The organism is Variovorax sp. 679 (genome assembly GCF_003952185.1).
In the GTDB taxonomy this organism is placed as follows: Bacteria; Pseudomonadota; Gammaproteobacteria; order Burkholderiales; family Burkholderiaceae_C; genus Variovorax.
Genome location: NZ_RXFS01000003.1, coordinates 620,040 through 675,861, shown reverse-complemented (window position 1 = coordinate 675,861; position 55,822 = coordinate 620,040). Strand labels below are relative to the sequence as shown.

50 protein-coding genes and 1 pseudogene (2 of these 51 only partly in view) are annotated in these 55,822 nt (G+C 69.0%); 25 read left to right on the top strand and 26 right to left on the bottom strand.

Annotated features, from left to right (window positions below; all coding sequences use genetic code 11):
- The 6 genes from EJO71_RS10495 to EJO71_RS10470 all read left to right on the top strand — a co-directional run.
- On the top strand, nt 1-1,022 hold the 3' portion of the coding sequence (locus EJO71_RS10495; RefSeq protein WP_125948069.1) for a tryptophan 7-halogenase. Its footprint begins 523 nt before the window's first position; the window shows 1,022 of its 1,545 coding nt (coding positions 524-1,545); the start codon falls outside the window, past its left edge; the stop codon is at nt 1,020-1,022.
- Nucleotides 1,019-2,461, top strand: coding sequence for a TolC family outer membrane protein (locus EJO71_RS10490; protein WP_240651310.1), 1,443 nt, complete (start codon nt 1,019-1,021; stop codon nt 2,459-2,461). The genes EJO71_RS10495 and EJO71_RS10490 overlap by 4 nt, the downstream gene beginning before the upstream one ends.
- Nucleotides 2,458-4,575, top strand: coding sequence for a type I secretion system permease/ATPase (locus EJO71_RS10485; protein WP_125948071.1), 2,118 nt, complete (start codon nt 2,458-2,460; stop codon nt 4,573-4,575). The genes EJO71_RS10490 and EJO71_RS10485 overlap by 4 nt, the downstream gene beginning before the upstream one ends.
- Before the next feature lie 202 nt (nt 4,576-4,777).
- A complete protein-coding gene (locus tag EJO71_RS10480; protein WP_125948613.1) occupies nt 4,778-5,956 on the top strand; it encodes an HlyD family type I secretion periplasmic adaptor subunit in 1,179 nt (392 codons plus the stop codon).
- 25 nt (nt 5,957-5,981) lie between these two features.
- A complete protein-coding gene (locus tag EJO71_RS10475) occupies nt 5,982-7,235 on the top strand; it encodes a tetratricopeptide repeat protein (RefSeq protein ID WP_125948072.1) in 1,254 nt (417 codons plus the stop codon).
- A 114-nt stretch (nt 7,236-7,349) separates the two neighbouring features.
- Nucleotides 7,350-8,045, top strand: coding sequence for a TetR/AcrR family transcriptional regulator (locus tag EJO71_RS10470; RefSeq protein ID WP_125948073.1), 696 nt, complete (start codon nt 7,350-7,352; stop codon nt 8,043-8,045).
- A gap of 15 nt (nt 8,046-8,060) precedes the next feature.
- Here EJO71_RS10470 and EJO71_RS10465 read toward each other — a convergent pair whose 3' ends face one another.
- From EJO71_RS10465 to EJO71_RS10425, 9 genes are all read right to left on the bottom strand, one after another.
- The gene (locus tag EJO71_RS10465) at nt 8,061-9,461 is read right to left on the bottom strand and encodes a coniferyl aldehyde dehydrogenase (RefSeq protein ID WP_125948074.1); all 1,401 of its coding nucleotides are present in this window, start codon (nt 9,459-9,461) and stop codon (nt 8,061-8,063) included.
- A gap of 17 nt (nt 9,462-9,478) precedes the next feature.
- Entirely contained in the window at nt 9,479-10,774 is a 1,296-nt protein-coding gene (locus tag EJO71_RS10460) for a DSD1 family PLP-dependent enzyme (RefSeq protein ID WP_125948075.1), read from the bottom strand.
- Nucleotides 10,771-12,210 (bottom strand): D-arabinono-1,4-lactone oxidase, encoded by a 1,440-nt coding sequence (locus tag EJO71_RS10455; protein ID WP_240651311.1) that lies wholly within the window; start codon nt 12,208-12,210, stop codon nt 10,771-10,773. Before EJO71_RS10455 ends, EJO71_RS10460 begins: the two co-directional genes overlap by 4 nt.
- Nucleotides 12,207-12,599 (bottom strand): c-type cytochrome, encoded by a 393-nt coding sequence (locus EJO71_RS10450; protein WP_125948076.1) that lies wholly within the window; start codon nt 12,597-12,599, stop codon nt 12,207-12,209. The genes EJO71_RS10455 and EJO71_RS10450 overlap by 4 nt, the downstream gene beginning before the upstream one ends.
- Nucleotides 12,600-12,628: 29 nt before the next feature.
- Complete coding sequence (locus EJO71_RS10445; protein ID WP_125948077.1) at nt 12,629-13,810, bottom strand: porin; 1,182 nt, start codon at nt 13,808-13,810, stop codon at nt 12,629-12,631.
- 263 nt (nt 13,811-14,073) lie between these two features.
- Entirely contained in the window at nt 14,074-14,913 is an 840-nt protein-coding gene (nadE, locus tag EJO71_RS10440) for an ammonia-dependent NAD(+) synthetase (protein WP_125948078.1), read from the bottom strand.
- Nucleotides 14,914-15,037: 124 nt separating this feature from the next.
- Nucleotides 15,038-16,225, bottom strand: coding sequence for a phospholipase A (locus tag EJO71_RS10435; protein WP_171022526.1), 1,188 nt, complete (start codon nt 16,223-16,225; stop codon nt 15,038-15,040).
- On the bottom strand, nt 16,222-16,713 hold the full coding sequence (locus EJO71_RS10430) for a hypothetical protein (protein WP_240651850.1): 492 nt from the start codon (nt 16,711-16,713) through the stop codon (nt 16,222-16,224). The genes EJO71_RS10435 and EJO71_RS10430 overlap by 4 nt, the downstream gene beginning before the upstream one ends.
- A 2-nt stretch (nt 16,714-16,715) precedes the next feature.
- Complete coding sequence (locus EJO71_RS10425) at nt 16,716-18,824, bottom strand: UvrD-helicase domain-containing protein (RefSeq protein ID WP_125948079.1); 2,109 nt, start codon at nt 18,822-18,824, stop codon at nt 16,716-16,718.
- Between the two features lie 150 nt (nt 18,825-18,974).
- Here EJO71_RS10425 and EJO71_RS10420 point away from each other — a divergent pair, with 150 nt between their 5' ends.
- Nucleotides 18,975-20,000 carry an AEC family transporter gene (locus EJO71_RS10420; RefSeq protein WP_125948080.1) on the top strand — a complete coding sequence of 342 codons (1,026 nt, stop codon included), beginning with the start codon at nt 18,975-18,977 and terminating at the stop codon, nt 19,998-20,000.
- Here the strand turns inward: EJO71_RS10420 and EJO71_RS10415 are convergent.
- Complete coding sequence (locus tag EJO71_RS10415; RefSeq protein ID WP_240651313.1) at nt 19,989-20,711, bottom strand: hypothetical protein; 723 nt, start codon at nt 20,709-20,711, stop codon at nt 19,989-19,991. The genes EJO71_RS10420 and EJO71_RS10415 overlap by 12 nt on opposite strands.
- A 185-nt stretch (nt 20,712-20,896) precedes the next feature.
- Between EJO71_RS10415 and EJO71_RS10410 the strand changes: the two genes are divergently transcribed.
- Nucleotides 20,897-21,106 carry a hypothetical protein gene (locus EJO71_RS10410; RefSeq protein ID WP_125948081.1) on the top strand — a complete coding sequence of 70 codons (210 nt, stop codon included), beginning with the start codon at nt 20,897-20,899 and terminating at the stop codon, nt 21,104-21,106.
- 28 nt (nt 21,107-21,134) lie between these two features.
- On the opposite strand, the gene priA is transcribed toward EJO71_RS10410, so the two are convergent.
- Both priA and hemE read right to left on the bottom strand, forming a co-directional pair.
- Nucleotides 21,135-23,210, bottom strand: a complete 2,076-nt coding sequence (gene priA / locus EJO71_RS10405) for a primosomal protein N' (RefSeq protein WP_125948618.1) — start codon at nt 23,208-23,210, stop codon at nt 21,135-21,137.
- A gap of 481 nt (nt 23,211-23,691) precedes the next feature.
- Nucleotides 23,692-24,801: a uroporphyrinogen decarboxylase gene (gene hemE / locus EJO71_RS10400; RefSeq protein ID WP_125948082.1), complete on the bottom strand. Its 1,110-nt coding sequence runs from the start codon at nt 24,799-24,801 to the stop codon at nt 23,692-23,694.
- A 127-nt stretch (nt 24,802-24,928) separates the two neighbouring features.
- On the opposite strand from hemE, the gene EJO71_RS10395 reads away from it, so the two are divergent.
- From EJO71_RS10395 to EJO71_RS10350, 11 genes and pseudogenes are all read left to right on the top strand, one after another.
- On the top strand, nt 24,929-26,530 hold the full coding sequence (locus EJO71_RS10395; protein ID WP_125948083.1) for a GMC family oxidoreductase N-terminal domain-containing protein: 1,602 nt from the start codon (nt 24,929-24,931) through the stop codon (nt 26,528-26,530).
- A 76-nt stretch (nt 26,531-26,606) separates the two neighbouring features.
- Nucleotides 26,607-27,416, top strand: a complete 810-nt coding sequence (locus tag EJO71_RS10390) for an SDR family oxidoreductase (protein WP_164546777.1) — start codon at nt 26,607-26,609, stop codon at nt 27,414-27,416.
- Between the two features lie 14 nt (nt 27,417-27,430).
- Complete coding sequence (locus EJO71_RS10385; protein ID WP_125948084.1) at nt 27,431-28,234, top strand: MoaF C-terminal domain-containing protein; 804 nt, start codon at nt 27,431-27,433, stop codon at nt 28,232-28,234.
- Between the two features lie 44 nt (nt 28,235-28,278).
- Nucleotides 28,279-28,668 carry a nuclear transport factor 2 family protein gene (locus EJO71_RS10380; protein ID WP_125948085.1) on the top strand — a complete coding sequence of 130 codons (390 nt, stop codon included), beginning with the start codon at nt 28,279-28,281 and terminating at the stop codon, nt 28,666-28,668.
- Between the two features lie 46 nt (nt 28,669-28,714).
- Nucleotides 28,715-30,217: an aldehyde dehydrogenase family protein gene (locus EJO71_RS10375; RefSeq protein ID WP_125948086.1), complete on the top strand. Its 1,503-nt coding sequence runs from the start codon at nt 28,715-28,717 to the stop codon at nt 30,215-30,217.
- Nucleotides 30,218-30,256: 39 nt separating this feature from the next.
- Nucleotides 30,257-31,525 (top strand): ABC transporter substrate-binding protein, encoded by a 1,269-nt coding sequence (locus EJO71_RS10370; RefSeq protein WP_125948087.1) that lies wholly within the window; start codon nt 30,257-30,259, stop codon nt 31,523-31,525.
- A gap of 12 nt (nt 31,526-31,537) precedes the next feature.
- Nucleotides 31,538-32,407 (top strand): branched-chain amino acid ABC transporter permease, encoded by an 870-nt coding sequence (locus tag EJO71_RS10365; protein ID WP_125948088.1) that lies wholly within the window; start codon nt 31,538-31,540, stop codon nt 32,405-32,407.
- Between the two features lie 29 nt (nt 32,408-32,436).
- Entirely contained in the window at nt 32,437-33,477 is a 1,041-nt protein-coding gene (locus EJO71_RS10360; protein WP_125948620.1) for a branched-chain amino acid ABC transporter permease, read from the top strand.
- Nucleotides 33,474-33,941: pseudogene (locus EJO71_RS10355) on the top strand (ATP-binding cassette domain-containing protein); the annotation flags it as partial. The gene EJO71_RS10360 and the pseudogene EJO71_RS10355, both read left to right, overlap by 4 nt.
- Before the next feature lie 77 nt (nt 33,942-34,018).
- On the top strand, nt 34,019-34,198 hold the full coding sequence (locus tag EJO71_RS35010) for a hypothetical protein (protein WP_346428056.1): 180 nt from the start codon (nt 34,019-34,021) through the stop codon (nt 34,196-34,198).
- Nucleotides 34,189-34,899 (top strand): ATP-binding cassette domain-containing protein, encoded by a 711-nt coding sequence (locus EJO71_RS10350; protein ID WP_125948090.1) that lies wholly within the window; start codon nt 34,189-34,191, stop codon nt 34,897-34,899. The genes EJO71_RS35010 and EJO71_RS10350 overlap by 10 nt, the downstream gene beginning before the upstream one ends.
- Nucleotides 34,900-34,908: 9 nt before the next feature.
- On the opposite strand, the gene EJO71_RS10345 is transcribed toward EJO71_RS10350, so the two are convergent.
- From EJO71_RS10345 to EJO71_RS10335, 3 genes are all read right to left on the bottom strand, one after another.
- Complete coding sequence (locus EJO71_RS10345) at nt 34,909-35,211, bottom strand: hypothetical protein (protein WP_125948091.1); 303 nt, start codon at nt 35,209-35,211, stop codon at nt 34,909-34,911.
- 111 nt (nt 35,212-35,322) lie between these two features.
- Nucleotides 35,323-36,606: a hypothetical protein gene (locus EJO71_RS10340; RefSeq protein ID WP_125948092.1), complete on the bottom strand. Its 1,284-nt coding sequence runs from the start codon at nt 36,604-36,606 to the stop codon at nt 35,323-35,325.
- A 7-nt stretch (nt 36,607-36,613) separates the two neighbouring features.
- The gene (locus tag EJO71_RS10335; protein ID WP_125948621.1) at nt 36,614-37,570 is read right to left on the bottom strand and encodes a tripartite tricarboxylate transporter substrate binding protein; all 957 of its coding nucleotides are present in this window, start codon (nt 37,568-37,570) and stop codon (nt 36,614-36,616) included.
- Nucleotides 37,571-37,786: 216 nt separating this feature from the next.
- Here EJO71_RS10335 and EJO71_RS10330 point away from each other — a divergent pair, with 216 nt between their 5' ends.
- Entirely contained in the window at nt 37,787-38,698 is a 912-nt protein-coding gene (locus EJO71_RS10330; RefSeq protein WP_125948093.1) for a LysR substrate-binding domain-containing protein, read from the top strand.
- Here the strand turns inward: EJO71_RS10330 and EJO71_RS10325 are convergent, their stop codons facing one another.
- The gene (locus tag EJO71_RS10325) at nt 38,699-39,682 is read right to left on the bottom strand and encodes a helix-turn-helix domain-containing protein (RefSeq protein WP_125948094.1); all 984 of its coding nucleotides are present in this window, start codon (nt 39,680-39,682) and stop codon (nt 38,699-38,701) included. It abuts the gene before it with no gap.
- A gap of 131 nt (nt 39,683-39,813) precedes the next feature.
- Nucleotides 39,814-40,749, bottom strand: a complete 936-nt coding sequence (locus tag EJO71_RS10320; RefSeq protein WP_125948095.1) for a LysR family transcriptional regulator — start codon at nt 40,747-40,749, stop codon at nt 39,814-39,816.
- Between the two features lie 73 nt (nt 40,750-40,822).
- On the opposite strand from EJO71_RS10320, the gene EJO71_RS10315 reads away from it, so the two are divergent.
- The 3 genes from EJO71_RS10315 to EJO71_RS34590 all read left to right on the top strand — a co-directional run bounded on the left by EJO71_RS10315 (nt 40,823) and on the right by EJO71_RS34590 (nt 44,292).
- Nucleotides 40,823-41,548: an SDR family oxidoreductase gene (locus tag EJO71_RS10315; RefSeq protein WP_125948096.1), complete on the top strand. Its 726-nt coding sequence runs from the start codon at nt 40,823-40,825 to the stop codon at nt 41,546-41,548.
- Nucleotides 41,549-41,708: 160 nt separating this feature from the next.
- A complete protein-coding gene (locus tag EJO71_RS10310) occupies nt 41,709-42,725 on the top strand; it encodes an alpha/beta hydrolase (protein WP_125948097.1) in 1,017 nt (338 codons plus the stop codon).
- A 34-nt stretch (nt 42,726-42,759) separates the two neighbouring features.
- Nucleotides 42,760-44,292 (top strand): TPM domain-containing protein, encoded by a 1,533-nt coding sequence (locus EJO71_RS34590; protein WP_206168999.1) that lies wholly within the window; start codon nt 42,760-42,762, stop codon nt 44,290-44,292.
- Between the two features lie 7 nt (nt 44,293-44,299).
- On the opposite strand, the gene EJO71_RS10300 is transcribed toward EJO71_RS34590, so the two are convergent.
- The 5 genes from EJO71_RS10300 to EJO71_RS10280 form a co-directional block, all read right to left on the bottom strand.
- Complete coding sequence (locus tag EJO71_RS10300) at nt 44,300-45,637, bottom strand: MFS transporter (protein WP_125948098.1); 1,338 nt, start codon at nt 45,635-45,637, stop codon at nt 44,300-44,302.
- A gap of 84 nt (nt 45,638-45,721) precedes the next feature.
- Nucleotides 45,722-46,327, bottom strand: a complete 606-nt coding sequence (locus EJO71_RS10295; protein WP_125948099.1) for a class I SAM-dependent methyltransferase — start codon at nt 46,325-46,327, stop codon at nt 45,722-45,724.
- 19 nt (nt 46,328-46,346) lie between these two features.
- Nucleotides 46,347-47,039, bottom strand: coding sequence for a redoxin domain-containing protein (locus EJO71_RS10290; RefSeq protein WP_171022527.1), 693 nt, complete (start codon nt 47,037-47,039; stop codon nt 46,347-46,349).
- Nucleotides 47,040-47,133: 94 nt separating this feature from the next.
- A complete protein-coding gene (locus EJO71_RS10285) occupies nt 47,134-49,311 on the bottom strand; it encodes a thioredoxin family protein (RefSeq protein ID WP_125948100.1) in 2,178 nt (725 codons plus the stop codon).
- Nucleotides 49,312-49,411: 100 nt separating this feature from the next.
- On the bottom strand, nt 49,412-50,185 hold the full coding sequence (locus tag EJO71_RS10280) for an alanyl-tRNA editing protein (RefSeq protein WP_125948101.1): 774 nt from the start codon (nt 50,183-50,185) through the stop codon (nt 49,412-49,414).
- A gap of 131 nt (nt 50,186-50,316) precedes the next feature.
- Between EJO71_RS10280 and EJO71_RS10275 the strand changes: the two genes are divergently transcribed.
- Entirely contained in the window at nt 50,317-51,690 is a 1,374-nt protein-coding gene (locus tag EJO71_RS10275) for a sorbosone dehydrogenase family protein (protein WP_125948102.1), read from the top strand.
- 7 nt (nt 51,691-51,697) lie between these two features.
- Here the strand turns inward: EJO71_RS10275 and EJO71_RS10270 are convergent, their stop codons facing one another.
- Together EJO71_RS10270 and EJO71_RS10265 are read right to left on the bottom strand one after the other, a co-directional pair.
- Nucleotides 51,698-52,270, bottom strand: coding sequence for a GNAT family N-acetyltransferase (locus tag EJO71_RS10270; RefSeq protein WP_125948103.1), 573 nt, complete (start codon nt 52,268-52,270; stop codon nt 51,698-51,700).
- A gap of 20 nt (nt 52,271-52,290) precedes the next feature.
- Nucleotides 52,291-53,301: a zinc-binding alcohol dehydrogenase family protein gene (locus EJO71_RS10265; protein WP_125948104.1), complete on the bottom strand. Its 1,011-nt coding sequence runs from the start codon at nt 53,299-53,301 to the stop codon at nt 52,291-52,293.
- Between the two features lie 85 nt (nt 53,302-53,386).
- Between EJO71_RS10265 and EJO71_RS10260 the strand changes: the two genes are divergently transcribed.
- The gene (locus EJO71_RS10260; RefSeq protein ID WP_125948105.1) at nt 53,387-54,295 is read left to right on the top strand and encodes a LysR family transcriptional regulator; all 909 of its coding nucleotides are present in this window, start codon (nt 53,387-53,389) and stop codon (nt 54,293-54,295) included.
- A gap of 41 nt (nt 54,296-54,336) precedes the next feature.
- Here the strand turns inward: EJO71_RS10260 and EJO71_RS10255 are convergent, their stop codons facing one another.
- Nucleotides 54,337-55,107, bottom strand: coding sequence for an SDR family oxidoreductase (locus EJO71_RS10255; RefSeq protein ID WP_125948106.1), 771 nt, complete (start codon nt 55,105-55,107; stop codon nt 54,337-54,339).
- A gap of 77 nt (nt 55,108-55,184) precedes the next feature.
- Nucleotides 55,185-55,822 carry the 3' portion of a pseudouridine synthase gene (locus EJO71_RS10250; RefSeq protein WP_125948107.1) on the bottom strand. The gene runs 283 nt beyond the window's last position, so only the last 638 of its 921 coding nucleotides appear in the window; its start codon lies off the right edge, out of view; the stop codon is at nt 55,185-55,187.

Genomic DNA, 55,822 nt, shown 5'->3' with positions numbered 1-55,822 from the left:
TGGCGGAATATCTTTGCCGCGTGGCCGTCTCGCGCGGCGTGGTGCACCAGCAGGCCCGCGTCGAGGAACTGGTGTGCGATGCGGGCGGTATGGCGTGCGCAGTGAAGCTCGAGGGCGTCGAAGAAGCGCTCGAACTCGAACTGCTGATCGACGCCTCGGGACTGGCGCGGCTGGGCATCGGCAACAAGCTCGGCGTGCGCTGGCACTCGTTCTCCGAGTACCTGCTGCCGGACCGTGCCGTGCCCTTCCACATGCCGAATCCTCAGCCCAACCCCTCGCTGGTCACGCGGGCGATCGCGATGCCGGCCGGCTGGATGTGGCAGATACCGCTGGCCGAGCGGGTCGGCGCGGGCTACGTCTTCAGCAGCGCTCATACCGACGAGACGAAGGTCATCGACGAGATCCGTTGCCGTATCGGCCCCGGCATCGAACCGATGCGCGCGCTGAAGTTCGAGTCCGGTCACTTCGCGCAGGCGTGGGTTGGCAACATCATGGCGGTCGGGCTGGCTTCGGGCTTCGTGGAGCCGCTGGAGGCCACTTCCATCGGCCAGCTGCTGGAGCAGCTGCGCAACTTCGAGCGCATCGTCACGGCCTGCGACGGCGTGGTGCCCGGCCACCTGATCGACGGCTTCAACGAGGCCAATGCGCGTTGCTGGGCGGGCATTCGCGATTTCCTGCGTATGCACTACGACTGCCCGCGGCGCGACACCGACTTCTGGCGCGACGCGGCGGGCCTGCCGCTGCCGCCAAGCTACGCAGAGCTGCGCGAGTGCTTTCAGCAGCGCACACCGCGGCTCATCGACGTGCAGAACTACGTCGCTCACGGATGGCGTGGAATCTTCCACCCCGTGAACTGGCTGTTCGTGGCTGCGCCGCTGGGCGTGGTGTCTCGAGAGGCCGCCGCCACCGAACTGGCGAGCCTGCCGGTTGCCAGCCGCAAGCGCGTGGCCGTCTATATCCACCGGATGCGCGAGCTTGGCGCGGCCGGCAACTTTTCCTGCAAGGAAGAACCATCCAGGTGAAATCGAGCACAACCCTTTGCATGGCCGCATGGCTGTCACTTGCCTGCTTGCCCACGGCTGCGCAGGTCGAGCCCATCGAACTGAAGTCCGCGCGTTCGCTTGCCCCGAGCACGCTCGCGCAGGAGCTGGGGAGTGCCGGGCCTGCCCCTGTGCTGCAGCCCCAGGCGCAGGCGGCCGCGGAAAACGCGAAGCCGCTCGAACTGGCCGATGCAGTGCGTCGGGCGGTGGGACGCCATCCCTCCATCTCCGATGCCATCGCCACGCTGGCGCAGCAATCCGACGGCGTGGAGGTGGCGCGCGCCGGCTACTACCCCCAGGTGCGCTTCGGCGCAGGCAGCGGCTTCAATGGCGGGGGCTCCGCTTCGGCCCGCAGGCGCGGCACCGGTGTGCTCGCCACGGCGTCGGTGTCGCAGATGCTCTACGACTTCGGCAAGGTTTCTGGCGCGGTGGACCAGTCGGAAGCCCAGGTGCGACGCCAGCAGGCCACCGTCCTCCGGCAGATCGACGCGGTGGCGCAGCAGACGGCGGATGCCGTCGTGAGAGCGCACCGCTACCAGTCGCTCGTCGCCATCGCGCAGGAGCAGGTCGCCGCGGTGGAGAAGGTCCTGGAGACCGCGAAGCTGCGCGCGACATCGGGCCTGAGCACGAAGGCCGATCCGATCCAGGCAGAGTCGCGCGTCGACAGCGCACGCGCCAACCTGCTGCATGTGACGTCACAGCTGGCCCAGTCGCGCGAACGCCTGGTCACGCTGCTGGGCGGGCCCGCGCCGGCGCTCATTGCACCACTGCCGCAGCGCCTGGCCAGCGAACCGCGCGTCGATCAGCTGCCGCCGGACGCCAGGCTCATGCCCGAGGTGCTGGTCGCAGAGGCCGAGCGGCGGGTCGCCGCAGCGCAGCTCGACATCGCCAAAGCCCAACGCTATCCCACCGTCAGCCTCGACGTGTCCGCCAGCAAGGCGCTGGGCGGCGTGAACCCCGCCACGCAGGAGCGCAACGGCACCAATCATGCGGTGATGATCAACCTCACCAGCGCGGTCTACCAGGGAGGCGCGCAGGATGCCCAGGTGCGCGCAGCCCTCGCCGCAGAGGAGGCTGCGCGCATGCGCATCGAGGCGGCCCGCCTGAACCTGGGCGACCAGGTGCGCAGCTTGCGTGAACAGGCCATCGGCGCGCAGGCCCGGCTGGGCGTGCTGGCCGAGCGACGTCGCAGCATCGTCGAGGCGCGCGATCTCTACCGCGAGCAGTACACGCTCGGCACGCGCTCCATCCTCGACCTGCTCAATGCGGAGCAGGAGATCCACCAGGCCGCTGCCGACCAGGAGGCCGTGCTGCACGACCTCTGGGAAAGCCGCATCGGCTACATCGGCGCCACCGGACAGGGGCGCGCCTATTACGGCCTGAACAACACCGTTGTCCAGGGAATGGAGCTGCTTCCATGAACCTCCCTGCGCAGTACACCGCGTGGCTCGATGCCATGCACTACGTCGCGCGCCACTACGGCATCGGCGTCTCGCAGGAGAGCGTGCGCGCCTCGCTGGCCTGGGAGCGAGGGGCGCCGCTGGACACATTGCTCGATCACATGGCGCGGCAGCTCGGCCTTGCGCTGCGGCTCGACGCCTTTTCCGTCGCGATGCTCGACCCCTGGCGCCTGCCGCTGGTGGTGGAGTTCGACAACGGCGAGGTCGGCGTGGTGCGCGCGGCCGACGGGCGCGGCATGCTGGGTGTGCTGCTGGGGGGCGACCAGGGGCTGGAAACCGCGGTGCCCTTCGACGAGGTGCGCCGGCGCGCGAAGCGGGTGGCGATATTGCGGCCGAACACCGCCGTGGCCGATGTCCGCGTGGACGACTACATCAAGCCCTACCGTGCCAACTGGTTCTGGACCATCGTGCTGCGCGACTGGCGCCGCTATGGCGACATCGTGCTGGCCTCCGTCTTCGCCAACATGCTGGCGCTGGCGTCGACCATCTTCTCGATGCAGATCTACGACCGCGTGGTGCCGGCGCAGTCGGAGTCCACGCTGTGGGTGCTGTTCGGCGGCGTGATGCTCGCCGTGGCCTTCGAGTTCCTGCTGCGCATGTCGCGCACGCACATCTCCGACGTGATCGGCAAGCGCGCCGACCTCAAGGTGTCGGACCTGGTCTTCGGCCATGCGCTGCGGGTTCGCTCCGACGCGCGCTCCAAGTCCACCGGCTCCTTCATCGCCCAGGTGCGCGAGGTGGAGCAGGTGCGCGAGCTGCTCACGTCCACCACCATCAGCGCGGTGGTCGACCTGCCGTTCTTCCTGCTCTTCCTGGGCGTGCTGTGGCTGGTGGCGGGCCCGCTCACGCTGGTGGCGCTGGCGGCCGTGCCGCTGCTGGTGATTCCGGGGCTTCTGATTCAGAAGCCGCTCGCGCGACTGGCCAACGAAGGCATGCGCGAATCGGCGCTGCGCAATGCGCTGCTGGTCGAGGCGGTCGAGGGCATCGAGGACATCAAGCTGATGCGCGCCGAGCCGCGCTTCCAGAACCAGTGGAACCACGCGAACGACGTCGCCGCCGGCGTCAGCATGCGCCAGCGCTTTCTCACGAGCCTGCTCATGACCTGGACGCAGGAAGTGCAGACCATCGTTTACGCAGTCGTGCTGCTCGCGGGCTGCTACCTCGTGATGAAGGGCGACATGACGACGGGCGCGCTGGTGGGCTCGTCGATCCTGGCCTCGCGCATGATCGCGCCGCTCGCGCAGCTGTCGGGCGTGTTCGCGCGCTGGCAGCAGGCCAAGGTGGCGCGCGCCGGTCTCGACCAGCTGATGCTGCGGCCGGTCGACCAGCCCGAGCGCGCGCGGCGCGTGCACGTGCCGTCCCTGCGGGGCAGCTACAACATCACGGGTGTCGAGTTCCGCTACAACAAGGACGACAGGTACCCGGCGTTTGCGGTCGCGCAGCTGCAGGTCCGTCCCGGCGAGAAGATCGCGCTGCTCGGACGCATGGGCGCGGGCAAGTCCACGCTGCTGCAGCTGATGGCGGGCCTGCAGACGCCGCAGCGCGGCCACGTGGGCATCGACTCGCTCGACATCTCGCTGGTCGATCCGGCCGACCTGCGCCGCGACCTGGGCCTGCTCACGCAGAACGCGCGGCTCTTCCACGGCTCCATCCGCGACAACGTCACCATGGGCAGGCCGCTGGCCACCGACGACGAGGTGGTGCAGGCCCTCGCCATGGCTGGTGCGCTGCCCTTCGTGCAGTCGCGCCACGAGGGGCTGGGCGAGCTGATCCACGAGGGCGGCCTCGGGCTTTCGGGCGGACAGCGGCAGGCGCTGCTGCTTGCGCGCACGCTGATCCGCCAGCCATCCGTGGTGCTGCTGGACGAGCCGACCGCGCATTTCGACGAGTTCACCGAACACCAGGTGATCGAGTCGATGGGCCCCTGGCTGGCGTCGCGCACGCTGGTGGTGGCGACGCACCGCATGCCGGTGCTGCGCTGGGTGGACCGCATCGTCGTGATCGACAGCGGCCGCATCGTGATGGACGGGTCGAAGGACCGAATTCTTGGAGAGCTTTCCCGTGGCAACGCCTGAGGTCCCGACATCCCGTGCACGAGACGCGGGCAGCATGGCCGTGGCGGCAGATGCCGCGCGGAAAAGGAGCGACGAGAAGCCGGGCGACATGCCCGGCAGTCAGAAGAGAGCCGACGTGCCGGTCACCCGGAAGGCCGCGGATGTGCCTGCCAAGTCCGGCAGGAGTGGCGAGGTCGGACCGCGCAAGCCGCCGGCCGTGCCCATGGTGCCGCCACCGGCCGCGGTGACCCATTCGCCAGCTCCGCCGCCGCTGCCGCGCTCCTCGCTGATCGTCTGGATCGTCGCGGTCCTGCTGCTCGTGCTGCTGGCCTGGGCCTGGTTCTTCCGGCTCGAGGAGGTGTCCACCGGCACCGGCAAGGTGGTGCCCTCGTCGAAGGAACAGACGGTGCAGTCGCTCGAAGGCGGCATCCTGGTGGAGCTGAAGGTGCGCGAGGGCGACATCGTCGAGGCGGGGCAGGTGCTCGCGCAGCTGGACCGGACCAAGACCGAATCGAACGTGGAGGAAAGCGCCTCCCGCCTGCGTACGGCGCTCGCCATGTCGGCGCGGCTCGCGGCCGAGGTGGGCGGCACGCCGCTGGCGTTTCCGCCCGAGGTGCAGGCCGATGCCGTCCTCGTGCGCACCGAGACCGCGCTCTATCACTCGCGCCGGGAGCAGCTCGCAAGCAGCCTCGGCGGCGTGACGCAGGCGCTGGTGCTCATGCGCCGCGAACTCGCGCTGACCGAGCCGCTGGTGTCGCGCGGCGCCGCGAGCGACGTGGAGGTGTTGCGCCTGAAGCGCCAGATCAACGAGGCCGAGACCAGGGCCGCCGACATCCGCAGCCAGTACCACGTGAAGGCGCGCGAAGACCTCGCGAAGGCGAACGCGGAGATCGAGGCGCAGCGCTCGGTGACGCGCGGCCGCTCCGACTCGCTCACGCGGCTGACCTTCGCCTCGCCGGTGCGCGGCATCGTGAAGGACATTGTGGTGACCACCGTGGGCGGCGTGCTGCCGCCGGGCGGCAGGCTCATGCAGATCGTTCCGCTGGACGAGAAGCTGCTTGTGGAGGCGCGCATCTCGCCGCGCGACGTCGCCTTCATCCACCCGGGGCAGGACGCCACGGTGAAGGTGACAGCCTACGACTACGCCATCTTCGGCGGCATGCCGGGCAAGGTGGCGACGATCTCGCCCGACACCATCCAGGACGACGTGAAGCGCGACGTGTACTACTACCGCGTCTACATCCGCACCGACGTCGACCACCTGACGAACAAGAGCGGCAAGCGCTTCCCGATCGTGCCCGGGATGATCGCCACGGTCGACATTCACACCGGCAGCAAGTCGGTGCTCGACTACCTGCTCAAGCCGTTGAACAAGGCCCGCGAAGCCTTGCGCGAGCGTTGACCGCAAGACGCATGACGCGATGAAGATGACGAAAAAGAAACCGCAGGTGTCGAACTACGTTCCCGCGATCACGCAGCAAGCCCTGAACGCGCTGGGCTCGCAATTCCGGGTCGCCTTCGCGCAAGGCGACTACGCGAAGGCGCGGAACTTCGCGATGCAGGCGTGGCAGGCCACGCACGGCCCGCAGCCGCTGGCCGATGTCGCGCTGTGCCTGCTTCGCATGGACCAGCCGCAGCAGGCCTACCACCTCTACCGGCGCCTCGTCGGCGAGCTGGATACCGCCAACACCCATGACGGCCTCGCGGAAGCGGCGGGGCAACTGGGCAAGCACGACGAGGTGCGCAAGGCCGGCTCCGCCTCGTTGCGGCTGAAGATGCAGGAGGCCGCCAGGGAGCCGGCCGCCGCCACGGTCGACCCGCCCGCGCCGCGATGCTTCGACCCGAGGAACCGCCTGCGCAACGTGATCGCCTTCAGCCTGTTCGGCGGCGATCCGCGCTATTGCGAGATGGCGGTTCTCAATGTGCGGGCCGCGCGCCAGTTCTTCCCTGAGTGGGTGTGCCGCTTCTATGTCGACGGCTCGGTTCCGGCGGCGGTGTGCGAGCGGCTGGCGCTGGAGGGCGCGTCGATCGCCGACGTGCGCTCGGTCGACGGCCACGACCTGCCTGGCACCATGTGGCGCTTCCTGGCGCTGGACGACCCCGGCATCGACCGCGTGCAGTTCCGCGATGCCGATTCGCTGCTGTCCACGCGCGACCAGGCGGCGGTGCGCGACTGGTGCGCATCGGACCGCTGGTTCCACGTCATGCGCGACTACCAAACGCACACCGAGCTGATGCTCGCCGGCATGTGGGGCGCCTGCACCGGCGTCCTGGTGGACATGGCGGGCGAGATGCGCGCATACCTCGGGAGCCGGCCGTTCTCCGCGCGCTATGCCGACCAGCACTTCTTGAGGCACCGTGTCTGGAAGGTCGCCGAGCGCAGCATGCTGACCCACGACGACTGGTTCGACCTGCCCGGCAGCCAGCCCTTTCCGTCCCATGTGCCGATGACGGTGGATGCACGCTATGCCCACGTGGGCGCCAACATCGGCGCCCCTTCGATGCAGGTGGTGCATGCCGCGCCCGACGGCACGCAGGTCCGCTGGACCCTGTACGACGCGGCGGGGCAGGCCGTCTGCAGCTACGACGCGGTTGTCGGCGACAACAGCTACGTTGCCAGCATTCCCGCGCCCTATGCCGCCGAGATCTCGGCCGGGCGCTGGAAAGTCGTGACGCGCTGAGCGCCGCGGCGGCCCTGCGCCGGCAGGGTGCAATGGGCGGGCCGCCGTCCGTCCCCGGCTAAGATTCGCCCGAAGAGACGAATCACAGACGAAAGACGCCGGACCCGAGACGCCATGGCCACAAGCAGCCTTCAGGAACGCAAGCAACGAGAGCTGGAGCAACGCCGCAAGGACATCCTGAAGGTGGTGCGCAAGATGATCGTCAAGAGCGGCGCCCGCGAGATCACCATGCGCAAGGTGGCGGAGGAGTCGGGCTTCTCCAACACCGTGGTCTACGCGCTTTTCGGCGACAAGGCCACCATGATCACCAGCGCGATCGACGACGACCTGATCCGCCTGCACAAGCTGATGCGCTCGGCGGTGGCCGACGGTGCCACGGCGCTCGAGCGCATCCGGCTGGCCTGCCATGCCTACGTCGAGAACGGCCTGAAGCACCCCGACCAGTATTTCCTGGTGTTCATGGAGCGCCGCCCGGCCGCGCCCATCGAGACCTCCACGCTGACCTTCGGCGACCCCGAGAACGACCCCTACGCCTTCGTCTGCAGCCTCGTCGCGCAGCTGGCGGACGAGGGCTACGTGGCGGCCGACGAGAAGCAGCTGGCCGTGGCCACGCAGATCATCTGGGAAGGCATGCACGGCATGACCTCGCTGCGCGTGTCCACCGGCGACGACCCGTGGATCGAGCGGCTCGACGCCGCGCCGCACCTCGACCTGCTGCTCGACATCCTGTTGCTGGGCATCGTGCAGCGCTTTCCGGGGAGCAAATCGGCGGCGGCGATCAAGCTGCTGTCGTCGTCCGGCAAGCGCTGACCTGCCGGCGCCGTTTCAGCGCACCAGCAGCTTCATCATTCGCTCGAAGGTCTTGCCGTAGGGCGGCCTGAACAGGCCCAGCCCGTTGAGCGCCGACTGCTGGAAGATCGGCTTCATCTTCGAGAAGGTACGAAAGCCGTCCTCGCCGTGGTACGAGCCCATGCCGCTCGCTCCGACGCCACCGAAGGGGAGGTCGTCCTGCGCGACGTGCAGCAGGGTTTCGTTGATGGACACGCCGCCCGTCACCGTGTTCTGCATCACCCGCTCGATGGTCGCGCGGTTCTTCTCGAACAGGTAGAGCGCGAGCGGACGCGGGCGTGCGTTGACGTACGCGATGGCCTCGCCGATGTCCCGGTAGGGCAGCACCGGCAGCAGCGGGCCGAAGATCTCCTCCTGCATCACGCGCATGCCGTCGTTCACGCCGGTCAGCAGCACGGGCGGAAAGCGGCGCGTCGCAGGGTCGGCTGGCATGTCCGACAGCGGCACGGCCACCGCACCCTGCTGCTGCGCCGATGCCGACAGCTCCTGCAGTCGTGCGAAGTGGCGCGGGCTCACGATGCTGGTGTAGTCGTTGTTGGTGGGCAGCGAGGGATACATCGCGCCGAACACGCGCCGGGCGCTCTCGGCGAAGCGCTGCTGCTGGCCTTCGGGCACCAGCACGTAGTCGGGCGCGATGCAGGTCTGGCCCGCGTTGAGCGTCTTGCCGACCAGGATGCGCTCGACCGCCTTGTCGAAGTTGGCCTCGGGCCCGACGATCGCGGGCGACTTGCCGCCCAGTTCCAGCGTCACCGGCGTGAGGTGCTCGCTCGCGGCGCGCATCACGTGGTGGCCGACTGCGGTGGAGCCGGTGAACAGAAGGTGGTCGAAGGGCAGGCTGGAGAAGGCGCGCGCGGTCTCGGCGTCGCCGTTGACGATCGCGATCTCGTCCTCGGCGAAATGCTTGCGTACCAGCGCGGCGAACAGCTCGGCGAAGCGCGGCGTGAACTCCGACTGCTTCACCATCACGCGGTTGCCCGCAGCCAGCGCCGAAGTCATCGGCCCCACCGCCAGGTACAGCGGATAGTTCCATGGCACCACGATGCCCACCACGCCCAGCGGCTGCGGCATGAGGCGTGACGACGCGGGCTTGAACCACAGCCCGGTGGAGCGGCGGCGCACGCGCATCCAGCCCTTGCCGTGCGCCAGCGCGTGCTGCAGGCCCTCGATGCTGGGGAAGACTTCGGCGAGCTCTGTCTCCTGCGTGGCCCGGTGGTGGAAATCGGCGCTGATGGCCGCGGCGATCTCACGGCGGTTGTCCTTCACCAGCGCGCGAAGGCGCTTCAGGCGGTCGGCGCGCTCGCTCCACGGCGGCGTCTGCGCGCGCAGGCTCGCGGCGCGCATGGTGTCGAAGGTCTGTCGCATCTCGTCGTGTGTCATGGTTTCCTGCATGGGCTTCAGCCCGCCTGTTGGTACACCGGCCAGTGGTCCTGCACCTTGCCGCCGCGCAGCGTGACAAGGTCGCCGAACTGCAGCAGCACACCCTCGGCGATGGCGGGCCGCAGGAACACCTGGTCGTCCACCTTCAGGCCGGTGGCCGGCGAGCCGTTCACGTTCTCCTGGTTGGCACTGTGCCCGAGGATGCCGTTGAACTGCAGCCCCTTCGGCGACTCGTATTCGGCCAGCCAGTAGCCGCCATAGATGTAGTAGGTCTGGCGCTGGTTCACGTCCCACCATGAGAACACCTTGGACTTGCCGTCGAGCGCGGGAATCTGCACCGGCCCCGTGGCCTTGATGACCGGCGTTGCGATGAAGGCGGCCGGCTCGTGCGCGGCCAGTGTCTCGATGTCGTAATGCGTGGGCTTGAGCAGTGCGGTGCCGGTGCTGACCTCGGTGCTGAGCTTCTCGGCCTCGTGCAGCTTGTAGCTCGGGCTGCCGCCGGTGTTGAGCGTGAGGCCGTCCTTCCACAACGCCGGGTACTGGCCGCGAACATGATCGACGAAGCCCTGGTAGATCGCCATGGCCTTCGCCAGCAGCTCCTGCGGTGTGCCCAGCGCTTTCGGCACGCCGAAGCCGACGTGCGCGTCGTAGCCCATGAAGCCGGCGAACTCGAGCTGCTGCGGGTTGGCCGCGATCATGTCGAGCATGTGGCCCAGCGTGGCGTTGTCGGCCACGCCGCCGCGGTGCAGGCCCACGTCGATCTCGATGTTGATGCGCATCCGCGTGCCCAGCCCCCTGGCCAGCGCCAGGTACTGCTGCAGCCGCTCGGGCGTGTCGAGCAGCCATTGCAGCTGGCGCGATGCGTCGAAGGGGCCCTTGTGCTGCGCGTAGAACAGCTCGGCCGAGCGCACTGGCAGCGGCTTGCCCATGAGGATGTCGAAGTCAGGAAAGATTCGCGCGTCGATGTTCAGGAAGGGCTGGTGGAAGGACATCAGCCGCTTCGTGCCCGAGCGCTTCGCCACGTAGTCGATCAGCGCCTGCGAGGGCAGCGACTTCTCCACGATGCGGTAGTGCTTGCCGCCCCGGCGCAGGCTCTGCATCACCAGGTCGATGTTGCGGTCCATGCGGTCGAGGTCGATGACCATGCAGGGGCGCATCGGACCGTTCTTCTTCAGCTCCGCGTTGAGCGCGGCGAAGTAGCCGTCGTGCGGCGCGCCGTTGTCGCCGGGGCGCAGGGCGAAGGCGCCCACGGCACCGACCGCCGCCACGCCGGCGGCGCCCAGCAGGATCTTTCTTCTCTTGCTGCTGCTCATGCGGAGACTCCGAACAGTTGACGCAGATAGGGGTTGAGCATGCGCCCTTGCGGATCGAGCTTCGCACGCAGCGCGAGGAAGTCGTTCCAGCGCGGATAGAGGGTAGCGAGCTGCGCGGGGCCGAGGTCATGGAGCTTGCCCCAGTGCGGGCGGCCCTGGTACTTGCGGTAGATGGGGCCGATCTCGGAGAGCAGGTAGTCGTAGGGCTCGCCCTGCGCCGCGTGCACGGCGATGGAGCAGCTGTCGCGCTCGTGGAAGGGGCTCAGCCATGCGTCGTCGGACTTCACGAACCGGAACTCCAGCGGAAAGAACACGTCGTCGCGGCGCTCCAGCGCGGCGATCACCTCGCGCACGCAGGCGATGCCGTCGGCGCGCGGCACGTGGCATTCGGTCTCGTTGAACTTCGTGGGGCGCTGCGTGGAGAGCAGCTTCCACGAGCGGTTCTTCGCCTCCTCGGTCTGGTCGCCGTCGATCAGCCTGTTCGCCACCCAGCGGCGCAGCGAGGGGAACCAGCCGAGCCAGTCGCGCAAGCGGCGCAGGTCGCGCAGCATGTCCTCGTCGGCGGAAGGCGGCTGCGCGGTGTCGCTGCCGGTGTAGACGTCGTTGACGATGCCTGCCGCGTAGCCCGTGTGCGGCAGCACGTAGAACTCGAAGTTCCGGTGCTTCTCCGCCAGCGCCGGTGCCTCGTCGAGCATGGCCTGCAGCGGCCGGAGGAACACCCGGCGGTGCAGGTTGAAGGCCGGCAGCACGCGCACCGTGGCCTGCGTGAGCACGCCCAGGCTGCCGAGCGACACGCGCGCGGCGGCGAGCAGGTCGGGATTGCGCTGCTCGCTGCATTCGAGCACTTCGCCCTGCGGCGTCATCAGGCGCAGCGCAATCACGTCGGCATGCAGCGCCGGCAGCGCGAGGCCCGTGCCGTGTGTGGCGGTTGCGATGGCACCTGCGAAGGATTGCGTGTCGATGTCCGGCAGGTTGCGCAGCCCGAAGCCTTTCGCGTCGAGCTGGCGCGACAGCAGCGCGAGGCGCGCGCCGGCCTGCAGCGTGACGGTCCGGGCCTGTGCGTCGATCGACACGAGCTCCGACATGCGGTCGAGCGAGACCATCGTGGATTCGGTCGGCACCAGCGGGGTGAACGAATGACCGGCACCGACGCAGCGGATGCCGCCGGGGCCTGCCTTGCGCAGCATCTCAGCGAGTTCGGCTTCATTGCCCGGCGTCTCGATGGCGCGGGGCGTGCAGCGCTGGATGCCGGACCAGTTCGTCCAGGCGACGGGCTGCGATGTGGTGGGCGAGGCTGCTGTCGGCGTGCCCGCGTCTGCCGCCGCATGGGCTTGCAGGCCGTGTCCCGCAAGAGCCGCGGTCACCGCGATGCCCGCACCGGCCTTCAGCATCATGCGGCGGCCTTCGCGGTCCTCGTTGGCGGCGTTGTCGTTCATTGGCGTTCGTCCTTTCCCTGGTGGCTCATGAATCCGATCAGCGCGCGCATGTCGGCCGCGCTGCAGTCCGCGCACAGGCCCTTCGGCGGCATGGCGTTGAAGCCTTCCATCGCGTGCTTGACGAGCAGGTCCATGCCCTTGTCCAGCCGGGGCTTCCATTGCGCGGTGGAGCCGGTCAGCGGCGCCTTCGCGTCGACGGAGGTATGGCAGGCCGCGCACGAGCGCTGGTAGATCGCACGCAGTGCGGGGTCGGCCGGCTGCAGCGATTCGGCCCGCTGCGCATCGGACATGACGGAGGCCTGCGCCTGCTCTTCCTTGCAGGCGGCGAGGCCGGTGAGCAGCAGGGCCGGGAGGCCGCAGCGGATGAAGATGGAAAAGGCGGATCGCATGCGCGCGTTGTCTCCGTTCTGTCCGTGTCTCAGAAGCTGTGCCGGATGCCGATGGTGGTGCCGGTCTGCGTATGCGCCACCGTGGGGCTCTGGCCGTTGAGGCCCACGAGCTGCGCGCCGACCAGTCCGCCGCGATAGACGGAGCGGTCGATCTCCGCGTAGAGCATCGTCCGCTTCGACAGCGCATAGCCCGCCACCAGCTGGAACTGGCGCGCCGATCCGTCGAAGTCGGCGGTGTAGCCGCGCTGCCGCGTGAACCACACGTTGGCCGCGAGCGTGAGCAGCGGCATGGGCTTGTAGGTGACGCCGCCGAGGATCATGCGGCGCTTGCTGAAGCCGCCCGGAAGGGTCGGGTCCATCACCTGCGCGGGCGAGATGATGCCCAGGCCGGCGAGATCGACCGGTCCGAACGGCCCGTTGGCGAAGGATGTGAAGTCGTTGTCGCGCCGGTTCTGGATGTAGCCGGCCTGCACCGTGACCGAGTCGCCGATCACGAACTGCACGCCGGCCGTGTGGATGTCGAACTTCGCGCGCGAGTTGTCGTCGACGGTGCGCATCCACGCGCCACTGAGCTTGAGCGGGCCCTTCTCCGGCACGTAGGCCGCGCCGACGCCGTACTGGCTGCCGCGCCGGCCTCCGCCGCCGGGGCGGTCGCCCTCGCCGATGGCGTATTGCGCGAGCAGCACCACGTCGCCGAGCTGCGCGCCGTAGTGGATCATGTTGTTGGTCTTGCTCGCCGCCAGCAGCGTGTGCTCGGGCTTGAAGGCGTTGAAGTAGTCGGCCCAGAGGTTGGAGCCGTAGGCCAGCGACGCTGCCTCCATGGCCACGTTGTACTGCCGTCCGAAGGTGAGCTGTCCCCACGATGACGATTGCAGGCCGACGTACGAAATCTGGAAGTAGGTGGTGTCGTCGGGCGTGAGCTTGCCGTTGCGGATGTCGAAGCGGCTTTCCATCTGGAACAGCGCCTGCAGGCCGCCGCCGAGGTCTTCGGCGCCCTTCACGCCCCAGAAGCTGTCCGACAGGCCGCCGCCCTTGGTCATGCGCAACCTGGAGCGGGTGCCGACCGGCGTGCCGTCGGGCGCGTAGTCGGTGGCGTTGGTTTCGTAGCGCAGGCTCGCGTCGATCGTGCCGTACAGCGTGAGGCTGCTCTGTGCCCATGCGCCGCCGGCGCACAGCGCCGCGCCCAGCGCGGCGGCTGTTCTTCTCTTCATGTTGTCTCCTTCATCTGCCCAGACCGAGTGGGGGCGCGGCCTGCTCGTGGGCGGGCTCGTCGCCGGAAGTGCGCCGTGTTTCCGGCGCGGGCAGATGGTAGAACGATGTTCTTGAAAAAGCCAACGTTTTATTGTGAATCGCCGTTCTTGGCGAAAGCGGGAAGCGGACGGGCGCCTGAAAGCATCGCGCCCCGATGACGGGGCGCGATGCTTTCAGGAAAAGGGAAGAAGGGCCGCGCGCGATTCCTTCGCGGCCGTCGCCGTCAGAAAGGCTCGACGGGCAGCGCGCGCTTGTGCGCGCTCTTGCGATGCGTGGAAAGGATGATCCGGCGTGCCTCGGCCGACACCGGCTTGCCTTCGAGGAAGTCGTCGATCTGCTCGTAGGTGACGCCGAAGGCGTCCTCGTCGGGCTTGCCCGGCACCAGCGATTCGAGGTCGGCGGTCGGCACCTTGTAGACCAGCGCGTCGGGCGCACCCAGCAGCTGCGCCACCGCGCGCACGCGGCGTTTGTTGAGGCCGGTGAGCGGCGTGATGTCGGCCGCGCCGTCGCCGAACTTGGTGAAGAAACCCATCAGCGCCTCGGCCGCGTGGTCGGTGCCGATGACGATGCCGTCGTGCGCGCCCGCCACAGCGAACTGCGCGATCATGCGCTGGCGCGCCTTGATGTTGCCGAGCACGAAGTCTTCATGCGCCGCGTCGCGGAACTTCAGGTCGCCGGCCTTCAGCGCGGCGAGCATGCCGTCGGCGGCGGGGCGGATGTCGACGGTGACGGTGCGGTCGGGCTTCATCACCGCCAGCGAGGCCTGCGCCTCCGCCTCGTCCTTCTGCACGCCGTAGGGCAGGCGCATCGCGATGAAGGTGGCGTCGTAGCCGGTGGCGCGCAGCTTCTCGACCGCGCGCTGCGCGAGGCAGCCGGCGGTCAGCGAATCGACGCCGCCGCTGATGCCCAGCACCAGCGTCTTCAGGCCGGTCTGCTTCAGGTAGCCGGCGAGGAAGTCGACGCGCCGCTCCAGCTCGTGGGCGGCATCGAAGACGGGAGCGACGTGCAGCGCCGCGATGATCTCGCGCTGCGTGTCGTCGACGGGGGTGAGGTCGTGATTCATACGGCGATTCTTCCTTGCATTCTTTCGGTGGAACACCGCGGAACCGGCTCTGCCGGACCGCAGGTGTTGCCCCCGGTAGGGGGTTGGCGAAGCGACACGAAGTGCGCGGAGCCTGGGGGCGAGCTTAAAAGTCCACCAAGCTGAGGCCGATGCTCAGCACGGTGCGCTTGCGGTTGTAGTCCACCAGCGTGTCGCCGTAACCCGAGAACAGCTGCGTGTGGAAGCGCAGGTTGCTCTTGGTCGGGTCGCCGATGGCTTTCAGCCACTCGAGGCGGATCGAGCCACGGCCGCTGTCGCGCAGGTTGTTGCGCACGGTCACGGCGAGCTGGTTGTCGCGGTTGAGGTTCCAGCGGCCGGTGACTTCGGCGCGGCCGTAGTAGTCGGCGATGTCGGGGTTGTCGTCATTGGCGGCGCTCTCGGAGATGCGCTTCCAGATGCGGCCGGTGATGGTGAAGCGGTCGTCGAGCTCGGCGCCGCCCATCAGGTACACGCGGTTCCAGCTGCGCGACAGCGGCAGGCTCTGGCCGTTCGACTGGTGCACGATGCCCAGCCCCGAATAGCGCCAACGCCAGCCGCCCGGCAGCTTGAAGTCGGTCGGGTAGACGTACATCAGCTCGGGTTCGTGGTCGGTGGTGCGGAAGGGCCGCGAGATGGCGCCGTTGAACAGCTGCCAGGTCGACTGCTGGCTGTAGGCGAACCACAGCGAGTCTTTCTTCACCGGATCGTTCTGCGTGAGCATGCCCTGCGCGAGCTTGGTGCGCACCGACAGGCCGATGCGCATCTCGTTGGCCTGGTAGGCAACCGGGTCGGCGGTGTGGCCGGCCGAGGGCGAGGTCGGCGTCTCGGGCTTCTTGGCGGCGGCCGAGACCGACACGTTGAGCGGGCGGTAGCCGCGGAAGCCGAAGGTGCCGCAGTCGGTGGCGTTCTCGAGCTCCCAGAAGCGCGAGAGCGCCGAGTACTGGCGGTCGCGGCAGCCTTCGGTGGTGGCCACCGAGACCACGCGCGTGGCGGGGAGCGTTCCGTCCACCGGCGGCTGCGTGGCCGCGAGCACGGGGGGCGCCGCCGGCACCGCCGCCGCGGGCAGTGTCTGTTGCTGCGCCCAGCGGTCGAAGCAGGCCAGGCGCGCCTCGTTGTTGGCGCCGAGCGCGGCGCACTGCTGCCAGGTGAGCTGCGAGTCGGCCAGCGGGCTCGCGGGCTTGTCCACGGCCTGCGCGTGCACCGCGCCCGCAGTGCCGCCCAGGCATGCGGCCACGGCTGCGAGCGTGCTGAGCCTGAAGCGGGATCGAGGGATGGTCTTCATCATCTTCGTCATGGCTTCTTTCCTTCCTGTGCCACTGTCTTGGCGAGCACGAACGGGTGCGTGCTCTCGTCGGCCGCATTGCGCCACGTGCCCCTGAACTCGCGCCCGCACGAGCCGGCCTGCAGCTTGCCCGACCACACGCCGCTGATGGCGCGGCCGTCCTGCGACTCGTCGATGGACAGGGCGCCTTCGTCGTCGACGTCGCCCGCGAGCTGCGCGACCGTGGCCTTCGCCGGGTTGGCGCCGTTGCGCGTGATGGTGCCGCGCACGCCGTCGTAGTCGGGGTGCTTGCCCAGCTGCACGACAGCAACGGCGGGCAGGCCGTCGAAGCGTGCTTCCCAGTTGCCGTAGAGCGATTCCAGCGGCAGGTCGCGCGCGTCGGTGGGGCAGTCGGCGCTGCCGGCCCGCATCGAGGCGCAGCCCGAGAGAACGGCAAGGGCGGCGGCCAGCAGAGCGGTGGTCGCGGCGGTCTTCTTCATCGTCTTCGTGGTCGTCGTCATCTTCATGGTGCCGAGGCCGCGGCGGCGGCCTTCGCGGCGCTGTCCTGCGCCTTGCGCGCGAACTCGGCGCGCAGCGCCTTGAGCTTCTCGCGCGGATCTTCCTTGGTGGTGGTCTTGTCGAGGCCCATCTCGGCGATGAAGCGGCTCGGTATGCAGGGCACCATCTCGCGGCCCTGCTTGCGCTTCTTGGTCCAGCTCACGGCCAGGCTGCGTTGCGCGCGGGTGATGCCCACGTACATCAGGCGGCGTTCTTCCTGCAGGCGCTGCAGCGTGTCTTCGCTGACCTGCTGCTGGCGGCCGTTGTCGTCGTCGAGCTTGAAGGGCAGCAGGCCCTCGCTCACGCCGATCAGCATCACGTGCGGCCATTCGAGGCCCTTGGACGCATGCAGCGTGGAGAGCGTGACCACGTCCTGGTCCTGCTCGCGCTCGCTGATGGTCGACAGCAGCGAGATGGTCTGCGCCACCTCGAGCAGGCTCTTGCGCTCGCTCTCGATGCCGCCGCTGTCGGCGCCCGAGGTGTCGTCCAGCGTGCCGCCGGCGCGCTGCGACATCCAGTCGACGAACTCCAGCACGTTGGTCCAGCGCGAGGCCGCGGCGGCCTCGCTGTCCTCGCCGTCGTACAGGTGCTTCTCGTAGTCGATCTCCTTCAGCCAGTCGAGCATGAAGGTGCGCGAGTCTTCCGCGCCCATGGTGCGGCGCGCGCGGTATTCGAGGTCGTTGATGTAGCGGCCGAACTCGTGGATGCCTTCCAGCGTGCGCTTGGGCATCACGCTGGGCAGCGAGGGGCTGAACAGCGCCTCGAACAGGCTCAGCTTGTACTGGCTGGCGAAGGTGCCCAGGCTCGCCAGCGTGGTGTGGCCGATGCCGCGCTTGGGCGTGGTGATGGCGCGCAGGAACGCCGGGTCGTCGTCGTTGTTGACCCACAGGCGGAACCAGCCGCACAGGTCCTTGATCTCGGCGCGGTCGAAGAAGCTCTGGCCGCCCGAGACCTTGTACGGGATCTGCGCCTTGCGCAGCGCCTGTTCGAACACGCGCGCCTGGTGGTTGGCGCGGTAGAGGATGGCGAAGTCGCGGAACTCCTTGTACTGCTTGCCCTGCGTGATGGCCTCGCCCGCGCGGATGCTGACGATGCGCGCCACCGCGCGCTCGGCTTCGTGCACCTCGCTGTCGGCATCGACGATGCGCACCGGCTCGCCCTCCCCGAGTTCGGAGAACAGCGTCTTCGGGAACAGCTTCGGGTTGGGCCCGATCACGTTGTTGGCCGCGCGCAGGATGGCGCTGGTGGAGCGGTAGTTCTGCTCCAGCTTGATGACCTTGAGCGTCGGATAGTCGACCGGCAGCTTGCGCAGGTTGTCGAGCGTGGCGCCGCGCCAGCCGTAGATGGACTGGTCGTCGTCGCCCACTGCGGTGAAGTGGCCGCGTTCGCCGGCCAGGGCCCTGAGCACATCGTATTGCGTGGCGTTGGTGTCCTGGTATTCGTCCACCAGGATATGGCCCATCATCGCCTGCCACTTGGCGCGCACCTCGGGAAACTCGTAGAGCAGCTTCAGCGGCATGCCGATCAGGTCGTCGAAGTCCACGCTCTGGTAGGCCAGCAGCCGCTCTTCGTAGCGGGCCATGATCTTCGCGGTGATGCGCTCGTTGTCGTCGGCGGCCTGGGCCTCGGCCTGCGTGGCGTTCAGGCCCATGTTCTTCCACTTGCTGATGGTCCACTGCCAGATGCGGGCGGTGGCCGCGTCGGTGGTGCCGCCGGCGTCCTTCAGGATCTTGGTGACGTCGTCGGCATCGAGGATGCTGAACGCCTTCTTCAGGCCGAGCACCGAGCCGTCCTCGCGCATCATGCGCACGCCCAGCGCGTGGAAGGTGCACACCACGACCTTGCGCGCGTCCTTGCCGATGAGGTGCTTCGCGCGCTCGCGCATCTCGGCGGCCGCCTTGTTGGTGAAGGTGATGGCCGCGATGCGCTGCGGCTCGATGCCCGACTGGATCAGCCGGCCGATCTTGTGCGTGATCACGCGCGTCTTGCCCGAGCCGGCGCCGGCAAGCACCAGGCAGGGACCGCTCATGTAGTTGACCGCTTCGAGCTGCGCGGGATTGAGACCGTGGGACATGGGAGAAAAAGAGAACCTGAAAAGGCCGCGAAGAACGCCGTTGGGAACGGCAGGCGGCAAAGCGGGCAATGATACGGGGCCGGCTCCCCCGAAGTTGTAGGCCGGACACCCCGATGCGGCCTGCTGGTGGGCAACAACGACAATATTCCGGTGCTGCCTGTATTCCTTGTTACCTTCCCTTTCTTCGCGTTGATCGCGGCGGGCTACGCAGCGGCCCGCGCCCGCATCCTGCCGCTGGACGCCATTCCCGGCCTCAACACCTTCGTGCTGTATTTCGCGCTGCCGTGCATGTTGTTGCGTTTCGGCGCGGGCACGCCCATCGGGCAGCTGCTCGATGGCAGCGTTGCACTGATATGGGGCATCTGCGCGCTGGCCGTGGTGGCGGGCGTGGTGGCGTTCACGCGCAATTCGCGCATCGGCTGGAACGACGCGGCCTTCGGCGCGCTGGTGGCCGCCTTTCCGAACACCGGCTTCATGGGCGTGCCGCTGCTGGTGGCCATTCTTGGCGCGCAGGCTGCGGGGCCGATCATCATCACGATCGCGTTCGACCTGGTGGTGACTTCGTCGCTGTGCATTGCGCTGTCGCGGCTCGACGGGGCCGGCGGCACGGGGCGCCAGGGTGCCACGCTGGCGGCGCGCAAGGCGCTGCGCGGCATCGTGGTCAACCCGATGCCGTGGTCGATCCTGCTGGGCGTGCTGCTGTCGGCCGCGCGCTGGCCGCTGCCGGGGCCCATCGAACGCACCATCGCCATGCTGGCGGACGCGGCTTCGCCGGTGGCGCTCTTCACCATCGGCGCGGTGCTGGCCCGCTCGGCCCTGCTGGCGCGCGAGCACGACGCCAGCGCGGCCGTAGCAGAGGCCATGGGCGCCACGGCGCGCAGGGCCGTGCCCAAGGCGCCGTGGCGCGACGTGCTGCCGGTGGTGGCGGTGAAGCTGCTCGCGCACCCGCTGCTGGCATGGGGCCTGGGGCTGGCCGCCATCGCGCTGGGGCTGCCGCTGTCGCAAGCGGCGCTGGTGACGATCGTGCTGGTCGCGGCGCTGCCGAGCGCGAGCAACGTCTCGATGCTGGCCGAGCGCTTCGGCGCGGACAACGGGCGCATCGCGCGCATCATCCTGTGGACGACGGTGATCGCCTTCCTGAGCTTTCCGCTCGCTGTCAGCGTGCTACGGCGTTAGGACGCCGAGCTTGTACGGGTCGGCATCGGCGAGGCGCTCGCACTTCGAGAAGTCGCGGCCCTGCGTGCCGTCGCAGTAGTAGGTGTTGTAGATGCGGCCGAAGAGCGTGGGGCTCGCGGTGAAGAGCACGCCGTGGTCGGGCTGCCAGTTGTCCTTGGCCACCGGGGCGGCGCTGGCTTCCACCGGCTTGGCCGCCGTGCCCGCCGTGGGCGTGAAGTCGGCCAGCGTCTTGTGGGCCTCGTCGCCGCGCCAGCGCACCGCCAGCTCGGCGGCCGTGGGGCGCTGCGCCACCGGCAGCAGGATGCCGTTGACCTGCAGCCCGTAGCCGAAGCGATGCGTCTTGCCGGCCAGGAAGGCATAGGCACAGGCCGCCATGCATTGGCCGCGCACTTCGGTCTGCACGCCGCTGGCGCGGATGGCGTCGGCGAACGCTCCGGCTGCTTCGGCGGTGCCGCCGAACGAATCCTCGAAGACCACGGTATGAACTGCTCCGCTGCCCAGCTGCTCGGTGAACTCCTTGATCATGGTGCCGTCGAGCATGCCCGACACCACCAGGCGGCTGCCCTGCAGTTCCAGCTCGGCCGCGGAAGCGGCCGGCGGGGCGAGGGTGCAGGCGAGGCACGACGCCAGCGAGAGAGCCCAACCAGAAAGAGACGGCGATTTCACGGCGACCTTTGCAACGAGCGAGGCAGTTTGGAGTGTGCGATCCACGGGCGGTTCGCGTCTTTACAGCTTGAACAGCGCCGGGGCATGCCGTCAACTCTTTTTTCACAAATTTTCGGGTAGGCCGGGGCAGGCCGTAAGGCATAGCTATCGCTATCACTTCAGATGAATGCTTGGGTTTGCAGATGCGCTGCTACAGTGTTCCCAAGTCAAAGATGTGAATGGAGCGCGCGATGGCTATTCTGTTTCGCATCCTGTTGTGGCTGGCCTGGCTCTCGGCGGTCGGCTGGTTCTGGCATGCCGGCAAGTTCGGCACCGCCACAGCGCTCGCGCTCGCGGCGCTGAGCCTGGTGGTGTTCGCGTGGCCTGTGAGCATTGCGCGGCGCAGGCACGGCGAGCTGCGCTATGTGGACATGGGCAAGGAACCCACCGGCTACCACTGAAATCGCGGTCTAAGGTCGACCGCTCCGATCAGATGCTGTGCGGGTCCACGTCGACCAGCCAGCGGATCACGCCCTTGCCCTCGGGCGCCCGCCGCAGCTCGTGCAGCAGCGGCTGCCATCCCGCAAGCAGGCGCTGCAGCGCGGCCCGCGAAGGGCTTTCGATCAGCATCTGCGCACGCTCCACATTGGCCACGCGCTGGATCGCCAGCGGCACCGCCGGATAGCGCGTGACGAGGTCGGCGCCCGGCAGCGCCTCGGCCTGGTCCGCTGCCGTATTCAGGAAGCCTTGCGCCACCGACTGTTCGCGCGCATCGGCTCGCAGCAGCGCCTGGAACGCGAAGGGCGGCATGCCCGCGGCGCGGCGCTCGTCGAGCTGCTGCTGCGCGAAGGCGACGTAGTCGTGCTTGCGCAGCGCCATGAAGAGCGGGTGCGGCGCATGGTGCGTCTGCACCCACATCTCGGCCTTGGCGCCCTGCGCGGCGAGGTACGCGGCGTCGCGACCCGCGCGGCCGGCCGACTGCATCAGCAGGCTGAACAGCCGCTCGGGCGCGCGGAAGTCGCTGGAGAACAGCGCACCGTCGGGGTTCACCGCCGCCACCAGCGTGATGCGGCGGAAGTCGTGGCCCTTGGCGATCATCTGCGTGCCGACGAGCACGTCGACCTCGCCCGCGTGCACGGCCGCGAGCTGCGATTCGAGCGCGCCCTGCTTCTTCGTGCTGTCGGCGTCGATGCGCGCGATGCGCACCGCGCCGCCGTCGGGCCGTTTCACCGTGGCGAACAGTTCGGCCAGGTGCTCTTCCAGCCGCTCGGTGCCGCGGCCCACGGGCGCGATGTCGGGGTTGCCGCAGGCCGGGCAGGCGCGCGGCACGCGCTCGGTGAAGCCGCAGTGATGGCAGCGCAGCGTGCGGTCGATCTTGTGGAACACGCGGTACGCGCTGCAGTGCGGGCACTCGCTCTTCCAGCCGCAGTCGCCGCAGGCCAGCACCGGTGCATAGCCGCGCCGGTTCAAAAAGATCATGCTCTGCTCGCCGCGCGCGATGCGCTGGCCGATGGCGTCGAGCAGCGCGCCCGAGATCACCGTCTTCGGCGGCTGCAGGTTCATGTCGACCAGCCGCACCGCAGGCAGTTCGCCCGCGCCGATGCGCGAGGGCATGGCCAGGCGCACATAGCGCCCGCCCGGGTCTTCGCCCTCGGCGGGGCGGCTCTGGTGCCAGCTCTCGAGCGAGGGCGTGGCCGAGCCCAGGATCACCTTGGCCTTCTCGCGCTGGCCGCGCCACACGGCGAGGTCGCGCGCGGAATAGCGCGCGCCTTCCTGCTGCTTGTAGCTCGGGTCGTGCTCCTCGTCGACCACGATGAGCTTGAGCGTGGGAATCGACGCGAACACCGCCATGCGCGTGCCCAGCACGATGCGCGCCGCACCGCTGTGCGCCGCCAGCCAGCTCGCGAGCCGCTGCGGGTTGGTCATGCCGCTGTGCAGCGACACCACTGCCTCTTCGCCGAAGCGGGCCTTGAAGCGGGCTTCGAGCTGCGGCGTGAGGTTGATCTCGGGCACCATCACCAGCGCCTGCGCTTCGGGCTCGCGCGCGAGCAGGTCGGCCACGCAGCGCAGGTACACCTCGGTCTTGCCGCTGCCGGTGCTGCCGACCAGCAGGAAGGTGCCCGACTCGGCCTCGATGCGCGCCAGCACGGCCGTCTGCTCGGCGCTCAGCGCGACCGGATTCGCCGATTCGGCCGTCTCGGCCACCGGCCCGGCCGTCGTCTTGCGCTTGAGCCGGCGCGCCAGCTGCACCGTCGACAGGTCGCGCAGCTGCGGCGGCAGGGCGGCCAGCGCGATCTCGCCGATCGAGCGCTGGTAGTAGCGCGCGGCAAAGGCCACGAGGTCGCGCCAGGCTTCGCCCAGCGGGGCCAGCGCATCGAGCGCCGCGCCCACGGGCTTCAGCGCCATGTCGGGCTCGGCGCCAGCCAGCGAGACCGGCTCGTTCCAGACCACGCCCAGCACCTCGCGCTTGCCCAGGGGCACGCGCACCAGCGTGCCGGGCGGCAGCGGCTCGGCGCCGGCGTAGCTCAGCAGGTCGCCGAGCGCGGCATGAGCGGGCGTTTGCACGGCAACGTCGAGCCGCCACGGCAGCGTCGGCGGGGCGCCGTTCGTCGGGTGGGGAGCCTCGTCGAGGGGCAATCCGGCTGTGGAGATGGGCGTTCCTTCTTGCGGAGGTTTGTTAATGAAGCTTGGAGCAAAAGCGCTTAAGTCGTTGATTTTTCAGCGCTTTGGATCTCATCCAGAGTTCCTGTGGATAACTTTGTTGACAAGCGGGCTGGACTCGTCGCCAAGCCTTGAAAATCAAGGCTCTGGCTGGATTGCCCGGAAAAAAAGCAAAGTTCAAATCCTATATAAATCAACAACTTAGCAGCGCTATCTCTTTAGGAGCGAGGAAGGTGGGTACCCTGGAAATCTTGCGCACTGCAACACGTGTTTTGTGCATAAGTACGGAACCATATGCCGTTTTTGCGCTTGACAAACCGCTGCGGGCCGACTTTTGCGGGGGCCGGGCGCTCGCACCGACCCGCCCCGCTTGGTAACAGCAGCGTCAACCGCGCATTGCGCGCGACTGGGCGTGCGCTGCCTGCACCAGCGCCGCCACGTGCTCCGGCGGCGTGAACTGGCTGATGCCGTGGCCCAGGTTGAAGATGTGCGTAGGGCCCTGGGTGGCGCGGTCGGCGTGGGGCTTGCCGAAGGCCTGCAGCACCTTTGCCACCTCGGCCTCGATCTGCGCGGGCGGCGCGAACAGCACGTTCGGGTCGATGTTGCCCTGCAGCGCCTTGGCCTTGCCGTCCGTGCCCTCGGCGATCTGCTTTCGCGCGGCCGCCAGGTTCACGGTCCAATCCACGCCCAGCACCTGGCAATCGAGTTCGCGCATGGCGTCGAGCCAGAGGCCGCCGCCCTTGGTGAACACGATGCGCGGCACCGGCTGGCCGTCGGCGCCGTTGCGCTTCAGGCCGGCCAGCACGCGGGCGGTGTAGGCGAGGCTGAATTCCTGGAACGCGCCGTCGGCCAGCACGCCGCCCCAGCTGTCGAAAATCATCACGGCCTGCGCGCCGGCGTCGATCTGGGCGTTGAGATACGTGGCCACCGAGTCGGCATTGACCGCGAGGATGCGGTGCATCAGGTCCGGGCGGCCGTAGAGCATGCTCTTGATCAGCCGGTAGTCGCTGGAGCCCGCGCCTTCCACCATGTAGCAGGCCAGCGTCCACGGGCTGCCCGAGAAGCCGATCAGCGGCACGCGGCCGTTCAACGCCTTGCGGATCGAGGCCACGGCGTCGAACACGTAGCGCAGCTTCTCCATGTCGGGCACTTCGAGCGCGGCCACCGCCGCCTCGTCGCGCACCGGGCGCGCGAAGCGCGGGCCCTCGCCGGCCTCGAACGAGAGGCCCAGGCCCATCGCGTCGGGCACGGTCAGGATGTCGGAGAAAAGAATGGCCGCATCGAGTGGATAGCGCTCCAGCGGCTGCAGCGTGACCTCGGTGGCGTAGCCGGTGTTGGTGGCCAGCCCCATGAAGCTGCCCGCCTTCGCGCGGGTGGCCACGTATTCCGGCAGGTAGCGGCCGGCCTGGCGCATCAGCCAGACGGGCGTGTGATCGGTGGCCTGGCGCCAGCAGGCCCGCAGGAATGTGTCGTTTTGCAATGGGGCGAAAGGCATTTCCCGATTGTCGCAGGCGCCCCCGCATTGACCGACAGCGCATTTTGAGTTGCACCAACCCGCCCCGGTGATCCACGGCGCGCCGCAGCGCCGAGCATCCGCCCGGAACAACAAATCCGGACAGAACATGGCGCAACAGGTTTTCGATTTCGTGGTGGTGGGGGCCGGCTCGGCCGGCTGCGTGCTGGCGCACCGGCTGGTGCAGGCGGGCCGCAGCGTGCTGCTGCTGGAGGCCGGCCCGCCCGACAACGACCGCTTCATCCACATGCCCGCCACCTTCGTGCGGGTGATCGGCACCGAGCGCACCTGGGCCTACGAGAGCGAGCCGCAGAGCGCGGCAGGCGGGCGGAAGATGTTCGTGCCGCAGGGCCGCACGCTGGGCGGCGGCAGCTCGGTCAACGCCATGGTCTACATCCGTGGCACGCCCGCCGACTACGACGGCTGGCAGGCGCAGGGCTGCGAAGGCTGGGGCTGGCGCGACGTGCTGCCGTGGTTCCGCAAGGCCGAGTCGAATGCGCGCTTCGCCTGCGGCCTGCACGGCACCAACGGGCCGCTGAAGGTGAGCGACACGCGCTTCCGGCACCCGCTGAGCCTGGCCTTCCTGCGCGCCGCGCAGCAGAGCGGCCTGGCCTACAACGACGACTTCAACGGCGCCGAACAGGCGGGCGTGGGCTTCTATCAGACGACCACCTTCGAGGGCCGCCGCGCCAGCACCGCCGCCACCTACCTCGCGGCCGTGCGCGCCGACCCGAAGCTCACCGTGGTCACAGGCGCCCACGTGATGCGTGTGCTGACGCAGGACGGCGCCGCCACCGGCGTGGTCTACCGAACCGGCGCGGGCGGCACCGGCGAGGACATCGTGGCCACGGCGAACCAGGAAGTGATCCTCTCGGCCGGCGCGCTGGCCTCGCCCAAGCTGCTGATGCTGTCGGGCATCGGCCCCGGCGCGCAGCTGCAGTCGCACGGCATTGCAGTGGCGCGCGACCTGCCCGGGGTGGGCGAGAACTTCCAGGACCACCTGGAGGTGTCGGTCTACGGCCGCACGCGCGAGCCGATCAGCCTGCTGGGCAACGACCGCGGCCTCACCGCGCTCAAGCACGGCCTGCAATGGACGCTCTTCAACACCGGCCTGCTCACCTCGAACGTGGTCGAGAGCGGCGGCTTCGTCGACACCACCGGCGAGGGCCGCCCCGACCTTCAGTTCCACGTGCTGCCGGTGCTGGTGGGCGACGTCGACCGCGAGCCGCTGGCCGGCCACGGCATCTCGATCAACCCCTGCTTCCTGCGGCCGAAGTCGCGCGGCAGCGTGCGGCTGCGCAACGCCGACCCGATGGCGCCGATCCTGTTCGACGGCGGCTACCTGCAGGCGCCGGAAGACGTCGCCACGCTGGTGCGCGGCGTGAAGCTCGCGCGCCGCATCCTGCGCGCGCCGGCACTTCGCGAGCTGGTGTCCGAAGAGCTCGCGCCTTCCGCCGCCGAAGACCTGGCCGACGACGCCATAGAGACCTACGTGCGCCAGCGCGCCAAGACCGTCTACCACCCGAGCGGCACCTGCCGCATGGGCAGCGACGGCATGGCCGTGGTCGATGCGCGCATGCGCGTGCACGGCATGAAGAAGCTGCGCGTGTGCGACGCCTCGGTGATGCCCTCGCTCGTCAGCGGCAACACCAACGCGCCCACGGTGATGCTGGCCGAGCGCTGCGCCGACTTTGCGCTGTCGGGCAATTGACTCTGCGCCTTCGGTCAATCGCAAACGCGCGCCCAAACCTAGAGTCGACTCCGACGAGAACAAGGAGACAGAGCGAATGAGTTCCACAGGAAATTCCATGGCCGGCAAGGTCGCGTTCATCACGGGCGGCGGCACCGGCATCGGCGCGGCGGTGGCTGCGCAGTTCGTCGCGGCGGGCGGCCGCGTGGTGCTGATGGGGCGGCGCCTCGCGCAGCTCGAAGCGGTCGCCGCGAAGCTCGGCGGCCTCGCGGTGGCCGGCGATGCCGCCAGCACCGGCGACGTGCGGCGCGCACTGGCCCAGGCCCGCGAGAAGTTCGGCCGCGTCGACGTGCTCGTCGCCAACGCGGGCGGCCACGGCGTGGGCGATGCGCTCTCCACCGACGACGCATCGTGGGCGCTCTCGACGCGCCTGAACCTCGACACCGCCTTCGTCTGCGCGCGCGAACTGCTGCCGGAGCTGATCGAGCGGCGCGGCAACATCGTCGTGCTCTCTTCGCTCGCCGGTCACTTCGCGGGGCCGGGCGTGGTCGGCTACGTGACGATGAAGCACGCGCTCATCGGTCTTGTGCGTTCGCTGGCGCGCGACTACGGCAAGCAAGGCGTGCGCGTGAACGCCGTGTGCCCCGGCTGGGTGCGCACCGAGATGGCCGACGAGCAGATGCAGGTGCTCGTCGACAAGTACCGCCTGTCCGATACCGACGCGGCCTACGACCTCGTCACGCGCGACGTGCCCATGGGCCGTGCCGCCAGCCCCGAGGACGTGGCGAACGCCGTGATGTTCCTCGCTTCGCCGCTGGCCGCCATGGTCTCCGGCAGCTCGCTGATGGTCGATGGCGGCGCCTCTGCCGTGGACCTGCCCACCATCGCCTTCGCGCACGAAGCCTGAGGAAAAACCACGCCATGAGCACCGACACCACCAAGCCCGCCGACTGGAAGACCTACGACCAGTTCGCGCTAGGCATCGCCACCAACCGCCTGCCGCCCACCGACGCGCTCACCGGCCAGACGCTGGTGCTGGCATTGCCCGACTTTCGCCTCACGCTGAAGCCGCGCACGCAGCACACGCTGGATTGGCAGGAAGAGGGCGCACGCGGCGGCCAGGCGCAGGGCGACTGGTACGAGGCCATCGAGGTCGCGCCCGACACCTTCTTCCTCGACATCACCCAGGCGAGCCGCCCCACCGAGGCACTGACCGTGGTGCTCAACACGCGCACGCGCCGCGTGCTAGCCATCCGCTGCCGCATCGTCAGCGCCGAGGAAGCTGCGGGCCAGCCGCGCGTGCCGCAGGACTTCTGGCCCGGCACGCTCGAAGGCGGCGCTGCCGCATCGGGCACCGAGCCGCACGCCACCCGCGACCTCATCGGCCTGCGCACCTGGCAGACCTACAGCCCCAACCACACCTACGAGCACACCTACCTGAGCTCGGAGCGCTACGCCTGGCAGTGCCTGGTCGGCGTGCAGCGCGGCCACGGCGACGTGGATCTTGCGAGCTACTGGAAGTTCGACGACGGGCAATACGTCTTCACCTTCCGCGAGTTCCTGATTCCGGTCGCGTCGGTGTTCTTCTTCGACTTCGCGCAGGGCCGCTCGACCGGCAAGTTCCTCGGCGTCACCGGCGCCGGCGAAGTCGCGAACAACCCCGCTGGCGCCTTCATGCGCAAGGCGTCGCAGACCTTCTATCCGCCCGAGTTCGGGCCGGTCTGATCTCTTCCATTCTTTTTCGCTGTCACACCCAGGAGCTTCACTTCATGCGCACGCCCCACCAGATCGTCGCCGACCACTACGCCGCCTCCGACCGCCAGGACCTCGAAGCCATGTTCGCCGACGTGGCCGACGACGTGCAGTGGACCGAGATGGCCGGCTTCCCTTGCGCTGGCACGCACGTCGGCCCGGCGCAGGTGATCGAGAAGGTCTTCAAGGTGCTGGGCGCCGAGTGGGAGGGCTACCGCTTCGTGCTGGAGCGGCTGGTCGATGGCGGCGACACCGTGGTCGGCATCGGCGACTACCACGGCCGCAATCGCGCCACCGGCAAGACCATGCACGCGCGCGTCACCCATGTGTGGCAGGTGCAGGGCGGCAAGGTGCGGCGCTTCGAGCAGTTCACCGACACGCTGCTCGTGGCGCGGGCCATGCAGTGACGGCACTTCCTTCTTTTCTCTCAACGCATCGCCCCGGAGACTTTTCATGAATCTGCGAGACCTGTCGATCGAGCACCTCGGCCAGGTGGGCCTGTTGGCGCAGCGCCGGCGCGGCAACCACATCGACGGCCGCGAGGAGGCGCCCGTGAGCGGCAGCTATCTGCCCGTGGTCGACCCCGCCACCGAGATGACCGTGGCCGAGGCGCCCGACAGCGACGCGGCCGACGTGAACGCGGCCGTCGCCAGTGCGCGCCGCACCTTCGAGAGCGCCGCGTGGCGCGCGCTGCGCCCGGCCGACCGCGAGCGCATGCTCTACACGCTGTCCACGCTGATCGAATCGCATGCCGACGAACTCAGCGCGCTCGAGACGCTGCAAAGCGGCAAGCTGCGCGGCATCGCGCGCATGGTCGACGTGGGCGCCGGCTCCGAGTTCGTGCGCTACATGGCGGGCTGGGCCACCAAGCTCGAAGGCCAGACGCTCGACAACTCCATCGGCATTCCGGGCCCGCAGTGGGTGACCTACACGCGGCGCGAGCCGGTGGGCGTGGTGGGCGCCATCGTGCCGTGGAACTTCCCGCTCGCCATCGCGCTGTGGAAGGTGGCGCCCGCGCTCGCGGCCGGCTGCACCGTGGTGCTCAAGCCTTCGGAGGAAACGCCGCTCACCGCGCTGAGGCTGGCCGAGCTGGCGATAGAAGCGGGCTTTCCACCGGGTGCGCTCAACGTGGTGTGCGGGCGTGGTGCCACGGCCGGCGCGGCGCTTGCTGCGCATCCGGACATCCGCAAGATCAGCTTCACCGGATCGACCGGCGTGGGCCGGCGGATCGGCCACGCCGCCGTCGACAACATGGCGCGCTTCACGCTGGAACTCGGAGGCAAGTCGCCGCTGATCGTGCTCGACGACGCCGACCCGGCCGCGGCGGCGCAGGGCGCGGCCAACGGCATCTTCTTTCACCAGGGGCAGGTGTGCACCGCGGGCTCGCGCGTTTACGTGCAGCGCGGCATCTTCGACAAGGTGGTGTCGCAGCTCGCGCAGGTGGCCGAGGGGCTGCACATCGGCTCGGGCTTCGATCCGCAGGCGCAGTTCGGGCCGCTGGTGTCGCGCCGCCACATGGACCGCGTGATGGCGCACATCGATGGCGCCGTGGCCGAGGGCGCGACGCTGGTTACCGGCGGCGGCCGCGCATTCGACGGCGGCTGCTTCGTGAAGCCCACCGTGTTCGTCGACGCGAAGCCCTCGATGCGCATCGTGCGCGAGGAAGTGTTCGGCCCGGTCGCGACCGTCGTGCCCTTCGACGACGTGGAAGACGCGATCCGCATGGCCAACGACAGCGCCTACGGCCTGGCCGCCAGCGTGTGGTCGAACAGCCTCTCGGCCGTGCACCGCATCGTGCCGCGCCTGCAGGCGGGCGTGGTCTGGGTCAACGCGCACAACGTGCTCGACAACGCGCTGCCGCTGGGCGGCGTGAAGCAGTCGGGCTACGGGCGCGACCTGGGGCGCGCGGCGGTCGAGAGCTTCACCGAGCTCAAGAGCGTGTGCATGGCGGTGTAGCCGCCGCGGTTCCGGTCACAAGAAAAGGAGACATCCATCATGAAGAAGATCCAGAAGAAGATTGCGCTGACCTTCGCGGTCGGCGCTGTGGGCATCGCGGGCGCGGGCGGCGCATGGGCGCAGTCGGGCCCCGACTGCGGCCTGAACACCGGCAAGCCCGCCACGGGCGAGCCCATTCCCATCGGCGCGGTGGTCGGCAAGACCGGCCCCGACGACTTCAGCGCCTCGGGCCAGGCGGCGGCCGCGTACTTCAAGTGCGTGAACGCCAACGGCGGCATCAACGGCCGTCCGGTCGACTACATCGTGGTCGACGACCAGTGGAACCCCGAGACCGCCGCGCAGGTCGCCTCCAAGCTGGTGAAAGACCGCAAGGTGGTCGCGCTCGCGGGCAGCACCAGCTTCGTGGAGTGCGGCGCCAACGCCAAGATGTACGCCGACGAGGGCGTGATGGTCATCGCCGGCACCGGCGTGCCGCGCGAGTGCTTCAATGCGCGCAACTACGTGCCGGTGAACGCGGGGCCGCGCGTGTCGGCCACCATCGCCGCCATGTACGCCGCGCAGAAGTACAAGGCGAAGAAGATGGTCTGCATCATTCCGAACATCCCGAGCCTGGGCAACTGGGCCTGCGAAGGCCCGAAGGAGTGGGGCAAGAAGAACGGCGTGGAGGTCGAGACCATCGCCATCGATCCCGGATCGGCCGATGCAACTTCCACCATGCTGCAGGCCGCCGCGAAGAAGCCCGACACCATCATCATGAACGTGCCCAAGGGCATCCTTGTGCCCATGCTGGCCGCCGCCGAGCAGCAGAACATCGGCAAGAAGATCCGCTTCGTCTCGGCCGCGCCGGCCTACAACGCCGACGTGCCCAAGGCCATCGGGCCCTATTGGAAGGGCAACTTCGACGTCAACCTCGAATTCAACCCGCTCGAATCGGCCGGCCCCGACAACAGGAACTGGCTCGCGGTGATGGACAAATACGGCGCGAAGAGCGACCCGCGCGACACCTTCTCGCAGGCCGGCTACCTGGCTGCGCGCATCGTCACGCAGGCGCTGCTGAAGATGGACCCGAAGAAGATCGACCGCGCGAGCGTGACCGATGCGCTGCGCAAGGTCAGCGATTTCAGGAGCGACATCCTCTGCAAGCCCTTCTATGTGGGCAACGGCGCTCGCCACAACGCCAACAACAGCGGCCCGGTCGCCAGCCCCGACGGCAACGGTTGGCGCTTCGCGCCCGGCGGATGCCTGACGGCGGACGACCCGGAGCTGGTCGACATCCGCGCCGACGAGCAGAAGATGGGCCTGAAGTAAGCGCGCCGGGCCATGGAGGACTACCTGCCTTTCGTCATCTCGGGCCTGGGCCTGGGCGCGGTGTATGCGCTCTCGGGCGTGGGGCTGGTGGTGCTCTACCGCTCGTCGGGCGTGCTGAATTTCGCCTTCGGGGCCATCGGCGCGATCGGTGCGTACGTGGCCTGGTCGATGCTGGAGGCCGACTGGCCGCAGGGCCTTGCGTGGTGCGCGGCTATCGTCACGTCGATGCTGCTGTCGCTGGCGTATGGACGGCTGCTGGCGCCACGCCTTTCGCACCGCGACCCGACCATCCGCAGCATCGCCACGCTGGGCTTCGCGCTGGTGGTGGTCGGCTTCACCGAGTGGTACTGGGGCGAGCAGCCGCGCCGGCTGGTGCTGCCGACCGACGCGGGCGCCATCGACTTCGTGCTCGGCGAGGTCGACGTGCGCCTCACCCACACGCGCGCGCTGGGGCTCGCGCTGGCCGTGCTGATGATGGGCGGTGTCGGCCTGCTGCTGTCGAAGACGCGCGTGGGCCTGAAGATGCGCGCGCTGGCCAACGACCGCGACCTGAGCGCGCTGCTGGGCATCCGCGTGCTGGGCGTGGACACGGTGGCCTGGGTGCTCAGCGGCGCCTTCGCGGGCGTGTGCGGACTGCTGCTCGCGAACATCGTGCGGCTGCAGGCCACGCTGCTGACCTTCCTGGTGATTCCAGCGTTCGCGGCGGCCATCATCGGGCGGCTGCATTCGCTGCCGGCCACGGTGGCGGGCGGCATCGCCATCGGCGTGCTGGAGGCGCTGGCGATCACCGTGCCGGGCTTCGCGGCCTTTCGCACGGCCACGCCGTTCCTGATCGCGCTGGCGATGATCGTTTTCTACCGCACCGGGACTCGGCAGGCATGAGCAGCGCTTCTTCGACCATTGCAGGAGCGATGCCGGTGCAGGAAGTGCTGCCGGCCTCGCTCGCCGAAGCATCGCGCCGCGCACGCATCTCGCTCGCGGTGATGGTGGGCAGCGTGCTGCTCATCGGCCTCGTGGTGCCGTGGCTGGCCAATGCCTACTGGATCAAGACGCTGACTTCGTCGCTGGCGCTGTCGATCGCCGCGGCCGGCGTGGCGCTGCTCTACGGGCAGCTCGGGCTGGTGTCGCTGTGCCAGTACGCGCTGCTCGGCGCGGGCGGCTGGATCGCGCTGCGCGCGGGACACGGGCTGGGCTGGCCCTTCGAGCTGTCGGTGCTCGCGGGCGGGCTGCTGTCGTGCGTGGTGGGCATGCTCGCGGGCCTGCCGGCGCTGCGGCTCAAGGGGCTGTACCTGGCGCTCGTCACGATGATGATGGCGGGCGGCTTCCAGGTGGTGATCAACGTCACGGGCTTTCCCGATGGCGGCGCGGGCTGGCTGGGCCGCGTGTTCGGCAGCGAACGGCTGATGATGCCCCGGCCCGCGCTGGCGCTGTCCGACGCGGCGTACTTCCGCTACGTGGCCGTATGGCTGGCGGTGGTGCTGGTGCTGATCGAGCTGCACCGGCGCACGCGCGCCGGGCGCTCGTGGGCGCTGATCCGTCGCGGCGAGGCGGCTGCGGTGGCGGCCGGCGTGAACATCCTGCGCTACCAGACCTGGGCTTTCGGCCTGGCCGGCTTCTGCGCCGGCGTGGCGGGGGCCTTGCTCGCGGGCGGCGTGGGCCAGCTCGACGGGCGCGCCTTCACCGCCGGCGATTCGGTGATGCTGTTCGCGCTCACGGTGGTGGGCGGCGTCTATCACTGGGCCGGCGCGCTGATCGCGGGGCTGCTGCTGCGGGCGGTGCCGGCGCTGCTCACGGACTTCGGCGTCAACGGTTACCTGGCGATGATCTTCTTCGGCCTTGCCTTGCTGCATGCGCTCATCACCGCGCCGAGCGGCATCGCGGGGCAACTGGCGGGGTTGATCGAATCGGTCCGCAAACGGCTCCCGGGTGCGGGCAAGGACGCAGCGTCATGATCCGCATCAGCGATCTCACCGTCGCCTTCGGCGGCGTCAAGGCCATCGACGCGCTCACCGCCGAACTCGACGCGCCGGTGTGCGGCCTCATCGGCCCCAATGGCGCGGGCAAGACCACACTGGTCAACGTGCTCAGTGGCCTGGTGCTGCCGCGCAGTGGCACGGTCGCGGTGGACGGTGCCGACCTGCTGGGCCTGAAGCCCATCGAGCGCGTGCGCTTCGGCCTGCGCCGCTCGTTCCAGACCGAGCAGGTGGTGGAAGACCTGAGCGTGTGGGACAACGTGCGCGCGCTGCTCGACCACGTGCCGCATGCGCGCGGCGACGTGGCGGCGCAGGTTGCACGTGCGCTGGCGCGCACAGGACTGCTCGACGCCGCCACGGTGCTGGGCCACCAACTCAACCTGTTCCAGCGCCGCATGCTGGAGATCGCGAAGTCGCTGGTCGGCGGGCCCAAGCTGCTGCTGCTCGACGAGCCCGGCGCGGGTCTGACCGAGCAGGAAGCCGGCGCGCTGCGCCGCGTGATCGGCTCGGTGCATGCCTTCTGCGGTGCGCAAGTGCTGCTGATCGACCACGACGTCGACCTGATCGCCGCCACCTGCACGCAGACCCTGGTGCTCGACTTCGGCCGCCGCCTCGCGCTGGGGCCGACGCGCGAGGTGCTCGACGACCCGGCCGTGCGCAAGGCCTATCTCGGAACGGAGTGAAAAGCACATCATGCTGAGCGTGAACGATCTGCGCCTGCAGCGTGGCGGCAAGGCCGTGCTGCACGGCATCGACCTGCAAGTGCCGCCCGGCGAAGTGACCGCGCTGCTGGGCGCGAACGGCGCTGGCAAGTCGAGCACGGTGATGGCCATCGGCGGTGCGTTGCCATTGACCGGAGGGCGCATCGAGGTCGAGGGGCATGCGCTGCACGGCCAGCGGCCCGAGCGCGTGCGCGCGCTCGGCGTGGCGGTGGTGCCGGAAGGGCATCGCGTGCTGGGCGATCTGTCGGTGCTCGACAACCTGCGCGCCGCCGCCACGGCGCTGCCGGCGGCACGCGTGACCGAGGCGGTGGAGCAGGTGCTCGCGGTGTTCCCGGAACTGCGCGTGAAGCTCGCGCTGCCTGCGCGTTCGCTCTCGGGTGGTCAGAAGCAGATGGTCTGCATCGCGCAGGCGCTCATCGGCAAGCCGCGCTACCTGGCCATCGACGAGCTTTCGCTGGGGCTCGCGCCCACGGTGGTCAAGCGGCTGGTGGAGGTGGTGCAGCAGGTCGCACGCGAAGGCGTGGGCGTGCTGCTGATCGAACAGTTCACGACGGTGGCGCTCGCGGTGTCGAGCCGAGCCTATGTGCTGGAGCGCGGTCGCATGGCCTTCGCGGGTTCGTCGGAGGAGCTGCGCAGCCGACCGGAGATACTGCACAGCAGCTATCTCGCGGCGGCCTGAAGACTTTCCTTACTTCGGCGTGCCGCCCGGCTTGGGCAGGTTGTGCGGCTTGGCCTCGCGCGCCTCTGCGCGGGCTTCACCGGCCTTCTCCGTCTTGCTGGGCGCCGGCACGGCGGAGCCCTCGCCGCGCGCGGTGCCGCCGTCCTTGATGCGCACCGCGCCGGGTTGCTTGTTGTTCTTCCTTGCTTCGGCGGCCGCCTGCGGCTTGCTGTCGAAGTCGGCCTCGGCTTCCGCGCTGTGGGCGTGCGGTTGCTGCGCGAAGGCGGTGGAGAAGAAGGCGAGGGTGCCGAGGGCGAGCAGGGTGCGTTTCACGAAGAGTTCCTTCCTGTTGAGTTGGTGACACCGACTCTAGAAAGGCCACCCGCGAGAGAAGCCGACGCCCCGATTACGCTTTCGTCATGTGGCCCCGCCTCGCCGGCTTCTTCACACGATCCCCGACACGTCGACGATGTACATCTGCCGCTGTGACTCGTGCACGGAGTCGATGCAGACCTGCCTGCCGTCGCGGCTCCATCGCGGATGCAGGTCGCAGCGGTTCTCCTTGCTCAGGTCGGGCGTGGCGTAGAAGCTGCCGAGGTCGTGGCGCTTGCCGGTCTCCATGTCGAACAGGAAGAGCACGCGCTCGTGCGTCCGTGAATCGGGATAGGTGTCGCTCAGCAGCCAGCGCTTGTTCACGGGCGAGAAGCTCATGTGGCCGTTCTCCACCAGCACGCCTTCGCCGATCGTCGTCACCGCGCCGTCGACGCGGTCGTGGTACAGGTGGTAGCGGATCTTTCCTGCGTGCGGGCTCCAGACGACGATGTGTTCGTCGTCGCGCCACAGCGGATGCGAGATCTGGTACTCGGACTTCTCGTAGTCGAAGGTGCCGACGGCCGACGGATCGAAGTCCTGCGCGAGCTGCGGCAGCGGGTGGTCGGAGCACTCCAGCAGGCGCATGTCGGAGCCGTCGGGATTCATCGTGACGAGCCGGTGCAGGAAGCAGGTCTCGTCCTCGACCCGCTCGGTCCAGCGGTGCAGGAACAGCACGCGCGAGGACGAGGGATTGATCTCGATGTGGCTGACCCAGTGGATCGCTTTGTCCATCGATTCGCGGTGGTGGAAGCGGCGAAGGTCGCCGTAGCTCACGATCAGGCGCGTGCTTTCCGTCTTCAGGTCGATGGCATGGATGCCGTCGTCGTCCGGCGCGAGCGGGAGCTCGAAGGGGCCGCCCGCCTCGCTGTAGCCGATGGTCCGGTGCGTGACGTAGAGGCGCCGGTAGTCGACGCTCAACGCGTACCGGCTGTCGGGCGCGACCACGTACACCGGCATCGGCAGCACGCGGCGCGCGCCGGTGTCGACGTCGAGGATCGTGGCGCCGAAGCCGGGGTAGAACGCATCGCCGTCGCCCGTGCGGCAGTTGTAGATCAGCCGGCGGCCCGGCGCGCCGTCGAGCCACTGCAGCTGGCTGCCCATCTGCCAGTTCCAGGCCTTGGTGCTGTCCAGCACGTGGAAGCGGTCGTTGTCGTGCAGGTCGAAATAACCGATGCGGGCGGTGGAGGCCGGCTGCAGCTCGGTGTCCATCCAGGGCACCTGCTGCGCCAGCAGGTAGCGGCCGCTGCGGTCCCAGGTGCTCTTGTTGTAGTAGCCGAAGAAGTGGTGGTTCGGGTCGCCGGCACCCACGCGGCGGCAGGGGGCGGGTCGGGTGTTCATGGAAAGCGCGTCGGACATCGGCTCCTCACTCCGCGACGATGCGGCCTTGCTGGATCACCTTGTCCCAGCGCACCTTCTCGGCCGCGACGAAGCGGGTCGCGGCCTCGCGGGTGTTGGCCACCGGTGTCATGCCCTGGTCGGCCAGTCCCTGGCGGAACTCCGGCGAGGTCACGACCTTGCGGATGTCGGCGTTGAGCCTGTCGGCGATGGCATCGGGCACCTTGGCGCCCACCGCCACGGTGGTCCACGAGGTGGCCTCGAACGCCGGGAAGCCGGCTTCGATCGCGGTCGGCACGTCGGGCAGCGCCGCCAGCCGGGCCTTGCCTGTGACGGCCAACGCCTTGAGCTTGCCGCCGCGGATATGGGCCAGCGTGGTCGGCGGGTTCTCGAACATCAGCTGGATCTGCCCTGCCAGCAGGTCGTTGAGGGCGGCCGAGCTGCCCTTGTAGGGCACGTGCGTGATCGGCGCGTCGGCGGTGATGCGGAACAGCTCGCCGATCATGTGCACGGACGAGCCCACGCCCGCGGAGCCGAAGTTGATGGTGTCCGGCTGCTTGCGCGCCAGGGCCACCAGCTGCTTCAGGTCGTTGGCGGGAAGCGAGGGGTTGGCCACCACCACGTGCGGCATCTCGGCAAGCACCGTGACCACCTTCAGGTCCTTGGAGGGGTCGTAGTTCAGCTTCTTGAAGACGCCGTAGGTCGCGTGCAGCCCGATCGATCCGAGCAACAGCGTGTAGCCGTCGGCCGGCGCGTCGGCCACGAACTTGCCGCCGATGTGGCCGCCCGCGCCGGGCCGGTTCTCGACCACCACCGGTTGCTTGTAGAGCTTGCCCAGGCGGTCGGCGAGCATGCGGGCCTGCACGTCGGAGCTGCCGCCGGCGGTGAAGGGCACCACGAGTCGGATCATCTGGTCGGGCCAGGCCTTCGGATCGGATGCGGCCGATGCCGTGGATGCAACCGTCGAACCGAGGCCGAAGGCCATTCCGAGAATGCCGAGCCCGAAGGCCCTGCGCGGCCATTGCTGTTTCATGCGTGTTCCTTGCTGCTCCCCAGCGGGCTGGTGGATGCGATGAATGGATGTGATGGGCGCAGTCTAGGAACGCGGCATCATTCTGGAAAATTCAGTTTTGTCGCCAGGGTATGCAGAAACGATATGCCCTCGCGAACGCGCGCACCGTGCAATTCCAGGAGCCCTTGAATGTCCCGACCATTGAACTTCCGCCAGATCGAGGCGTTCCGCGCGGTCATGCAGACCGGCACCACCACGGCCGCGGCGGCCATGCTCCACACCACGCAGCCGTCGGTGAGCCGCCTGCTGGCGCAGATCCAGAACGCCACGCAGCTCAAGCTGTTCGACATCCACAAGGGGCGGCTGAGGCCCACGCACGAGGCGCGGCAGCTGTTCGACACCGTGCAGCGCCATTTCCTCGGGCTCGACCGCATCGAGCAGAGCGTGGCGGTCATGCGCAAGTCGGGCACGGGCTCGCTGCGCGTGGGCTGCACACCGGCGCTCGGCCTGAGCGTGATGCCCAAGGTCATCCACGCGTTCTCGAGGCTGCACCCCGATGTGCACGTCAACCTGCAGACGGTGGGCTCGCATCCATTGCGCGAAGGGCTGCTCTACGGCTTGTACGACGTGGCGCTGACCACCTCGGAGATCAACGATCCGCAGATCGAAGCCGTTTCGCTGCACCGTGCCAATGCGGTGTGCGTGGTGCATCCCGGGCATCCGCTGGCGGGCCGCGCCGGCCTGCATGTGCGTGACCTGAAGGGGCAGGTGCTGCTCACCCTCAACGCCGACGACGAGATCCACCAGCAGTTCCTTGGCACGCTGCAGCGGCATCGCGTCGAGGCGGCGGCGACGGTCGAGACGACCTACTCGGTCACGATCTGCATGATGGCCGCGCAAGGCACGGGCGTCGGCATCGTCAATCCTTATGTCGCTTCCGTGTTCGCGCGCGAGCTGAAGGTGCTGGCGCTGATGCCGCGCTGCCCGGTCGAAGTGTCGATGGCCTTCTCGCCGCAGTCCGCGCCCTCCGCCGTCGCGGAGGAGTTCGTGAGGCTGCTGAAGGCGTACTTTCGCGAGTTCGGAAGCCTGAAGGCTTCCTAGTCAGTGCGTCAGCATCGTCGACGCGGCAGTCCTCTCCGCCTCGCGCCGCTGGAACTCGCGCGGCGACACACCGTACTGCGCCTTGAACACGCGGCAGAAATGCGCGCTGCTGTTGAAGCCCCAGGCGAAGGCGATCTCCGACACCGACGCGCGCCGGCCCGCCGCGTTGCGCAGCGCCTCGCTGCAGCGCTCCAGGCGCATCTGCCAGATGAAGCGGTCGAGCGTTTGGTCCTCGTCCTCGAACACGCGGTGCAGGTAGCGCTTGGAGCAACGCAGCTGCTGCGCGATGAGGTCCAGAGACAGGGCCGGGTCCGCAAGGTGCGCATGAACGAACTGCTTCACGCGCACCTTGAGCACGCCTGGAACCGGGTGGGCCCCGAACTGCTCGTCGGAGTGCGTGGCCAGCGTGGAAGCCAGCAGGCCCAGCACCGTGTCGCTCACCGAGCGGCCGACCGCGTTGGGCAGCGATGGCAGCTGGTCGGCCAGCGAGGTGAGGAAGGAGCCGAGCACCGCGTACAGCCCCTGCATCGCGGGCGTGTGCGCCTCGCAGGTGTGCAGGTCGGGGATCTTCATGCCCTTGAACTGCTGGCGCGGGATGGTGATGGCCAGCAGGCGCGAGCGCTCGGGGTTGGTGATGGCGTAGGGCACGCGCGGGTCGTACAGGCTCCAGTCGCCGGGGTGCAGGTGGAACTCGCGGTCGCGCTGCGAGATGTGGCCGTGGCCTTCGAGTTGCAGCACCAGCTTGTAGTGCTCGTCGAGCGCGATCTCGCTGCGCGTGTCGGGGCGCGCCACGCGGTGCGAAGGCGCCTCGATCATGAACATGCCCAGCGGGCCGAGCTCGTAGGCGTCCATGCGCGCGTCGAAGGTGCCGCTGTCCAGGCACTTCACGTTCAGCGCGCCGAAGTAGGAGGTGTTGATCCGGCCCCAGCACGCCTGCCGGTCGGCGGGGTGTTCGAGCAGCGTGCTGAAGTGGAGTGCGTTCATGCCGTGGGTTCCCTGGAAGGCGCCCGGAAGGGCCCCAGCAGGATAGGCATGCGAGGGCGCGACATCATCGGTGTTTCCACCCGGGGCACGGTGGGTGTTGCGCTCCGGGTCAACGCGCGGTGCGCGCTGGGTCAACGCACGGGTTTGCCGCCGAACGTGTCCGCCACGAGGCCGACGAGCCACTGCAGGGCCGGGTCGGCATCGTGCGCGGCCGTCCACAGCAACGAGACCTCGTAAGCCGGTGTTTCGAAAGGCAACGGGCTCACCGCCAGCCCGAGCGCGTCGCGCCAGGTGGCGGCGGCGAAGGTGGGCACGGTGGTGATGGCGGGCATCTGCCGCACGATGAAGGGGCTGGTCGCGAAGTTGCGGCTCGAGAAGACGACCTTGCGCGAATGCCCCTGCTCGCGCAGCAGTTCGTCGACGAGGCCGCTGAGGTCCGCACTGAAGGATGTGAGCAGGTGCGGGTGGCGCAGGTACTCGGCGAGCGTGATCTTCCTGCCGCGCACTTTCACGAGTTCGGGGTTGTAGACGCAGACGAAGCTCCAGCCGAACAGCGCGCGCTGTCGCTGCCACGAGGCGCAGTCGATGAAGACGCCCACCGCCAGTTCGATCTCGGCCGCGTCGAGCATGGCGGGCGCATTCGTGCGGTCGGCCTCGCGCGCGATCAGCCTCACGCCCGGCGCTTCTTCGGAAAGCCGCTGCATGAGCCGCGGCATCAGCGCCACTTCGAGCGCATCGCTCAAACCGATGCGGAACACGCGCTCGGCCTTCGCCGGATCGAAGGCCGGTCGCGCATGCAGCGCCTGCTGCAGCGACAGCAGCAACGGCTCGATGACGCGCGCGAGCTCGAGCGCGCGTGGCGTCGGCGTCATGCCGTGCGAGGTGCGCACGAACAGCTCGTCGCCCAATGCGGCGCGCAGGCGCTTGAGCGCGCCGCTCAGGGCAGGCTGGCCGATGAACAGGCGCTGCGCCGCGCGCGTGACGCTGCGTTCGTGCAGCAGCGCGTGGAACACCAGCAGCAGGTTCAGGTCGAGTCGCCTGAAATCACTTTCGTTGATGTATTCCATGGTTCCAAACGATTTGAATGATAGTGCCGCGCTCCCTAACCTGAAGGCTCTTTCAGCATTCAAAGGAATCGACATGACCCAGAAGGAACAACAACAGACAGTGGTGGTGGTCGGCGGCTCGTCAGGCGTGGGGCTCGAGACCGTGCGGCGCATGGCGGCGACCGGCGCGCGCGTGATCGCGACCGGGCGCGACAACGGCAAGCTGCAGGAGGCGATGGGCGGCATGGGCCCGAACGTGAGCGGCGTGGCCTTCGATGCCAGCGACCGCGGCGCGCTCGATGCCTTCTTCGGGAGCACAGGGCCCGTCGACCACCTGGTGCTCACGCTCAGCGGCGGCGAGGGCGCGGGCGAGTTCGCGCAGATCGACCTGCAGTCGCTGCGCCGCGGCTTCGAGGCCAAGTTCTGGCCGCAGCTCGAAGCCGCGCAGGCCGGCGCGCGCGTGCTGCGCAAGGGCGGCAGCCTGACCTTCGTGACGGCGATTTCCGCGCGCAACTCGCTGCCGGGCACGGCAGGGCTGGCGGCGATCAACGGCGCGATCGAGGCGATGGTGGGCAGCCTGGCGCGCGAGCTGGCGCCGAGCCGCGTGAATGCGGTTTCGCCCGGCCTGGTCGACACGCCATGGTGGAACCGCGTGCCCGCCGCGATGAAGGACGACCTGTTCCGCCAGCAGGTAGAGACGCTGCCCGTCGGCCGCGTGGGCCGGCCGCAGGACGTGGCGCATGCGATCCAGTTCCTGATCGAGAACGGCTACACCACGGGCACCGTGATCGAGTGCGACGGAGGGCTGCGGCTGGTGTGAGGCGAAACGGGTGCACGCACGGGGCCGGACATCGAAATGTTTTGTTGGAAAAGCGGCGGGAGATACAGAGCGATACGCAGGAGCGGGCAAACGGCGGTCCGGGGGGCGACATTCGCACCCGCCAGCCCTTCCACCACAACCAGTCAATCGGAAAAGCCCAATGACATCGTCGCTCCAACTGCCCCGCAGAACCTTCCTCGCCGCCGCGGCCCTCGGCGCCGCGGCCACCCAGCTCGCCGCGCTCACCCCGGCCTTCGCCCAGGCCGCCGGCGCGCCCCGGCGGCTCGAACCGCTCAAGAGCATCGATGCCGGCACGCTCAACATCGGCTACTACGAGGCGGGCCCGGTCGACGGCGCGCCCGTGATCCTGCTGCACGGCTGGCCCTACGACATCCACATGTTCGTCGACGTGGCACCGGCGCTTGCGGCGGCGGGCTTCCGCGTCATCGTGCCGTACCTGCGCGGCTACGGCACCACGCGCTTCCTTTCGGCCGACACGCCGCGCAATGGGCAGCAGTCGGTGGTTGCCGTCGACATCATCGCGCTGATGGATGCGCTGAAGATCCAGGTCGCCACCGTCGCCGGTTGCGACTGGGGCGCCCGCACCGCCTGCATCATGGCCGCGCTGTGGCCGGAGCGCGTGAAGGCGCTGGTCTCGGTCAGCGGCTACCTGATCGGCAGCCAGCAGGCCGGCAAGGTGCCGCTGCCGCCACAGGCCGAGCTGCAGTGGTGGTATCAGTACTACTTCGCGACCGAGCGCGGCCGCGCGGGCTACGAGAAGAACCGCCATGACTTCGCCAAGCTCATCTGGCAGACCGCGTCGCCCAAGTGGAACTTCGACGCCGCCACCTTCGATCGCAGCGCCGTGGCGCTCGACAACCCCGACCACGTGGCCATCACGGTCCACAACTACCGCTGGCGCCTCGGCCTCGTCGAAGGCGAGGCGAAGTACCAGGCGCTCGAGGACCGGCTCGCCAAGGCCCCGGTGATCGGCGTGCCGACCATCACGCTCGAAGGCGATGCCAACGGCGCGCCGCACCCGGAACCCAGCGCCTATGCGAAGAAGTTCTCGGGTCGCTACGAGCATCGGCTGGTCAGCGGCGGCATCGGCCACAACCTGCCGCAGGAGGCGCCCGAGGCCTTCGCGAAGGCGGTGATCGACGCCGCGCGCGGCTGAGCGATCCACCGCGCGGCGGGCGTTATCCTGCCTCATGCTTTTCACAGACTCCGCTTCCGCCGCGTTTACCGAATCAGCATCGGCGGACGCCGGCAAGAGGAAGTCGAGAGCCTGGACGTGGCTTTGCCTCGTTCTCTCGCTGTACCTCGCGATGGGCGCGTGCCCTGCGTTCGCACAGGCCAAGGCAGGCCTGGCCCCCGTGCCGCCGATGAAGACGCGCGTGGTCGATCTCACGAACACGCTGGGCGCGAGCGAGGCCGAGGCACTGCGACAGGACATCACCGCCCTCGAGGGCAGCACGCAGGCGCAGCTCGCGGTGCTGATCGTGCCGACCACGGGTCAGGAGGCGATCGAGCAGTACGCCACGCGTGTGTTCGCGAAGTGGAAGCTGGGCCGCAAGGACGAGGACGACGGCGTGCTGGTGCTCGTCGCGCTGAAGGACCGGAAGATGCGCATCGAGGTCGGCAAGGGCCTCGAGGGCACGATCACCGACATCCAGGCGGCCGCGATCATCGACCGGCAGATGGCGCCGCGCTTTCGCAATGGCGACTATGCGGGCGGCGTGCAGGCCGCGGTGCGGGCGTTGTCGCAGCTGATCGGCCCGCCAACGGCGCAGTCATGGCCCGACACGCTCGCGTCGGACGCAGCGCCCACGCCGCTGCCGGTGGACGAAGAAGCCGTGCGTGAGCCGACGGCATCCAGCGGAGGCATCACGCCCGAGGGAAAGGCCTTCCTCGGCGTCATGCTGTGGAGCATCGGCGTGGGGGCATGGCATGGCCTCGGCGCGGGGCCTCTCGTCGGTACACGGCGCCGCAGCTCGCGACCCCCTTCGCGCGGCAAGCGTTCGGGCAAGCGCGGGCGCCGCATCCAGCCCCCCGAGCCCTGGGCCAGGGCGCTGCATGAGATCGAACCCGAAGCGCCTCGCCGGCCGCGCGACTGGCGGCTCGTGCTCGGCCTTGTCGGCGCGGGTCCGCTGGGCGGAGCCGCCATGCTGCTGAACCCGTTCATGGCGGGGTTCCTGGCCATTCCGGCGCTCTTCCTGTACGGCCTCGGCTATCTGTGCGGGCGTGTGAAGGAAGTGGCATATGTGCTCGGCGGCATCGCTGCGGTGATCGCCGCGTTGGTCTGCATTGCCTTCATGGTCGGCGGCGACGTGTTCTGGCCGGGCTTCCTGTGGGCGCTGGCCATCGGCGGCGCGAGCCTCCTGGTCGCGGTCATCGTCTTCGGCATCCGCAACACCTGGCGGGATGGCAGCGCGCTCGGCTTCGCGGTCCGGTGGATCGTCGTGCTGGGCGCGGTCGGCGCGGTGGTCGTGATCACCGAGCCCGGCCCGTTGCCCGACGAGACCTGGATTCCCGGCGCGATCGCGACCGTTCTCGCGCTGCTGTTCATGTTCGTCTTCCCGATCTTCGGCTCGGGCAGCGGCGACGGCGACAGCTCCGACAGCGGCTGGAGCAGCGGCTCGTCGAGCAGTTCTTCGAGCAGCAGTAGCAGCAGTTCGTCGGACAGCTCGTCGTCCGGCGGTGGTGGTTCCAGCAGCGGAGGCGGTGCCTCGGGCAGCTGGTAGCTGTCGCTCAGACCACCGGCACGCGCCCCGCGTCGGCCGGATTCACGTTGCGCCGGTACAGCACCAGCGTGGCGATCAGCCCGCACACGGCGGCGGCGGTCATCCACAGGCCCGGCGCGCCCTTGTCGCCGGTCATCTCGATCAGCCCCGTCGCGATGGCCGGCGTGAAGCCGCCGAAGATCGCGGTGGCGAGGCTGTAGGCCAGCGAGAAGCCGGCGGTGCGCACGTTCACCGGCATCACTTCGGTGAGCGCCACCACCATCGCGCCGTTGTAGCTGGCATAGAGGAACGACAGCCACAGCTCCACTTCGAGCATGCGCGCGAAGCTCGGTTCGCCGACCAGCCACTTGAGCGACGGGTACGCCGTGAGGATGGTCAGCAACGTGAACACGATCAGCAGCGGCTTGCGGCCCACGCGGTCGGACAGCGCGCCCATGATCGGCAGCCAGATGAAGTTGGAGATGGCCACGCACAGCGTGACGATCAGCGCGTCGGTGGTGCTCAGGTGCAGCACGGCCTTGCCGAAGGTGGGCGTGTAGACGGTGATCAGGTAGAACGACACGGTGGTCATCGACACCAGCATCATCCCGGCGATGACGAGGCCCCAGTTGGCGACCATCGAGCGGAAGATTTCGCGCGCGTCGGGGCGGTGCTTGCGCGCCATGAACTCCTCTGTCTCCTGCAGCGAGCGGCGGATGATGAACAGCACCGGCACGATCAGGCAGCCCACGAAGAAGGGAATGCGCCAGTAGAAGTCGCCGATCTCCTGCGGCGTGAAGGTCACGTTGAGCCAGTAGCCGAGCGCGGCCGCCACGACGATAGCCACCTGCTGGCTGGCCGACTGCCAGCTCACATAGAAGCCCTTGTGGCCCGGCGTCGCCATTTCCGACAGGTACACCGACACGCCGCCCAGCTCCACGCCGGCCGAGAAGCCCTGCAGCAGCCGGCCGACGAGCACCAGCAGCGGCGCGGCCAGGCCGATGGTGGCGTAGGACGGCACGCAGGCGATCAGCAGCGTGCCGACGGCCATCAGCGCGAGCGTGACGATCAGGCCCTGGCGGCGGCCGACGCGGTCGACATACGCACCCAGGAAGATCGCGCCCAGCGGCCGCATCAGGAAGCCCGCGCCGAAGGTCATGAAGGTCAGCATCAGCGAGGCGAACTCGTTGCCGGCCGGGAAGAAGGCCTTCGAGATCTGCGTGGCGTAGAAGCCGAACAGGAAGAAGTCGAACATCTCCATGAAGTTGCCGCCGGTCACGCGCAGGACGGTGGCGAATTTGGAGGAGGAAGCGGTGGAGGCGTGGGCGGCCGTGCGCGGTTGCGCGGCGGAAGGCGCGGGATTCATCTCGTTGTCCCCTGTGGCATGTGTGTGCGCCGAGGGTAGGCCGGGCTCCCCGACCGCTGCCTGACTGCGCCGGTCAGGTAGCTGTCAAGCGGGTCGCTGGAGCACCAGGAAGCTCCAGCGGACGTCCGCCCGGTCGAGCATGTCCTCGCGCTCGCCCAGGAAGCGTTGCCGCAGCCCGTGGCGGGCCGCGAGCTCGGCGGTTTCTTGTGCCGACACGTCGAACATGCGCCGGCCCTCGGGCACGGGGCCATGGCGCAGCGACATCGCGATCTGGCCGCCTTCGGCCAGCAACGAGGCGAGGGCCTGCATGGCGGCGGTACGCTCGGCGGCGTCCAGGTGCATCCAGACGGCGGTCAGCAGGATCAGGTCGTGGCGCACGCCCAGCGCCTGCACGCGATGCAGGCCGGGCAGGTGATCGTCGATCCACTCGATGGGCAGCGCGGCGTGGCGGCGCATGCCTTCGGCCCGCAGTTCGGGCGTGGGCTCGACCGCCACGACCCGGTGCCCCAGCGCGGCGAGCGCCGCGGCATCGCGCCCGGAGCCGGCACCGATGTCGAGCACGCGGGCCGGCACATCCGGAAACAGGTGCAGCACTTCGCGGTGGACGTCCTCGAAGCGCAGGCTTTCGTACTGCTGCGCCAGCGTGGCGGCATTGGCGCTGTAGCCGGCCGTTCCCGGAATCTCGCTCATCCGAGGAGCGCGCCTCTTCTCAGGCCTTGTACTTGATCGAGCAGCCGTAGGGCCGCGTCGTAGCGGCCGAGATCGGCTTGCCGCCGAAGGCCTCGCCGAGCGCCTGGTTCACGTAGTTGGTCGCGGTCTTGATGTCGTCCACGCGCGCCGACGCGATGCTGTCGATGCCGCCCGCGTACACCAGCGTGCCCTTGGGGTCGATGATGAAGATGTGCGGCGTGGTGCGCGCGCCGTAGACCTGGCCGATGAGGCCGTCCTCGTCCATCAGCACGGCGGTGGGCGCGGCCTTCTGCGACTTCATCCAGGCATCGAGCGCGTCGGGCTTGAGGTAGTCGGAGGCGGCGCGCTCGGTGGAATTGATGGCCAGCCACACCACGCCCTTGTCGGTCGCGGCCTTCTGCGTGGCGGGCATGTTGCCGCTGCCGTAGTGCTTGCGCACGAAGGGGCAGCCGGGGTTGGTCCATTCGAGCACCACGAACTTGCCCGCGAAGTCGGAGAGCTTGTGCTTGGCGCCGCTGGTGTCCACCGCGACGAAATCGGGCGCCTGCTGGCCCACGGTGGGGGCTGCCGCGGCGTTGTTGCCCATGAGGAAGGTGGCGCCGAGCGCCACGGCCGCGGCGACGACGGCACGGCGGGAGGCCCGGCTCAGGGCGGCGCGGGCATTGCGCGCGGCACGGAAGGAACGCGAGTCGACGGTTGGCGAGAGAGACATGGCCAGCTTGAACTCCAAAACAAAATTCCAAACAACAACTGCAGCTTAGAACGGTTTCTTCAAGTGCATGTGACAACCCATGTCACGCCGGTGGTCAAAGCGCGGCCAGCGCGGCGCGGACCTCGTCCTTGCCCAGTATCTCCGTCAGCACGACCGGCGGCTTGCCCGGCGCCTGCAGCACGTACACCGGCACGCCGCTGCGGCCGAGCGCGGTGAGCGCGGCGGTGATGGCGGGGTCGCGGCGGGTCCAGTCGGCACGCAGCATCGCGACCTTCTTGGCGTCGAAGTCGGCCAGCACCTGCGCGTCGGACAGGGTGCTCTTCTTGTTGTACTGGCAGGTCACGCACCACGCGGCGGTGAAGTCGATGAACACCGGCCGGCCGGCGTCCGACAGCTGGGCCACGCGCTCGGCGGACCACGGCTGCCAACGCTGGCCGGCGGCGCCCGGCGCCGACGATGCCAGCTTCGCGGGCTCCACCATCTGCAGCACGTTGCGGCCAATGGCGGCGGTCAGCACGGCAGTGAAGGCGATCAGCACGCCGGCAATCACCACCCGCGCGCGCCCGCGCAGCGTGAGCGCCCAGACGGTGGCGGCCATGCACACCAGCAGCGCGAGCAGCGTGCCCGCGCCGTCGATGCCGCTTTGCTGGCCCAGCACCCACACCAGCCACGCCACCGTGGCGAACATCGGGAAGGCGAGCAGGCGGCGCAGCGTGCCCATCCACGGGCCGGGTTTCGGCAGCAGGTAGGCCACGGCGGGCACGAAGCCGGCCACGAGGTACGGCAGCGCCAGCCCGAAGCCCAGCGCGGCGAACAGCAGCAGCGCCTGGCCAGCAGGAAGGCCGATGGCGAAGCCCAGCGACGCGCCCATGAACGGCGCCGAGCAGGGCGAGGCGATGATCACGGCGAGCACGCCGGAGAGAAAGTCGTTGGCCAGCGGATGCTTGGCCTGCGCGCTGCACACCGACGAAGGCGCGGCGCGGCCGAACTCGAACACGCCTGCGAGGTTCAGCCCGATCAGCGTGAACAGCGCCGCCAGCGCCGCGACCACGCCGGGCGACTGCAGCTGGAAGCCCCAGCCCAGCCCGGCGCCCGCCGCGCGCAGCGCGAGCATGCCGCCGCCGAGCGCGAGGAAGGACAGCATCACGCCGCCCGTGTAGGCCAGCCCCGCCTTGCGGTGCGCGCTGGCGTTGCCCGCCTGCCGCGCGAAGCCCAGCACCTTGATCGCGAGGATCGGGAACACGCAGGGCATCAGGTTGAGCAGCAGGCCGCCGAGCAATGCGCCCAGGAGCGCGGCCACGAAGGTGGTGGAAGACGGCGCGGGCAGGTCTGCGCCCTTCGAAGCGGCTTTGGCCGCGTTGGCGGCAAGCGCGGCCTGCAGTTCCGGCGAGACCTCTGCGGCGCGCGGCGCGGCGCCCGCGGGCCAGGCACCCGTAACGGGCGCCTCGGCGCGCCAGGCCATCGGCTGGCCGGCCTGCCGGTCGGCCTCGGCCAGCGTCACCACCACCGGCATCACCGTGGGGCTCGCGCTGCGCTGGTCGGCCAGCGGCATGGTGGCGGTCCAGGTGTCGCCCTGCCAGGATTGGGTCCAGTCCTTGCCGGAGACGGCCGCGGTGCGGATCACCTCGGGAGTCTCGGGGAAGAAGCCCAGCGTCTTGCCTTGCGCGGTGGCGGGCAGGCCCACGAGCCGCACCTTCAGGTTGTGACCGTCGACCTCGATGGCGCCCGGTTTGGCCAGCGTTTCGGGCCGCGCGGCGAAGGCTGCGTCGAACTCGGCCTTGTGCAGTGCGGTAGAGCCCTGCAGCGGCAGGGCCAGCGTGAACGTGCCTTCCTCGGGAATGCATTCCTTGCGGCAGACCAGCCAGGAAGCCTTTAGCTGGATGTCCATCGCCGGCGTGCCGCCCAGCGCTACCGGCGGCTTGTAGAGCGTGGACACCTCCAGCGGCACCGGCAGCAGCACGGTGTTCTCGTAGCCGTAGTTGGCGAGGCTGCCGACCGGGATCTTCTTCGGCGCCGGCCAGGCGATCTCGCCGGTGGACACGCCCGCCGGCAGCGTCCACGTCATCTCGGTGGGCAGGCCCGAATCGCCGGCGTTCTTCCAATATGTGTGCCACTCGGGCTGGTGCGCGATCTGCAGGCCGACCCAGACGGGTGCGCCGGGCGTCACGCCGTCGGGGGCGTGGGCGATCAGTTCGGCGCGTACGTGGGGGGTGGTGACGACGGCGCCGGGCTTGGACGCCAGCTCGGGAGGCGATTGTGCTGCAGCCAGCATGCTGGCTGCGGCTGTTGCTATCAGAAGCGTAGCGAATTGGATGCGCGAAAAGATCATGCCGTCAGTCGGAGCAATCGGTGGGGGCGAAGTTCCGGGCGTTTCAAGCCGCCTGGGGGAGCGGGCTGGCCCAGCCCAGCACCACGCGCCGGCTGTTGGCGCTCTTCTTCTCGATCTTGGTGACCACCACCGCGCCGATTTCCGCGGTGTTTGCAACATGCGTGCCGCCGCAGGGCTGGAGGTCGATCTGAGTGTCGCCGGGGCCGGTTCCGCCGATGCGGATGGTGCGCACCGTGCCCGAGCCGCGTGGCGGCTGAACGCTCATGCTCTTCACCAGCGCCGGGTTGGCGTCGAGTTCCTCGTCGGTGATGGCGCCCACGGTCAGCGGGTGGGCCGCCTCGACCAGCCGGGCCAGGCCGGCCGTCAGCGAGTCCTTGTCCAGCGGGTCGGTCATGTGGAAGTCGAGCCGCGCGTAGTCGGGCGTGATGGAGCAGCCGTTCACCTGCTGCGGCACCAGGTGGCACAGGAGATGGGTGGCGGTGTGGAAGCGCATCAGGCGGTGGCGGCGCTCCCAGTCGATGCGGGCGTCGACCGCGTCGCCGGGCTTCAGCGCGGCCAGCAGGTCGGCCTGTCCGGGGGCCGGCACGTGGATGAATTCATCGGTCGGCTGGCCTTCCGCGTCCTTGGCCTTGCGGGTGTCGGCGATGACGACTTCGCGCCCGTCGGCCAGGGCCAGCACGCCGGTGTCTCCAGCCTGCCCGCCGCCCAGCGGATAGAACACCGTGCGGTCGAGCACGATGCCGGTATCGTCGATGCGCAGCACGCGGGCTTCGCAGCTGCGCAGGTAGGCGTCGGCGCGGAACAGGTCGTCGGTCATCCGGCGATGGTAGCGGCGATGCGCGAATGGGGTGCGCCCACGCCAGAAAGCGCCCACGACCGACACTCCCTGGGCCGCCCGCCTTGGGATGATGCGCCGCATGCGGCACCCGGCCGCGCGAAGGATCACGCATGAATCGACCGCAGCAAGCACCCACCCGCATGGCGTCTTCATGGCCACGGACCACCGCCGCGGCCCTGGCCGCCGCGCTGCTCGCCGCCGGCTGCGGCGAGGCCGCCAAGCTGGCGCCCGAGCTGACGATCGGCCCGCGCCCGCAACTGGCCGAGCCGAACAAGACCCTGATTCCCACCGTCAACGTCGCTCCCGCCGTCGGCTGGACCGACGCCGCGGCGCCCGTTCCCGCCGAAGGCCTGAAGGTGACGGCGCTGGCGCGCGGCCTCGACCACCCGCGCTGGGTCTACACCCTGCCCAACGGCGACATCCTGGTGGCCGAGAGCAACAAGCCGCCCCGGCCCGCGGACAGCAGCGACGGCGGCAGCGGCCCGGTCGCCGCCGTCCGCAACTGGGTCATGCGCACGATCATGGGCCGCGCCAGCGCGGGCGTGCCCAGCGCCAACCGCATCACCCTGCTGCGCGACGCCAACGGCGACGGCCTGGCCGAGGTGAGGCAGGTGTTCATGTCCAACCTGAGTTCGCCCTACGGCATGGCGCTGGTCGGCAACGAGCTCTTCATCGCCAACGCCGACGCGCTGGTGAAGGTGCCCTACACCGAGGGCCAGACATCGATCGGCGCCAACCCCACGCTGGTGACGCCACTGCCCGCCGGCATCAACCACCACTGGACCAAGAACGTGATCGCCAATGCCGACGGCAGCAAGCTCTACGTGACGGTGGGCTCCAACAGCAACATCGGCGAGAACGGTCTCCCGGCCGAAGCGGGCCGCGCCGCCATCTGGGAAGTCGACACGAAGACCGGCGAGAAGCGCCTGTTCGCCAGCGGCCTGCGCAACCCCAACGGCATGGGCTGGGAGCCGGACACCAACGTGCTGTGGACCGTGGTGAACGAGCGCGACGAGATCGGCAGCGACCTCGTGCCCGACTACCTCACATCGGTGAAGGAGGGCGCTTTCTACGGATGGCCATGGAGCTACTACGGCGGCGTGGTCGACGCGCGCGTCACGCCGCAGAACCCGGAGATGGTCGCCAAGGCCATCGCGCCCGACTACGCGCTGGGCTCGCACGTCGCGCCGCTGGGCCTGGCGTTCTCGCGCCCGGGCGGCATGCCCGAGCAGTTCGCCAGCGGCGTCTTCATCGGCGAGCACGGCTCGTGGAACCGCAAGCCCAAGTCGGGCTACAAGGTGGTGTTCGTGCCCTTCATCGGCGGCAGGCCCAGCGGGCCGCCGGTCGACGTGCTGACCGGCTTCCTCAGCGCCGACGAAAAGGCGCAGGGCCGGCCGGTAGGCGTGGCGCTCGACAAAAGCGGTGCGCTGATCGTGGCTGACGACGTGGGCAACGCCGTGTGGCGGGTGTCGAAGGCGAAGTAGCTTGCTTTCAGCGCTGCGGCCGGGCAATGCGGTAGAGCCTGTGCCGGCGCAACGCGTGCCCCTCGGGCACCAGCGGATGGTCGAAGGCGCCGGCCACGTCTTCCTTCATGCCGATGCGCTCCATCACCGCGCTGGAGCGGGTGTTGTTCCATGCGGTGAAGGCGACGATCTCGTGAAGCCCCAGCCGTTCGAAGCCCACCTGCAGCGCGGCGCGCGCCGCTTCGCTCGCGAAGCCCTGGCCCCACCACTTGCGGGCGAAGCGCCAGCCGATCTCCACGCAGGGCGAGAAGGGCAGCTCGGCCGCCGGTGAATTGAGCCCGGTGAAGCCCATGAACTCGCCCGAGGCCTTGTGCTCCACCGCCCAGAAGCCCCAGCCGTTCTCGGCGATGCGCGAGCGCGTACGCGCAACCGCCGCGTCGCTGTCGGCGCGCGTGGGCAGCGGCAGCAGGAACTCCATCACCTGCGGGTCGCAGGCCAGCTCGAAGAATGGCGCGAGATCGCTGTCGCGCCACTGGCGCATCAGCAGGCGTTCGGTTTCGAATTCGATGATGCCGGGGCGGTCTGCGGTGTTGTCGGTCATGCGACCGATTCTGCCGCTCCTCAGAACCCGGCCAGCACCACCTTGCCCTGCGCCTTGCCGCTCTCGATGAGCGCATGCGCCTTCTTCAGGTTCGCGGCGTTGATGGTGCCGAAGCTCGCGTTCGCCGTCGTGCGGATGCGGCCCGCATCGACCAGCGCCGCCACCTCGGCCAGCAGCACGCCCTGCTCGGCGATGTCGGGGGTCTCGAAGCGCGAGCGGGTGAACATCATTTCCCAGTGCAGCGAGATGCACTTGGCCTTCAGCGGCATCGCGTCGAGCGTCTTCATGTCGTCGATCACCGCGATCTGGCCCTGCGGCTTGAGGCTCTCGATGATCTGCGCGTAGTGCTGCTCGGTCTGCGTGAGGCTCGCGACCATGTCGACCTCGCCGATGCCGGCTGCCCTGAGCTCTGCCGCGAGCGGCTTCGAGTGGTCGATGACCGTGTGCGCGCCCAGCTCCAGGCACCACGCGCGGGTTTCGGCGCGCGAGGCGGTGGCAACCACGCGCAGCTTCGTGAGCTGGCGCGCGAGCTGGATGAGGATGGAGCCCACGCCGCCGGCGCCGCCGGTGATCAGCAGCGTCTGGCCTTCGCCGCCGCCCTTGGGCACGCGCAGGCGGTCGAACAGCAGCTCATAGGCGGTAATGGTGGTCAGCGGCAGTGCGGCGGCTTGCGCGTCGTCGAGGCTCTTCGGCGCGAGAGCGGCGATGCGCTCGTCCACCGCGTGCAGCTCGGAGTTCGCTCCGGGACGGATGATCGAGCCTGCGTAGTACACGCGGTCACCCGGCTTGAAGTTCTTCACGCCGGCGCCGACGGCCTCGACCGTGCCGACGGCATCCCAGCCCACCACCTTGGCCTGGCCGGCCTCGGGCGCGGCGTTCTTGCGGATCTTGGTGTCCACCGGGTTGACCGACACCGCCTTCACGCGCACCAGCAGGTCGCGCGGGCCGGCCACGGGGGCAGGCAGCTCGATGTCCTGCAGCGATTCGGGGTTGTCGATGGGGAGGGGCTGGTAGTAGCCGACGGCTTTCATGACGGGAACCTTTCTGTGACGATGCCTGAACTGTAGGATTGCAACGACGGTTTGATAAGGTGGCCTGGATAAGCAACACTTTCAAATGAAGATTGAAAATATCTCCGACCTGCAGGTGCTGGTGCAAACGGCGCGCGGCGGCACGCTCACCTCGGCGGCCCATGCGCTGGGCATCACGCCGGCGGCCGCCAGTGCCACGCTCAAGCGGCTGGAGGCACAGCTCGGCGCGCGCCTGTTCGAGCGCTCCACCCGCGCCATGCGCCTCACGCCGCAGGGCCAGACGCTGCTCGACTACGCGATACGGGCTTTCGAGCTGCTGGACGAGGGAGAGTCGCTGGTCACGGCGGACCGTGGCGATCTGGTCGGCACGCTGCGCGTCGCCTCGCCTTCGGACCTCACGCGCAGCACGCTGCTGCCCTGGTTCGACGAGTTCCTGGCGCTGCACCCGGGCGTGCACCTGTCGCTGTCGGTGGGCGACCGTCCGCTGGACGTGATGCGCGACGAGGTCGACGTGGCGCTGCGATACGGGGCGCTGGCCGATTCGCGGCTGGTGGCGCGGCCCTTTGCGCTCACCAATCCGCTGCTCACTGCTTCACCCGACTACCTGCGACGGCATCCGGCGCCTCGGGTGCCTCAGGACCTGGTGCACCACAACTGCCTGATCTTCAATCGGTCGGGGCGGCGGCACCGGGTCTGGCGGTTTGCGCAGAACGGGCAGTGGACGGAGGTAAGGGTGAATGGAAACCGCAGCGTGGATGACGCCTCGCTGGCGCGGGAGTGGACTGTGGCGGGGCATGGCATTTCGCTCAAGTCTGCGCTTGATGTGCGGGATGACATTCGGGAAGGGCGGCTCGTGCGGTTGCTGGCTGATTGGGAGACCGAGCCTTATCCGTTGCATGCGCTGTTGCCCAGCGGGCGGTTCGTGCCGGCGCGGGTACGGGCGTTTGTCGATTTTCTTGCGCTGAAGTTCGAGGCCCTGCTGGCCTCGCCTTGAGATTCCTTCCCAGGGGGCGGGACGCAAGAGATCAAGAAAGCTCAGCGAGCGTGCGTAACCCCGCCATCCACAACCAGCGTGGACCCCATCACGTAGTCGCCAGCGCGTGAGGCGAGGTAGATCGCCGCTCCGGCCATGTCCTCGGGCACCCCGATCCGTCCAGCGGGAATCCGTTCCTTGACTTCATCCCCGTGGTCCCGGGCCAGCTTGTTCATGTCCGAGGCGAACGCTCCTGGCGCAATCGCGCTGACCACGATGCGGTCCTGCGCCAGCCGCAGCGCCATCCGCCGGGTGAGCTGGATCAAGCCGGCCTTGCTGGCCGCATAGGAATACGTCTCCTGCGGATTGACCGAGATCCCGTCGATCGAGGCGATGTTGATCACCTTCGCCAGGTGATCCGTCGCGGCCTTCTTCAGCATCGGCGTCAGTGCCTTCGTCAGGAAGAAGGGCGTCTTCAGGTTCAGGTCCACCACCTTGTCCCAGCCGCTTTCGGGAAACTCTTCGTAAGGCGCGCCCCAGGCGGCGCCGGCGTTGTTCACCAGGATGTCCAGCGAGCCTTCGTGCTTCGCATACGCATCGACCAGCGCCTGCGCACCCTCGACGGTCGATACGTCCGCCGGCAGCGACACGCAATGCCCGAAGGCCGACAGCTCCTTCGCCGTCTGGTCGCAGGCGGCCGCCTTGCGCGCCGAGATGTACACGCGCGCGCCCTGGGCCAGATAACCCTCGGCGATCATGCGGCCGATGCCGCGCGAGCCGCCGGTGATCAGCGCGGTGCGGCCCTTCAGCGAGAAGAGTTGGGTGGTGTCCATGGTGCGGGTGTCTCCTGAATGAGTGATCGTGATCGGATTCAGGAAACGAGCTTAGTGCGCGCCGCGCCGCGCGGGCGTCACCTCGGTGTCAGCGACAGGCTCCGGGGGCTGGTGAAGCTGCGCAGGTCGCCGGTCACCGGATCGAGAAAGGCCAGCGATCGGGCCAGCAGCTGCAGGGGTTTGCCGAAGTCGTCGGCGCCCTCGGGCAGCAGCACGGGATAGATCGGGTCGTTCACGATCGGCATGCCCAGCGCCATGCAGTGCACGCGCAGCTGGTGCTTGCGGCCGGTGATCGGCGACAGCCGAAGCAGCGCTTGCCCGTCGTGCACGTTCAGCACCTCGATGCGGGTCTCGGAGTTGGGCTCGCCGGGCTCTTCGCGCACGCGCATGAAGTGATCGTCGTCGACCAGCCGGCTGCGATAGATCTCGGGCACTGACGAAACGCCTTCGCTCCACGGCACCACGGCCTCGTAGTGCTTGGCGATACGGCGCTCGGGAAACAGCGCCTGGTAGGCGCCGCGCGTGGCGGGCCGCACCGAGAACAGCACCAGCCCCGAGGTGCTGCGGTCGATGCGGTGCATCGGCACCAGGTCGTCGAGCTTCAGCTTGCGCTTGAGGCGCACCAGCAGGCTCTCCTGCAGGTATTTGCCGGTGGGCGTGACGGGCACGAAGGGGGGCTTGTCGACGACCAGCAGGTTGTCGTCGCGGAACACGA

What these genes read in the sequence shown, in the direction of transcription:
- EJO71_RS10485 (WP_125948071.1), top strand. Translation starts at nt 2,458, where the DNA reads ATGAACCTCCCTGCGCAGTACACCGCGTGGCTCGATGCCATGCACTAC.
- EJO71_RS10480 (WP_125948613.1), top strand. Translation starts at nt 4,778, where the DNA reads ATGGTGCCGCCACCGGCCGCGGTGACCCATTCGCCAGCTCCGCCGCCG.
- EJO71_RS10475 (WP_125948072.1), top strand. Translation starts at nt 5,982, where the DNA reads ATGACGAAAAAGAAACCGCAGGTGTCGAACTACGTTCCCGCGATCACG.
- EJO71_RS10470 (WP_125948073.1), top strand. Translation starts at nt 7,350, where the DNA reads ATGGCCACAAGCAGCCTTCAGGAACGCAAGCAACGAGAGCTGGAGCAA.
- EJO71_RS10465 (WP_125948074.1), bottom strand. Translation starts at nt 9,461, where the DNA reads ATGACACACGACGAGATGCGACAGACCTTCGACACCATGCGCGCCGCG.
- EJO71_RS10460 (WP_125948075.1), bottom strand. Translation starts at nt 10,774, where the DNA reads ATGAGCAGCAGCAAGAGAAGAAAGATCCTGCTGGGCGCCGCCGGCGTG.
- EJO71_RS10455 (WP_240651311.1), bottom strand. Translation starts at nt 12,210, where the DNA reads ATGAACGACAACGCCGCCAACGAGGACCGCGAAGGCCGCCGCATGATG.
- EJO71_RS10450 (WP_125948076.1), bottom strand. Translation starts at nt 12,599, where the DNA reads ATGCGATCCGCCTTTTCCATCTTCATCCGCTGCGGCCTCCCGGCCCTG.
- EJO71_RS10445 (WP_125948077.1), bottom strand. Translation starts at nt 13,810, where the DNA reads ATGAAGAGAAGAACAGCCGCCGCGCTGGGCGCGGCGCTGTGCGCCGGC.
- nadE (WP_125948078.1), bottom strand. Translation starts at nt 14,913, where the DNA reads ATGAATCACGACCTCACCCCCGTCGACGACACGCAGCGCGAGATCATC.
- EJO71_RS10435 (WP_171022526.1), bottom strand. Translation starts at nt 16,225, where the DNA reads ATGACGAAGATGATGAAGACCATCCCTCGATCCCGCTTCAGGCTCAGC.
- EJO71_RS10430 (WP_240651850.1), bottom strand. Translation starts at nt 16,713, where the DNA reads ATGACGACGACCACGAAGACGATGAAGAAGACCGCCGCGACCACCGCT.
- EJO71_RS10425 (WP_125948079.1), bottom strand. Translation starts at nt 18,824, where the DNA reads ATGTCCCACGGTCTCAATCCCGCGCAGCTCGAAGCGGTCAACTACATG.
- EJO71_RS10410 (WP_125948081.1), top strand. Translation starts at nt 20,897, where the DNA reads ATGGCTATTCTGTTTCGCATCCTGTTGTGGCTGGCCTGGCTCTCGGCG.
- hemE (WP_125948082.1), bottom strand. Translation starts at nt 24,801, where the DNA reads ATGCCTTTCGCCCCATTGCAAAACGACACATTCCTGCGGGCCTGCTGG.
- EJO71_RS10395 (WP_125948083.1), top strand. Translation starts at nt 24,929, where the DNA reads ATGGCGCAACAGGTTTTCGATTTCGTGGTGGTGGGGGCCGGCTCGGCC.
- EJO71_RS10390 (WP_164546777.1), top strand. Translation starts at nt 26,607, where the DNA reads ATGAGTTCCACAGGAAATTCCATGGCCGGCAAGGTCGCGTTCATCACG.
- EJO71_RS10385 (WP_125948084.1), top strand. Translation starts at nt 27,431, where the DNA reads ATGAGCACCGACACCACCAAGCCCGCCGACTGGAAGACCTACGACCAG.
- EJO71_RS10380 (WP_125948085.1), top strand. Translation starts at nt 28,279, where the DNA reads ATGCGCACGCCCCACCAGATCGTCGCCGACCACTACGCCGCCTCCGAC.
- EJO71_RS10375 (WP_125948086.1), top strand. Translation starts at nt 28,715, where the DNA reads ATGAATCTGCGAGACCTGTCGATCGAGCACCTCGGCCAGGTGGGCCTG.
- EJO71_RS10370 (WP_125948087.1), top strand. Translation starts at nt 30,257, where the DNA reads ATGAAGAAGATCCAGAAGAAGATTGCGCTGACCTTCGCGGTCGGCGCT.
- EJO71_RS10365 (WP_125948088.1), top strand. Translation starts at nt 31,538, where the DNA reads ATGGAGGACTACCTGCCTTTCGTCATCTCGGGCCTGGGCCTGGGCGCG.
- EJO71_RS10360 (WP_125948620.1), top strand. Translation starts at nt 32,437, where the DNA reads ATGCCGGTGCAGGAAGTGCTGCCGGCCTCGCTCGCCGAAGCATCGCGC.
- EJO71_RS10340 (WP_125948092.1), bottom strand. Translation starts at nt 36,606, where the DNA reads ATGTCCGACGCGCTTTCCATGAACACCCGACCCGCCCCCTGCCGCCGC.
- EJO71_RS10335 (WP_125948621.1), bottom strand. Translation starts at nt 37,570, where the DNA reads ATGGCCTTCGGCCTCGGTTCGACGGTTGCATCCACGGCATCGGCCGCA.
- EJO71_RS10330 (WP_125948093.1), top strand. Translation starts at nt 37,787, where the DNA reads ATGTCCCGACCATTGAACTTCCGCCAGATCGAGGCGTTCCGCGCGGTC.
- EJO71_RS10325 (WP_125948094.1), bottom strand. Translation starts at nt 39,682, where the DNA reads ATGAACGCACTCCACTTCAGCACGCTGCTCGAACACCCCGCCGACCGG.
- EJO71_RS10320 (WP_125948095.1), bottom strand. Translation starts at nt 40,749, where the DNA reads ATGGAATACATCAACGAAAGTGATTTCAGGCGACTCGACCTGAACCTG.
- EJO71_RS10315 (WP_125948096.1), top strand. Translation starts at nt 40,823, where the DNA reads ATGACCCAGAAGGAACAACAACAGACAGTGGTGGTGGTCGGCGGCTCG.
- EJO71_RS10310 (WP_125948097.1), top strand. Translation starts at nt 41,709, where the DNA reads ATGACATCGTCGCTCCAACTGCCCCGCAGAACCTTCCTCGCCGCCGCG.
- EJO71_RS34590 (WP_206168999.1), top strand. Translation starts at nt 42,760, where the DNA reads ATGCTTTTCACAGACTCCGCTTCCGCCGCGTTTACCGAATCAGCATCG.
- EJO71_RS10300 (WP_125948098.1), bottom strand. Translation starts at nt 45,637, where the DNA reads ATGAATCCCGCGCCTTCCGCCGCGCAACCGCGCACGGCCGCCCACGCC.
- EJO71_RS10295 (WP_125948099.1), bottom strand. Translation starts at nt 46,327, where the DNA reads ATGAGCGAGATTCCGGGAACGGCCGGCTACAGCGCCAATGCCGCCACG.
- EJO71_RS10290 (WP_171022527.1), bottom strand. Translation starts at nt 47,039, where the DNA reads ATGTCTCTCTCGCCAACCGTCGACTCGCGTTCCTTCCGTGCCGCGCGC.
- EJO71_RS10285 (WP_125948100.1), bottom strand. Translation starts at nt 49,311, where the DNA reads ATGCTGGCTGCAGCACAATCGCCTCCCGAGCTGGCGTCCAAGCCCGGC.
- EJO71_RS10280 (WP_125948101.1), bottom strand. Translation starts at nt 50,185, where the DNA reads ATGACCGACGACCTGTTCCGCGCCGACGCCTACCTGCGCAGCTGCGAA.
- EJO71_RS10275 (WP_125948102.1), top strand. Translation starts at nt 50,317, where the DNA reads ATGAATCGACCGCAGCAAGCACCCACCCGCATGGCGTCTTCATGGCCA.
- EJO71_RS10270 (WP_125948103.1), bottom strand. Translation starts at nt 52,270, where the DNA reads ATGACCGACAACACCGCAGACCGCCCCGGCATCATCGAATTCGAAACC.
- EJO71_RS10265 (WP_125948104.1), bottom strand. Translation starts at nt 53,301, where the DNA reads ATGAAAGCCGTCGGCTACTACCAGCCCCTCCCCATCGACAACCCCGAA.
- EJO71_RS10260 (WP_125948105.1), top strand. Translation starts at nt 53,387, where the DNA reads ATGAAGATTGAAAATATCTCCGACCTGCAGGTGCTGGTGCAAACGGCG.
- EJO71_RS10255 (WP_125948106.1), bottom strand. Translation starts at nt 55,107, where the DNA reads ATGGACACCACCCAACTCTTCTCGCTGAAGGGCCGCACCGCGCTGATC.